The following is a 57671-nucleotide window of genomic DNA, read 5'->3' as shown; positions in this document are numbered from 1 at the left end:
GTAAAATAATTAAGCGTATTTCCCATTGTCGCAGCCATGAACAGCAAGCTGATTAGAAGCCAAGGGTCAATAAGACCCTGTGCCGCAAATGCACCACCAATAAAAAGTAAAGAATCGCCCGGCAAGAATGGTATCAGGACAAAACCTGTTTCCACAAAAACAATCATAAATAGAAATAGATATATCCAATTTCCATACTGTTCTATAAAAAAATAAAAATGTTTATCTATATGTAAAATCATTTCAAATGATTGCAGCAAAATATCCAAATTGAATCCCTTTAGAAAAAGACAGGCGCACCACTGGTACCATGATAGCAGTCTGATCACCAAGCATTTCAGTTTACTCCTCAATAACTTGTACCCATTCAAGAAATCATCACCTTATGTCATCGAAGCTAAGCATTTATAATGACCACCTTATTTACAAGTCTAATCTCTATGCCTCCGATCTTGGCGACCACTGTTCATGAGCTTGCTGATGCAGAAGACAGCACCCTCCATATCAGTCCAACCATTCGTGAAATCCGTATATTGCCAGACAAACTCATCAGCCAAATTGCCGCTGGTGAGGTCGTGGAGCGGCCAGCATCCGTCCTAAAAGAGTTACTCGAAAACTCCCTAGATAGCGGTGCCAGACAGCTGGAGATCAAATTGGAAGAAGGCGGTGTGCGCAGAATCAGCATTACTGATGATGGCTCTGGCATACCCTCCGAACAGCTGCCACTCGCACTCGTACGCCACGCCACCAGTAAGATTCGTAACCTCGATGAGCTCGAATCTGTACTCACACTTGGTTTTCGCGGCGAAGCCCTCGCAGCGGTGGCCTCAGTAGCACGACTCACGTTAACGAGCCGTCATGCTGATGCTAATCACGCCACCACCATTGACAACAATACAGGTAAAATCGTCCCAGCAGCCGCTCCCGTAGGGACAACTGTTGATGTTCGCGATCTCTACTTTAATACCCCGGCACGCCGAAAATTCCTAAAGAACGAGCAAACCGAATTCGGCCATTGCATGGAAATAATTCGTCGCATTGCATTAGCACGTCCAGCCGTTACTTTCTCAATCTCGCACAATAAGGAAACTGTGGAGCAATGGAAAGGCACAACGCCTGCCGTGCGTATAGGGCGTATTCTGGGTGAAAAATTTGCAAACTCACATCTGGTTTTAAACGAAGAAGCAACAGATTTAAAACTTACGGGATTTATTGGACTCCCCGCAATCAGTCGTGGACGGGCTGACCGACAATTCTTTTTTGTCAACGGCCGCTTTGTGCGCGACAAACTGCTCACTCATGCGGTTCGAGCCGCCTACGAAGACGTCTTGCATGGGAAACGTTATCCAGCGTATGTAATCTACCTCGACTTACCTCCACAGTTAGTTGACGTCAACGTACATCCATCGAAGATCGAAGTACGTTTTCGTGATGCACGTAGCATCCATCAATTTATATTTCACTCCGTACAACGTGTCCTTGCCCATGTCGCAGCTAGTACGAGCGTTCGTCAAACAGCACATCTCACAAACGATAACCGCATTACTAACAATCTTGCGGCTCTACATTGTAATAATAACGAGAACCATAGCAGATTTACGAGAACCACCTCAGTCAGTAACTCCATCAGTAATCATGAATGGGTTTCTCAAAAAATGCAGCTAGTCGATGGAGAGTTGTACTCCAATCATGAAGTAGAAGCCAATCGTGCACCACCTATTAAACCGTTCAATACCTCCTCCACATCGGCAATCAAAAGCTCAGCTTCGAATACCATAACCTACGAACAACCGCTGGGATTCGCTATCGGACAACTACACGGAATTTACATTCTTTCGCAAAACACTTATGGGTTGGTACTCGTCGACATGCACGCAGCACATGAGCGAATCCTTTACGAAAAATTGAAGCAAGCCCTAGCGGTAAACAGTATACCGGTGCAATCATTATTAATCCCGATCACATTCTTCGCCGACCCTGTAGAAATCGGCACCGCAGAAGAACATCGCGACACGCTCACCACATTAGGCTTCGATCTAGCCAGAATCTCGCCAACAACGCTCGTAGTACGGACTATTCCCGCACTGCTTAATGGCGCTGATGTACAGGCATTAGTACGTGCCGTACTAGTTGAGCTCCATCAATATGGTGGTTCACGGGTGCTAACCGAGCGGAAGCATCAACTTCTTAGCACACTTGCCTGTCATACTGCTGTACGAGCTAATCGCCAGCTCACGCTAGTCGAAATGAATGCTTTACTCCGACAAATGGAAACTACCGAACGCGCAGATCAATGCAATCATGGACGTCCAACGTGGTATCAACTGGCACTGAGTGATCTAGATAAATTATTTATGCGTGGACGTTAGTTAATGTCGACATCTACTAGTACACCAATCGTCTGTTTATTAGGCCCAACAACCTCCGGCAAGACAGCCGCTGCTTCAGCCTTAGCACAGACTACACCCATCGAAATCATCAGTGTTGATTCGGCGTTAGTGTACCGTGAGATGGATATTGGAACAGCCAAACCAAGCAAAGAAGAACTCGCGAGCATCCCACATCATCTGATCGACATCATCGATCCTATACAGGCTTACTCTGTCGCAAAATTTCGCACTGATACCTTAAGGCTTATCGATGAGATCATCGCACGTGGTCGACGACCCTTGTTGGTTGGCGGCACTATGCTGTATCACAGAGCACTCACTCAAGGCCTATCACCACTTCCGTCTGCTGATTCAGCGGTACGTGAAAAACTCACTATTGATGCTAAAAATAAAGGCTGGCCAGAAATGCATCTTCGCCTCAAGAAGATAGATCCTATCACAGCCGGACGCCTGGCACCGAATGATGCACAACGTATTCAACGTGCCCTAGAAATTTATGAGATCTCAGGGAAACCGATGTCACAGTGGATTGCACAGATAAAACCAGTGGAGAAAAATGTAAGCTATACATTCGTGCCAGTAGCACTAGAACCTTTAGATAGAAGCATACTGCACACACGAATCGATAGGCGATTTTCAATGATGCTAAATGCTGGATTCATTGAGGAAGTGGCACGTCTGCGTAAACGAAGCGATCTGCATCTTGGTTTGCCATCGATGCGCTGCGTTGGTTATCGGCAGATATGGCAATACCTTGACAACGACATTGACTACGATACTATGCGGAACAAAGCAATCTCAGCTACACGTCAACTTTGTAAACGCCAATTGACTTGGCTACGTGCAATACCAGAACGTCGTATCGTTAATTGCGATGCACCAAATTCTCAAACGCGGGCCGTCTCCACAATAAAGTCCATTTGGAATATATAAGACATTTACTTAACAATCGTCTGGGCTTCTCCATCTGCACGAAGCCGTACCACGCCTAAGCGATAAACTGTTTCACCTGCCTGTTCGAGTTGGGTGACTGCGGTATCCACATCTGCTTTCGAAACAATTAACACCATCCCAATGCCACAGTTAAATACCCGATACATTTCACTATCATTGACATTACCATGTTCTTGAAGCCACTGGAACAATGGCGGCAAAGGCCAAGAGTTCTTCGACAGCTCAGCAACAAGGTGGCCCTGCAACGCACGCGGAATATTTTCAACAATTCCTCCACCGGTAATATGTGCCATGCCTTTAACCTGAATCGCCTGCATTAGTGAAAGTAATGGCTTGACATAGATACGTGTCGGCGCCATTAGTAAGTCTCTCAAGGGTTTACCATTCAAATGAACATTTAAATCTGGCTGAGCGACTTCGATAATCTTACGTACAAGCGAATAACCATTCGAATGCACACCCGATGACGCCAGTCCCAATAAAACGTCTCCTGGCACAGTAGAATGACCATCGATAATGTTATTTTTTTCCACCACACCAACAGCAAAACCCGCTAGATCATATTCACCATCGGGATACATGCTTGGCATTTCAGCCGTTTCACCGCCAATTAGTGCACAACCGGATAACTCACACCCCTCTGCGATACCCTTAATCACGGCAGCTGCCGTCTGCACATTTAGCTTCCCACAAGAAAAATAATCTAGAAAAAACAATGGCTCAGCACCTTGCGCCAGAATATCATTAACACTCATCGCAACCAAATCTTGGCCTACGGTGTCATGCTTGTTCAATTTAAAAGCCAATTTGAGCTTTGTGCCGACACCATCGGTGCCTGATACCAGTACTGGCTCTTTATAACGCTTTGGTACTTCGAACAATGCGCCAAAACCACCAATCCCACCTAGCACGCCATCGCGCATGCTTTTTTTGGCAAATGGTTTAATCATCTCTACAAGCGCATCGCCGGCATCAATATCAACACCGGCGTCGCGATAGGAAAGGCCTGTGCTTTTTTTAAGGTGTGGCATATTGGCAATACATGAAAGTTTCGGAATAAATGCTATTTTACCTGATACCAGCCTTTGAATGATGCATGAATAGGATTTTCATCAGTATGAATGGCTTCCTATTAACTCATGACCAACGCCAGTCTATGTTTTGATTAAAAGTTATCTTAACGTTAAGGACATTCTTTTATTATCTTCCTTATTCTCAGATCCTTTTTTCTTAACGCTACCGTGTACCTCCTTATATCCTTAGGCAATTAGCCATTACAATCCCCCCACGCGGTTTAGCGATTCTAACACTCTCCTCCTGAACGTGATCATACCAGTCCTCATGGTGCGAATGATAATCCAGAAAAAATCTAACAAATACATCATCAGTAAATGCCACCCTGTATATTCAAAAGCTGTAGAATCTCTCATCTCAATGCATTGGAAACAAGTTAAGCTCATAGTGGATTTCCACACAAGTGCTTGCCTAGCTCAAAAAGCAGTCGGAATTTTATTATGTTGGTACTGGTATCGTTATACCTTCTGTATTATCTACAGAAATCTCTACTTACTTTATTTATTTATTGTAACGGTATTGCATCGCGAATACCTTACCCGTGCCGAAGCAAATCAATGGTTTCCTTGCACACCATTTTCTTCAAGTGTTGGTAATAAACGTGCTGACAGTTTATCATTCTAGTGCGTTTTCGATTACTCACTTCAACGCATCGTGTCCGTGAGTATTTTAGGTCAGCTAGCATTTGGGGATTGTTTTGGATTGAATAATTCTTGATTGTACGTGCCAGCACCATACTTATGATAGCCACCCGCCAGGTACGTCTAAATTATTTAGATAGCACTTTTTACAAAAAACCATCCGTTTTTGCTTCTTTCTTTCGTGACTCAACAACTGCTCTTGAACCTCGGTATGCCTCTCCCCGCAACATTCGATAATTTCATTGTCGGCGGTAACCACGAAGTCAAAGCACTGCTAGCCAGTTTGCCGGTCGAACTCGTATCTGGCACAGCGTGTGATCGTAGCATTTACCTATGGGGTGAAGTCGGTTCTGGCCGAACCCATTTGATGGAGGCCTTGTGCCACACGACACATACCGCACGCTATCTACTGCCACACAGTCCACTCGACAGCTTCGTCTTCGAAGAATCGACTTCCATCTATTGTGTGGACGAATGCGATGATCTCTCACCGAACAAACAAATCGCAGCCTTCAATTTATTCAACGAATGTCGTTCTCGGTCACATTGCGCTTTCATCGCTGCTGGTTCTCAGCCACCAATTAATATGAATTTGCGCGAAGACTTACGTACGCGCCTAGGTTGGGGTGTGGTCTTTCATCTTACAGGACTCGATGACGAAGGCAAAAAGCAAGCACTACAAATGGCAGCTCGAGCGCGAGGATTAGAACTGGCAATCGACGTCTCTGCTTATCTACTGACTCATTTCCAGAGGGACATGTCAAGTTTAATGGCGCTTCTCAACCGCCTTGATCGCTTCTCTATGGAAAAAAAAAGAGCCATCACACTACCTCTGCTTCGTCAAATGCTTTGCCAGACAGGTACGTCTTCAAGAGAGGTTAACTCATAAGCCCATCATTCAGTTAGAATTATCCATATGACCAATCTTGCACTCTTCGATCTCGACCATACGCTTCTGCCCATAGACAGTGACAAGGAATGGGGGCGCTTCCTAGTACGCATCGGCGCTGTTGATGGCCCAGCCTATACTAAAGCTAACGAAGCGTTCTATCAAGATTATAGCACTGGCAACCTTGACATGCCTGCGTATCTACGTTTCTGCTTAGCACCACTGGCTCAGTACACACGCGATCAACTCGATACATGGCATGCTCAGTATATGAAAGCTATTATCGAGCCAGCCATTCGCGCAGAAGCCATTGCTTTACTTAATAAGCATCGTATAGCTGGTGATCTATGCTGCATCGTATCCGCAACGAACACCTTCGTCACAACTCCAATTGCTCATGCCCTTGGTATTAAACATTTGATCGGTACACGTCCAGCCACTATGGGAGATTATCCAAATGCACGCTATACCGGTAACTATATCGGCACGCCCAGCTTTCGTGAGGGTAAAATTTCTTGTACTGAAACCTGGCTAAAGACGCTTGGCAAAACTTGGGGCGACTTTGAACACTCGTTCTTTTACAGCGATTCAGCGAACGATGTGCCCTTGATGGAAAAAGTCACTCACCCGGTAGCAACCAATCCAGATGAACCACTTCGCGCTATCGCGCTTGCACGCCGATGGCCAATTCTCGAATTGTTCACGTGATCCGAAAATTTATAAAAAAACTACTGAGTAAAAGGGATAATGCCCCAAACAGCATCATGCCCGAAAATGCTCCTATTATCATTAAAAAAATAGTACACAATATCAATCCAACCTTACTTTCTAAAAATGCCATACAGGTCATCGATACCCTCCAGCAAGCTGGTTATAAAGCATTCGTTGTCGGCGGTGCCGTGCGTGATCTATTGCTTGGAATCCAACCGAAAGACTTCGACGTTGCCACAAATGCCCATCCCGAACAGGTGAAGCGACTCTTTCGTCGAGCCCACATCATTGGTCGTCGTTTCCAGATCGTTCACGTACGATTCGGCTCCGAAATCATTGAAACTTCGACATTCCGCGCGATGATAAACATCGAAAACAGCAAGCAAATTGGCACATGTCGTTCTAAGCGAAGCGAACTAGACCGCAAAACGCACGTAACTGACGAATCTGGCCGTGTGCTTCGAGACAACGTTTGGGGACGGCAAGATGAGGATGCTGCACGGCGCGACTTCACTGTCAACGCAATGTACTACGATCCATCAACACAAACGGTGCACGATTACCATGGCGGTTGGCAAGACATACAATCACGCGTGATGCGCATAATCGGCGATCCAGCAACCCGCTTTCGCGAAGATCCAGTTCGCATGCTTCGCATTGTGCGTTTTGCCGCAAAATTAAACTTCTCAATTGATGAGACAACACAAGCACCGATAAGACAACTGGCACCTTTGATAGACAATGTCCCTGGGGCTCGTTTGTTTGATGAAATTCTCAAGCTGCTTTTCAGTGGTCATGCTTTGAATTGCGTTCAAAAATTGCGTCAACAAGGCCTGCACCATACCATTCTACCCCTACTTGACGTCGTATTCGAACAACCATTAGGCGAAAAATTTGTAATGCTCTCATTGGCGAATACTGACCAAAGAATCAGAGAAGGTAAATCAGTGTCACCAAGTTTCTTGTTTGCGGCCTTGCTATGGCATCTGGTACTAGAAAAGTGGAAAATCTATCAAAGGACAGGGCAATATCCAATACCTACGCTATACCTGGCGATGAATGACGTACTCAACTCCCAAACCAGCCAACTAGCTATTCAGCGACGTTTCATATCAGACATGAAAGAAATTTGGGGTCTGCAAGCGCGGCTTGATAAACGTGTGGGTCGTCGCACACCACTGCGTCTACTGAAACACCCACGTTTTCGTGCTGGCTACGATTTTCTACTGCTGCGTTGCGAATCAGGTGAAATCCCGGCGGATGAAGGGCAATGGTGGACCGATTTTATTAACGGAGATCCTAGTACACGAGAAAAATTACTTTCACAACGCAAGGTACCCACAGCAAACAAACGTCGCCGGCATAGCTCTCGAAAATCCAACGGTAGATCCAACGAAACCGTTACCAGCGAAAATAGTGGTAACCGTGTACTATAAAGAAAAATTTGGAAGATAATTCATGACGACGGTTGCCTATCTCGGGCTCGGCGCCAATCTTGGCGATACCCACCAATCATTGAAAGATGCTATTGTCTCCTTAGCACAGAATGCTGGCATCAAGATTACAGGGCGCTCCGAAATCTATCGAAGCGCCCCCGTCGACGCAACCGGTGATGATTACTTGAACTGTGCTATCAGATTAGAAACTACGTTATCTGCACGTCAACTACTCACATTATGTTTATCCATCGAGAAAAATTTCGGGCGTGAGCGTTCTTTTAGAAATGCTCCACGAACATTAGATCTCGATCTACTCCTATATGGTGACAAACACATAAATGAACCAGATCTACTCGTTCCACATCCTTGCATTGCTGGGCGAGCATTCGTACTGCTTCCGCTACGCGATTTAGACTTCGATCTTGAGATTCCCGGTATTGGCCGTGTAACTGACCTATTACCCCATGTAGCTAAACAACGGATCGAGCTACTCACATCATCCTGTTGTCCCAACCGCCGTACGAGCATGGTATGAACTAATATCCCATCTATCGGGAGCTTGTTACTATCGAATTTTTTATTGAACACAAGGAAGAAGGTGAACTATCTTAAAACATCGAATCGCTGTGCTATTACCGTACCAGGTCTGGCTGACATGCGCTCTCGTGGTGAAAAAATCGCCATGCTAACGTGTTATGACGCCAGCTTTGCCACATTATGCGATCAAAATGGTGTTGATACACTGTTAATTGGCGACTCCCTTGGTAACGTGCTGCAAGGTCATCGAACAACACTATCGGTAACACTCCGCGATATCGCATACCATACAGAATCCGTTGCAAAAAAAACGCAAATTGCACTGATTATTTCCGACCTGCCGTTTGGAACCTATGGTACGCCACAACAAGCGTACCATAGTGCGGTTGAATTGATGCGGGCAGGTGCACAAATGGTAAAGCTAGAAGGCGGCGCCTGGCTGGCTGAAACCGTTCGTTTCCTATTTGAACGTGGCATTCCTGTCTGCACGCATCTAGGCCTCACTCCACAATCTATACATGCTTTTGGTGGTTTCAAGGTCCAGGGACGTGACAAAGAAGCAGGAAAACAGCTTTTGGAAGACGCGCACCAACTGGAAAATGCGGGCGCACAGTTAATGGTGCTCGAAGCAATTCCCGCAACGCTCGCTGAACAGGTTACACTCGCGCTTTCCATTCCAACTATCGGCATAGGCGCTGGACCAAATTGTTCAGGCCAAGTGCTGGTGCTGCACGATTTACTTGGTGTCTATACCGAAAAACGTCCTCGATTTGTGAAGAACTTCATCGAAGGCCAACCAAGCATTGCGGCAGCAGTCCAAGCCTACGTCAGTGCCGTCAAAGAAGCTAGATTTCCAGCACCTGAGCATTGCTTCTAAAGCATTACTATTTTTCGCCAGCATAGGCAAGCACTTATTCGTGTAATAACACAATTTCTAAAAAAACATACATCGACTATTTTCCCGCTGTTATAAAATCTAGCAGTTTCAAGTAACGCTTTAGGAAAAACGGAAACGATACAATCAACCATCACTTCACAGTTGAAACTCGATTTCTATACTTTATAGAAATACAATTACATTAGACATCAAATACTAAATCCAAAAAATATTTTCATAATGTTATATCTATGTACTTCTCTTAAAATAAGTCAATAGGGCATCTGTTAATATCACATTTAGAGATGCCCTAATCTTGGTTGTGATAAATAAAAATGCAGAGAAATGAAAATCCTTCAATCACCAAAACCTCGCCGCTTCACTCGACAAAAAATATTAATATAAAAAGAGAAATTTGTTTAACCACTTATTAAACGAACTGGCAAAACTCCTCTAAGCGCATTACAAACAATGATATGTTCAGCTAAAATTACATCATTACGCATCAGTGGCACTTCTTTTGCACCAAAAGTGGTATCACTCAAAAGTACTGCACGCATAACGCCTGGTAATACGCCTGACGACAATGGTGGCGTAAACCAGCAACCATCGCGTTTGAGAAAAACATTACTACGTGCCCCTTCAGTCAATTCACCACGTTCATTGAAGAATAAGACATCAAATGCTCCTTTCGCTTCAGCCAATTGCAATGCAGCATCATAAACTCTCCGTACCGTTGTCTTATGACGCAAAAACAAATCCGAGGCACTTGTAGTAACTTGTTCTACATTGTTTAGAAGTACTGTCGCATCCACTACTGGAGATAAAACTCTATGCGACAAGGATAACGAACCATCATGCGACAAAATGAGTCTAACACGGTACGGCCCATCATCAAGTTGTTTACACAGCTGATCCAATTTATTTTCAATAGTCGCCAAACAACATTTAAAACCAAAATATTCAGCAGAATTAGCCAATCGTTTTAAATGCAGAGGCAAATGACGGATGCCTTGCTGACGTGTAACAGCCATCGTTTCTATCAACTGGAAACCAGGATCTATCGACGTCAAGAAACGTGTCTTCCATTGGCATTCTTCCCACTCTTCTTCAGAACGACTGTCATGCACAATACCAGCGCCCACACCTAAACAACCATCACGCATACCGTCTTCACGGGACGAATCCAATATGATGGTTCGAATAGCCACTGATAAACAAAAATCACCTAACATTCGCCCGTTGTCTCGTGGCTTATCCAACCAACCAATAGCTCCTGTGTAAAGACCTCGGGGCTCAGTTTCCAGCTCCCCAATGAGCTTCATGGTACAACGTTTCGGTGCCCCGGTAATTGATCCACAAGGAAATAATGCATAAAAAATATCGGCAAGCCCAACGTCAGAGGATAAGACTGCCGTCACTGTCGATGTCATCTGTAACACACTAGCAAAACGCGTCACCTCAAACAGCCTCGATACACCTACTGAGCCAATAACAGCCAACTGCGCGAGATCATTACGCAGCAGATCTACTATCATTAAGTTCTCTGCACGATTCTTCTCGTCACCAGACAGCAAACAACTCGCCTCCGCATCAACAATTTCATTACCTGAAGCAGGTGCAGTGCCCTTCATTGGTTTAGCGAAACATTTGCCTTCCTGATGACGTATGAATAGTTCTGGCGATAACGACAAGACGGCGCGCCCTGGTTTTCCCTCTTTATCAGGCCAAACAATCAATGCACCAAAAGGTACCGGCTGTTTTTCACGCAGGCGCCGATAAAGAGTAACAGGTGAACCAAAGACATCGAAATACAAACGATATGTGTAATTAATCTGATAACATTCTCCCCTTGTCAATAAATCATGAATGCGCGAAATTACCTCGGAAAAATGATCTTGCGTGATACTCGCCCGTAATCCGGCGATGCCGGCAATGCCTCGCATCGCTTCATCATGTTGAGTTGCCAATAATGATGAATTTCGAGAAAACATCGAGCAGGATGCAACATTGGATATGCTCGAAGCCGTATAGATATCTACACCCATGTCCTGCATTGTCAGCCATTCCTGTACAGCAGAGCCATCAAGTTTTTCCATATGGGCAAACAATAACCCACGAAACGCTCCTGTTGGAGCTTCAATCTCAATATCACTCAATCGCACGCCAAACTCGTAGTCAACCAATAGGACAGCGTACAATCCTTCCCGCACTGCCATTTCGATTTCGTTTAATGTTGACTCAAAAGAAACAGAATCATCACAAATCACCTCGCGTACAAGTCCAGTATAAAGGCGAGCACCGCCGGCCGATTCAGCATTGTCATCCAACAGAGCAAATCCAGTCATTCGCACTTCTTGCATCATGAGATCACTCAAAAAACTGTTTTACTCTCTCGAACCAACCTTTACTTTGTGGACTGTGGCGTGCGCCACCTTCCTTCAGTGCCGTATCGAAACTGCGCAAAATTTCCTTCTGAGCATCATCTAACTTAACCGGTATCTCTACTTGCATATGCACATACAAATCACCTGGATAAGCTGCATGTACACCCTTGATCCCCTTACCGCGCAATCGAAAAGTTTTTCCTGTCTGTGTCCCTTCTGGCACAGTGAAGGTTGCTTTACCATGTAGCGTTGGCACATCAATACCACCACCTAATGCTGCAGTAGCAAATGAAATTGGCATTTGGCAATGAAGATCATTACCGTCACGCTCGAATACATTATGCGTCTTGATATGAATCTCAACATACAGGTCGCCAGAAGGACCGTCATTTACGCCCGGCTCGCCGTTACCTGTTGAACGAATACGCATACCATCTTCAATCCCTGCTGGAATTTTAACTTCCAATGTCTTTGTCTTTTTGACCTTACCCGTGCCATGACAATGAGTGCAAGGTTCAGGAATATAGCTACCTGTACCATTACATTTCGGGCATGTCTGCTGAATGTTAAAAAATCCCTGAGCCATCGGTACAGAACCGTTCCCATTACAAGTCCCACAGATTTCAATTTTTGTACCACGTTTTGCACCATCACCATTGCAAAAATCACAAGCTTGCCAGCTTGGCACACGAATCTGAGTGTCAAAACCATTTGCCGCTTGCTCAAGCGTTACTTCCATGTTGTAACGCAGATCAGAACCGCGATAGGCCTTTGGTCCACTACGGCCACCTCGTTGACCTCCAGCGCTCCCTGCACCAAAAATATCCCCAAAGATGTCACCGAAAGCGTCAGTAAAACCACCACTGAACCCCTGCGCTCCACCACTAAAGCCACCCATATTCGGATCCACACCAGCATGGCCGTAGCGATCGTATGCAGCACGCTTTTGGGCATCGCTGAGCATCTCATAAGCCTCTTTTACCTCTTTGAACTTCTCTTCAGCAATCTCACTACTCTCGGTGTTCCGGTCCGGATGATACTTCATAGCCAGCTTACGATAAGCCTTCTTCAGCTCTACATCACTAACATTTTTACTAACCCCGAGGATCTCATAATAATCACGTTTAGCCATAACTCTTTTCACATGGGTGTAATACTCACCATTAGGCAAAAAGCCGGGTCGAGATCTAGCTGACGGCTGATCTCGACCCGGCCCGCACACGCGCAGCGCATATATCTACACTACGCACGATACAACACTTACTTCTTATCGTTGACGTCCTTGAAGTCTGCATCAACAACATTTTCGTCGTTCTTCTCCTCACTCACTTCAGCCTCTGCAGCACCTGCTTTTGCCTGTATATCAGCGTACATATGCTCACCAAGCTTGTGACTAGCTGTACCTAAGGCTTCTACTTTAGCATCGATACTTGTCTTATCTGAACCACGTAAGGCATCTTCCAAAGCTGCAATCGCAGACTCGATAGCTTCCTTCTCTGTCACCTCGATCTTATCTCCGTATTCCGTCAATGCCTTCTTCGTACTATGAATCAACGCATCACCTTGATTACGGGCATCAGCCAGCTCACGTGCTTTTTTATCTTCCTCAGAGTTGAGTTCAGCATCTTTAACCATCTGTTGAATTTCAGTATCTGTCAAACCTGAGTTCGCCTTAATGGTGACCTTATTTTCTTTTCCAGTAGCTTTGTCTTTGGCAGCAACATGGAGAATTCCATTCGCATCAATATCGAAAGTTACTTCAATTTGCGGTGTCCCACGTGCAGCTGGTGGGATACCTTCGAGATTAAATTCACCTAGTAACTTGTTGCCCGAAGCCATCTCACGCTCACCTTGGAAAACCTTGATGGTAACTGCGGGCTGGTTATCGTCAGCCGTCGAAAAAGTTTGAGAGTGCTTCGTTGGAATCGTAGTGTTCTTCTGAATCATCTTGGTCATGACACCACCCAACGTCTCTATACCGAGAGATAACGGAGTTACATCAAGTAACAACACATCCTTACGGTCCCCAGACAACACAGAACCTTGGATAGCCGCGCCTGCAGCAACGGCTTCATCTGGATTCACATCCTTACGAGGATCTTGCAAGAAGAATTCTTTGACCTTCTCCTGCACCTTTGGCATACGCGTCATACCCCCAACCAAGATCACATCGTCGATATCGCTCACATTCACACCTGCATCCTTAATTGCCAGGCGGCAAGGTGTAATCGTACGGGCAATTAACTCTTCGACCAGGGATTCAAGCTTCGCACGCGTAATTTTTAAGTTCAGATGCTTTGGGCCAGAAGAGTTCGCTGTAATGTATGGAAGGTTAATTTCTGTCTGCTGACTCGACGATAACTCAATCTTTGCTTTTTCTGCCGCTTCCTTCAAACGTTGCAGAGCCAAGACATCCTTTGACAAATCAACGCCTTGTTCTTTCTTAAACTCACCAATAATATAATCAATAATGCGCTGATCGAAGTCTTCACCACCCAAAAACGTGTCGCCGTTAGTAGACAGCACTTCAAATTGATGCTCACCACTAACATCTGCAATTTCGATGATCGAGATATCAAACGTACCACCACCAAGGTCATACACAGCAATCTTACGGTCACCACCTTCTTTTTTATCGAGACCGAAGGCCAATGCAGCAGCTGTCGGTTCATTAATAATGCGCTTAACATCCAGTCCAGCAATACGTCCCGCATCCTTTGTCGCTTGGCGCTGGCTATCATTGAAGTATGCTGGCACCGTAATCACAGCTTCCGTCACTGGTTCACCGAGGTAGTCCTCAGCAGTTTTCTTCATTTTACGAAGAACTTCCGCGGAAATCTGTGGTGCAGCAAGTTTATTGCTATGCACTTCCACCCAAGCATCTCCATTATCAGCCTTCACAATCTTGTAAGGCATCAAGCTAATATCCTTTTGCACCTCCTTCTCTTCGAAACGCCGACCGATTAGTCGCTTTGCTGCATAGATCGTGTTACTTGGGTTGGTCACCGCTTGACGTTTCGCTGGCGCACCAACAAGTATCTCACCATCTTCCATGTAAGCAACGACCGACGGCGTAGTGCGTGCTCCTTCTGCATTTTCGATAATCTTGACCTGATTACCTTCCATCACAGCTAAACAAGAGTTTGTGGTGCCCAGGTCAATACCAATGATTCTTCCCATTTCAATTTCTCCTATCGTCCGACAAAAAAGGAAGGGTTCCCAAGATGCGGACTACATTCAATTTCAATCTTTACGAAAGATGGACACAATCAAAAACATTTCAAGAGCTTTTTTGAGGAAAAAATTTTATCTTTTACTTCTCGCCATACGCTCAAAAATAAGTATCCACCAATAGAAGTCTCCCAATGGGAGACAAAAAACTATCATTTCGCCGCAGAAACCGTCACAAGTGCTGGACGCAATACGCGATCGGCAATCAAATATCCTTTTTGCAGCACAGTCACCACAGTATTAGGCTCTTGTTCTGCAGGAACCACAGAGATCGCTTGATGTTGATGCGGATCAAACTTCTGACCTGTCGGATTAATGGCTGTGATTTTTCCCTTCTCAAAGGCAGAAATCAGTTGACGTAGCGTCAATTCTACGCCCTCATGTATCTTGGCTATATCACCAGATGTATCCGTCAGAGCCGCCTCAAGACTATCGATCACCGGCAACAAGTACTCGGCGAAGTTCTCAACAGCGAATTTATGGGCACGAATAAGGTCATCCTCAGCTCGGCGACGAATATTCTCGCTTTCAGCTTTAGCACGGAGCAATTGATCATAATAGTCACGTGCTTCAGCCTGTGCCAGGCGTAGCTCATCATCCTCAACTTGAGGACTTTGCAGTGTTACATCTTGCTCCGGAATTGGCTGTTCGGAAATGTTTTGCTGATCAGTCATGTCTATGCCATCTTTAAAAATCACGCACGCACCAAAAACGATGCATGAAAACTCTCAATGCCTTAAAGAAAATGAGGATGTTCTACATGGATTTCAAGAGCATCTGAATATCTACCTTCATCTAGCATAAGCAAAAATATCCAGAAACGAATGGCGAGTATCTGTAGATACAGATACTCTTTTTACAAGTTCATTATTAGAACTCGTACACCTCTCACACAACCATATAGGGATTGCCGAGTAAAAAATTTGGTTAATCAACAGAAATTCCATGCTCGAAACCACTTCCATCTACTCAGATAAGTAGTCGCAATGATTATGGATAGACATCCACAATGTTTTGCTTTTCAACTGCCATTACGAAAAAATTGTTGCGTAATAGCATGACTACATTATTGACGCTCGTTCGATGTTAGTCCAATTTAGAAAGAACTGGCCAACCCTGTAGATGGCACGCTACAATTTCTCCCAAGGCAGTGATCCAAGCAGAAGAAACATTCAAAGAAGGAATGAAATGGAAGACTGTGCCTCCTGCGGCGGTAAATACTTGCCGGCCTCTTTGACAAATTTCTTCAAGAGTTTCCAAGCAATCAGACGTAAAACCGGGACAAAAAACATCAACCCGATGAGTTCCAAGGTGTCCTAGCTTCTGAAGCATCGGTTCGGTATATGGCTGCAACCATTTTGCAGGACCAAAACGAGACTGAAAAGTAAGAAAACATTCCATTTCTGACAAATGTAGGGCTGCGACGAGCAACTTTACGGTCTTGACGCATTGATCATGGTAGGGATCACCAAGATCAAATGTTCGACGAGGCATCCCATGAAAACTTAGCAAAAGCCGATCACCATTGTCAAAATCGGGACGACCATGCTGCTCCCAATAGGATTCGATCTGCTGACGCAATGCATCAATGTATGAAGGATGATCATAATAATGACCTACTGTACGAATGTCAGGTTGATTACGTAGATGACAAAGTACACGAAATACCTCATCCATTGCAGTGGCTGTGGTACTGCTCGAATACTGCGGGTAAAGAGGCAACACAAGAATACGTTCAGCCCCAGCCTGCCTCAATTCTCTAATTTTTTCACGAATAGGTGGATTACCATATCGCATACCATACTCCACTAGCACATCATAATCGGCAAGATGTAATAACTTACGGAGTGCAGTGGTTTGACGCTCCGTATAGAGCCTCAAAGGCGATCCTCCAGGAGTCCAAATCGTGGCGTATTTCTTGGCCGACTGACGGCTTCGCAAGGGCAAGATAACGAAACGCAACAAAGGTCTCCAAATCACCGCAGGAATTTCTACAACACGTGGATCTGATAGAAATTCTCGCAGATAACGGCGAACAGAAGCTGGTCGAAACTCGTCTGGCGTGCCAAGGTTAATAAGAAGCACTGCTGTCTTTCCCGGCCGCCCATGAAGCATGTGAGATTCTTTGTCAAAGCGCATGAGGGTCTACTTTATCGGATCATTTACCCTTCTCACATGATGATGAGAATACGGGAGAGGAAAAGGTTCAGAAATGTCCAATCACAGTTGTATTTGACACTTTGACCAAAAAACACAGGAACGGTCCTAATCTTGACAGCTATCTGCTAATAATTCTAGAAAAATAGGATGTATCTAACAAAAATTACACAACTATTCCCGAAAAAGGAGGAATATCAATATATTGTTTGAAAATAAGCATCTTAAGTTCTCATGGTAACTACGTGACCATGAGAACTTAAGAGAAAATCAAGCGACCAGTAGTCATCTAGAAATATGAATCTGAAATAAAAATCTAGAAAATACTAATCTCTTAACTCAAAATGGAAGATCATGTGTTTATCTATTGTATTCGGGACGACAGAGAATATTTTTGAAGTGATTATGTCTCGTCGAGCGTGGTTTTCTATCCCCTAAATTCACTAAAAACATAAATTGTAACAATAGCAATGGTGAGTACCATAGACTTATGGTGTAATGCTAAGATGGAAACTGGAAATCCTTTTAAAATTGTTGCTCTCTTTGGTAAGTACAATGCCCAAGGCATTGCCGATCCGCTGTTATCCTTGGCAAATAATATCTCGCAACGTGGTCATCATGTCGTTTTCGAACACGATACAGCTCATAACATCGGTGCTGCCGCAGCCAATTATACTGCACTTGACACCCAAGAAATTGGCTCGCAAGCGGATGTTGCCATCGTCATAGGTGGCGATGGCACAATGCTAGGCGTGGGTCGCCAATTGACGGCGACCCACGTCCCTTTGATAGGTGTAAATCACGGGCGTGTTGGCTTTATCACAGATATCCCACTACATCAAATGCATCATGTTATACCATCGATGTTAGAGGGACAGTTTGAAGCTGAACAGCGAACTCTGTTGGCCGCACGAGTAAAACGTGATGGCAATGTGCTATATGAAACGCTTGCATTTAACGATGTTGTAGTCAACCGTAACGGACTCTCTGGAATGATCGAGCTTCGTGTCGATGTTGATGGACGTTTCATGTACAAGCAACGTTCCGATGGACTCATCGTAGCGACGCCAACCGGCTCCACAGCATATGCGCTATCCGCTTCAGGCCCGATTTTACATCCTATGCTAGGTGGTGTCGTACTCGTGCCAATTGCACCATACGCACTATCGAACCGACCGATTGTATTGCCAGACACTACAGAGATCGTCATCACTATCGAGGCAGCCCCAGAAGTCGGGGTAAATTTCGACATGCAATCATTCAGCGAATTGCTTTTGGGAGATCAAATAATTATTAATCGTTCTGAGCACAATGTAACCTTTTTACATCCAGTTGGATATAACTATTACGCCACCTTGCGACGCAAACTCCATTGGAACCAACATATTTCCAAGGAAGATGATCTGTCTTGAAATGCTTACGTGTGGTGATAAGACATCAAACGTTTTCTGAATAAACCATGCTACGCAACCTCTCAATTCGAGATTTCGTAATTGTCGATCGACTTGACCTAGAATTTTCGGACGGGTTTACGGTCTTTTCAGGCGAAACTGGCGCAGGTAAATCGATTTTAATCGATGCCATATCAATCGCACTTGGTGAACGTTGTGATGCTAGAATGATTCGTAGAGGCCAAACTGGCGCCAGCATAACGGCTGAATTTACAGGTGATACCTTAGCACGTCCAGATCTCCAAGCATGGCTGCAAGCACAATCACTTCCGCTCAAAAAACATGGTTGTATGGTACTTCGACGTGTTTTTGACAGCCATGGACGTTCACGCGCTTTTATCAACAACACCCCGACGACACTCTCTCAACTGCGAGAGCTAGGGTGTATGCTAGTCGCTATTCACGGACAACATACACAACAACAACTGCTTCACACAGACGTGCAACGCAAGATACTCGACGGTTATGGCAGCTTAGATAAAGTCGCGGCTAAAACTGAGGAAGCCTATCGTAAATGGCAGTCGTTTATAAAAAAGTACGAAGAAGCAAAAAGATGTAACAAGGATTTAAAAATAGAGCGTGAACGGCTCGAATGGGAAGTCTCTGAACTAAATAGACTAAATCCGCAAGCGGGAGAGTGGGACAACATCAATTGTGAACATCGACGCCTATCTCAAGCCGCCAGTCTCATCATTGGCTCACAAGAAGCACTTGCGACCCTCGCCGAAGCAGATCAATCAATCGTTCAAATGCTACATAACACAGTGCATCGTATGCGTGAACTAAAAGAAATTGATGCTGCACTGAGTGAAACACTTGCCGCACTCGAACCAGCTGAAATCTATTTACACGAAGCTGTACATTCACTGACGCAATACGTACAGACAATCAACCTCGATCCTGAGCGCCTCGAAATTGTCGAAACCAGACTCGCCTCATTACATTCCGCTGCCCGAAAATTTCGCGTGTCTCCCGAAGAATTATCCCAAGAGCTCCAAACACGGCGAGCTCAACTCGACAAACTGAGTGTCTCTGAAGACATCACCGATCTGCAATCAGCTTTACAAATAGCCTACGATCAATATCTATCTCTGGCACAAATTTTATCAAAAGAACGCAAAAAAGCCGCAGCCTCACTATCACAACAAGTAACTGGTGCGATGCAAGATCTCTGCATGCCTGGCAGCCGGTTTGAAGTCACACTCACTCCTACGGCTCAGGCCCAATCATTTGGATTGGAAACTCCAGAATTTCTCGTTGCAAGCCACCATGCTATACCAACACGACCTTTAATCAAGGTAGCATCGGGGGGAGAGTTGGCTCGCATAAACTTAGCATTACGAGTCATAGTCAGCAGTACCGATCTAAATACGACCTTGATTTTCGATGAAGTTGACTCTGGCATCGGTGGTGCCATTGCTGAAGTTGTTGGTCGACTTCTGAGAAAATTAGGACAAAAGCGGCAGATCCTATGCGTTACCCATCTCCCGCAAGTTGCAGCACTAGGTCATCAACACATGCGTGTTAAGAAGTGTAACAAAGGTAATTCAATAACCACTGAAATCGTGTCACTCATACACAACGAACGTGTTGAAGAGATCGCCCGCATGCTTGGCGGCGTCGAAATTACCAGCACAACACGCAAACATGCACAAGAAATGCTCGAACTGTAGCCTTGCTTGCCCACCGTCAAACCGAATGCTCAAAGCTTTGACTGTCTTCTTTATTTCAATGAGAACTAAACACCGATACCCATAATGCAGCAACAGCTATACGTTCTTGCTCAACCTCAGTGCTAATAACACGTACTTCCTCTATGCCGTCATAGCCTAAACTTTATGAATCGACACATAAGATATATTAGGGCTCACTGGCTCAGCAAGGGTGGAGTCAATTAAAACTGGCATCGCTGTCTCACGCGACAGCGTGGTATTGGCTTAAATCATTGCGCTGCAATGATGGTTCTTTCCCAGCATATAACAGAACCCAATACTGCATTGGGTTCTGTTATTGAGCTATACCTCCCACAATCATACTTTAGGTAAAAAACAGCGTGAGATTCGGATGTTCTTATGATGCATCGTAATCATCTCTTCTGCTAACAGAAAAGCTTCTCACTATGCCATCAACACTTGCTTGCATATGTCCTCAAAAGAAGTACCAATCTCTTGATCGTCTGCGAAGTATCTTGCACGTGTGAAGGCGTGATGCTCCCAAACCAATGCCGTATTGGCTCTACCTTCATAAAACTGGTACTGACAAAGACCTCTAAAGTTGTGACTAACAATCATGATAAACTATTCGACCTCAATCGCAGATCCACGTCGAATAACAGCCCCTAAGTATGCGCAGTTAAAAAATTAACGAATCATTAAGCTACCCCAGTATAAGCTTCCCAGGCACGCTCGTCTTCATCATCCATCCTAAAAGAAAATCAAATTTAATATAAATAAGCATGCCTTCCAAGTCACGCTGCATCAACATAGTACAGAGCACTTCAACACGCAGAAGGCGCAATATCCTTCCAAGCGTGACTCATACACCTTCATCGATATAGGCATGCCACCGACTAGAACCTCGAAGCTCTGCATTAGCTATTTCTGACTGACAGGATGAGCAGCATGCTTACCACGCACGTTAAGCATTGATCGTAGAGAAAACTACTTGCAGCACGGATATGAATCGATTTTAACTTTAAAAGCATGAGTTGACTGACTTTAAAAATACATCTCGCTGCCATCAACATCTCAATTAAACTGATAAATACAGCACCGTCCTTACTATTCGACAGTATAGGAAAAAATACAATCGAAAACGAATAGAAAGAAAAGATCCATGATCTTACTTTGCGTAAGGAGAATCGAGCTCCGCTAGAAATTTTAAAGTGATTTTTCTACCAAATATTAATACTGGTTTCGCTTCACTCGTTTACGCATTTATGAAACCTATGTTCGATATCAGCTCTTTCCTCAATTAATTTTGAGCCAATAACTCTCTAAAATCTTCTAACAAGAATACCTCGTGAACAGTTCGTGGAATAATTTTGGAATCAAGCGAAGCAGATTCAATAAAAGCGAAAGTGGCAAACCATTTCCCATTACTGTCCACTTCACTTTAGGATCCTGAGTAATATCAAACATCTCAACCATCACAGAAATGATGATGACACCTAAACTCTCAATCAGATCGAGATCAACCCATGCCTTCGCTCCAACCGAAATAGGCGCAGTGCAAATGGTGAGCACACCAGATGTCGAACGTAATCTAACGGAATCGAAGCATCTCATCGCTATGGCCGTAGAGGCCGGTGCAAAACTAATCTTACTCCCAGAATACTTTTGTTCTATGAGCCATCAAGATAGCGAAAAGCTTCCAATAGCTGAAAAATTCGGTGATGGGCCAATTCAAAATTTTTTGGCCAAAATTAGCCAGCACTATGGTATTTGGCTGATCTCTGGTACTATCCCGCTCATATCGGTAAAACCTAATCGGATTTTAAACACCACTATCGTTTTTAAACCTGACGGTAGTATTGCAGCTCGTTACAACAAAATTCATCTCTTCGAATTTCTCACAGGAGAAGAATCCTACGACGAAGCACTCACCATTCATCCAGGCGATAAGTTGTGTACCTTTGAGTCTCCGTTCGGACGGGTCGGCTTGTCTATCTGCTACGATTTACGTTTCCCCGAATTGTATCGAGCCATGAGTGACTGTTCCCTCATGGCACTTCCAGCTGCCTTCACTTATACGACTGGTCGTGCCCATTGGGAAATTCTGCTACGGGCACGGGCAATTGAAAACCAATGTTACGTCTTAGCTGCCGCCCAAGGTGGGCATCATGAAAATGGAAGACATACGTGGGGTCACTCGATGTTAATCGACCCATGGGGGGATATCTTAGCCATCAAAGAAGGGGAAGGCCCAGGTATCATCACGGGGAAAATCGAAAGCGAACGACTAACATCGGTTAGAGAAAGCCTGCCAGCACTACGCCATCGAGTGTTTAGTATTTAACTTTTCTCAAACTTCTTCTTTATTCCTTATCGACATCTTCTTAGCACGATACATCGCATGAAAATCATCGACATCGGTATTCAGAATTTAGCCACTGCTCGTGGATTATTGCTGACACCTCATAATCTTGACGAAAAAGATTTACAGCGTGCGATCGGCGACATCTTCACTCATCGCATCGATTACGCTGATCTCTATTTCCAATATACTCGCCGTGAAGCTTGGTTCCTAGAAGAAGGGACCGTTAAATCGGGTTCTTTCTCAATTGATCAAGGCGTTGGAGTTCGTGCCATTGTGGGAGACCGAACCGCTTTTGCGTACTCTAATTCTATTTCTAATACCGCCCTAAAAGAAGCCACTGCAGCTACTCGTAGCATTGCTGCAGCTGGTTGTAATCAAACCAGAATCGGGGGAAATTTTAAAAGTCCCAAAAGCTCTGCATGCTACCTACCGTGTGATCCACTGAACTCACTTGATGCAAACAAAAAAGTAGGAGTGCTTGAACGAATTGAGACACTAGCTCGCTCACGTGATACACGCATTACCCAAGTCATGGCAAGTTTGACAGGTGAATATGATGTTATCTTGGTGACCCGTAGTGATGGTATGATGGCAGCCGATGTACGCCCGCTGGTGCGCTTATCAATTACCGTAATCGTCGAATCGAACGGAAAACGTGAAATAGGCAATAGCGGCGGTGGCGCTCGACTAGACTATGATTACTTTACCGACAAGCTATTAGAGCGTTATGCATACGAAGCAGTGGACAGTGCCGTCGTCAAACTCGACGCGCGCCCAGCACCAGCAGGGACTATGACTGTTGTCCTCGGTCCAGGCTGGCCAGGTATACTTTTACACGAAGCAATAGGTCACGGTTTGGAGGGAGACTTTAACCGTAAAGGATCATCTGCCTTCTCAGGACGATTAGGTGAACGCGTTGCTGCGAAAGGTATTACCGTAGTGGACAACGGTACGCTACCGAATCGACGAGGCTCATTAAACATCGACGATGAGGGGAACACCCCCCAATGCACTACGCTAATCGAAGATGGCATATTGAAGGCCTATATGCAAGATAGTCTCAATGCAAGACTCATGAAAATGCCACTCACTGGAAATGGTCGACGGGAATCTTATGCTACTTTACCCATGCCACGCATGAGCAACACTTACATGTTAGCAGGTGATAAAGACCCCAATGAAATCATCTCATCAGTAAAACATGGGCTATACGCCGTCAACTTCGGAGGCGGTCAAGTGGACATTACCAGCGGTAAATTTGTTTTTTCCACGTCGGAGGCTTACATGATTGAGAACGGTAAAGTAACCTACCCGGTTAAAGAAGCAACATTAATCGGCAATGGCCCAGAATCCCTTAAAGAAGTTACTATGATCGGCAAGGATATGGCTCTAGACTCCGGCGTTGGTGTCTGTGGTAAAGAGGGTCAAAGTGTGCCGGTCGGCGTAGGCCAACCGACGTTGCGGATGGAAAAAATGACTGTGGGTGGTACTGCTTAAAAGAGTAATATTTTTAAATTCACCATGAATATACTATTACTACACAACAAGAATTTTCGACAGAATCACAGTATTCTACAAAATTTGCACCATGATGCGCTTGCGAGCAACCTCGAAGCAGTATAAAGTCGACACTCAATTCCAAGTGAAATCATAGGGGATAATAATCTATCCCTATCAAAGATAGTAAAAGTCTCACTTGTGTTCACTAAACTTGTACAACACTCCAACGTCATGGCCGCAAAACTTTACTTTTATTTTTTTGCAAATCTCAAACTGGCGGAAGGAGATGGGTGCTAATACACCAAAAAGATCCCCAAAAACCGCCAGTTCATCTGGCGGTTTTTGGTTTTTTTACCGACACCAAAACTGAGTTGACGCATTGCATTTTAGGAGAAGTTTCATGCCACCGTATAACACCGACGATGTTGGTATCCGAGAACTCAAAGAGCTAACACCACCTGCACATTTGATCCGTGAATATGCTTGTTCAGAAAAAAGCGCACACCTCATCTATCATACGCGCAATGCAATTCACCGAGTGCTACACGGTATGGAAGACCGTCTTCTGGTGATTATAGGCCCGTGTTCAATCCACGACACCAAAGCTGCAGTAGAGTATGCAAGAAATCTAACGAGCCAACGCGAACGCTTCAAAGCAGATCTAGAGATCATCATGCGTGTCTACTTCGAAAAACCACGTACCACGGTGGGTTGGAAAGGACTAATCAACGATCCTTACATGGACAACAGTTTCAGGATTAATGACGGTTTGCGTATGGCCCGTGAGCTCTTGGTAAATATCAACGAAATGGGATTGCCAGCAGGCACGGAATACCTTGATATGATCAGCCCCCAATACATCGCTGATTTGGTATCTTGGGGGGCAATCGGCGCACGAACCACAGAATCTCAAGTCCACCGCGAGCTCGCATCTGGGTTATCATGCCCAGTGGGATTCAAAAATGGTACTGACGGCAATGTTAAAATCGCCGTCGACGCCATTAAAGCAGCCTCTCAACCACACCATTTTCTATCCGTCACGAAAGGAGGCCATTCTGCCATTGTATCGACTGCAGGCAATGAAGATTGCCACCTGATTTTGCGGGGTGGAAAAACACCAAATTACGATTCAGCTAGTATACAAACTGCCTGTGAAGATATCTCGAAAGCGGGATTAGCACAACGTGTAATGGTCGATGCCTCTCATGCTAATAGCCAAAAAAATCACGAGAATCAAATCAAAGTTTGTGCAAACATTGCCCAACAAATTGCGCAGGGTGAAGAGCGCATAATTGGTGTGATGGTGGAATCGCATCTTACCGCCGGACGGCAAGATCTCGTCCTAGATAAGCCACTGACCTATGGTCAAAGTATTACCGACGCATGCATCGACTGGGAAAGCAGTGTCTCGTTACTAGATAATCTCGCAAAAGCGGTTCAAGCACGGCGTTTAGTAAGAGGAGCGGGAAACTAAGCGATAGATACTTTACTTCTACTAAGTAGTAAAAAACATTGGAGGCGAATTCGGAATCTTAGTTTTCGCCTCATGTATCCCTAATTAATAGGATAAAAAAATTACTATTGACAACAGGGCTCGACGTTAAAAAACTTGGCTTAATGCTTTTTCAGCTCTTATAGGAAGGAAGAAGAAAAAGTACTACGTACACTTTCCATCTAATAAGCTTGAATCTACCTTCTTCCACCATCAGCTCCTGAAAATTTCTCCATGCCACCAGTTATCGCAGAAAACCTTGACATAGTTATTTCTCGTATCCATGCAGCCGCAACTGCGGCAGGCCGTCAACCCAAGGACGTGCATTTGTTGGCTGTCTCTAAAAACTGTTCCAGTGATACCATCCGTAAAGCGGTTGTGGCTGGTCAACAGTCCTTTGGAGAGAATTACGTCAAAGAAGCACTCGAAAAAATGACTGAGCTAGCCAACACAACTTACAATGAAAACACTCAAAAACGCCTCATTTGGCATTTCATCGGACCATTACAAACTAATAAAACAAAGCTTGTGGCAACAAATTTTGACTGGGTACATTCAGTTGATCGCTTAAAAACAGCGGAACGCTTGTCATTACAACGACCAGCGTATTTACCTCCTTTACAAGTCTGTTTACAAGTCAATATTAGCGGTGAAACTAGCAAGAGTGGTACGATGCCAGAGGACGTCCAAATTTTAGCAAAAACTGTTGCCAGCTTGCCAAATATACAGCTGCGTGGCCTAATGACCATACCAAAAGCGACAACAGATCCGATCGCCCAGCGTTGTGAGTTCGCCACGCTCCGGATGCTGTATGAACGCTTAAATACTTATGGCCTTGCACTTGATACCCTCTCAATGGGTATGTCACATGACCTAGAAACAGCAATCGCTGAAGGAGCAACCATAGTACGTGTAGGGACAGCCATTTTCGGGGCACGTAATTGAATATAGTTTGTGTGGAAACTAATAAGTACGCAGTGGCTAATCATCAAAACGTGTCAATCCATCAATGTCCTGGAGTGAGTAAAAAATGAATAACAATCCCTAAAAACACAGCAGCTCCAAGCCAATTGTTATTTCGGAAAGCGCAAAGGCATAGCATACAGTCGCGGCCGCGAATTAACTGATAGTGGTAAATCGTGCAGGCAAAAGCGAACGCCATACCTACCCAGAAAGGCCATCCAAAACCTAGAAATATGCCAACTGCGGCCTGAATACCAAGCGCTGCGTAATAACACATCATAATGACAAAAACATCATAACGACCGAATGTGATAGCTGAGGTTCTGATACCAATCAGGATATCATCATCGCGATCAGCCATTGCATATTCCGTATCGTAAGCTATTGACCAGAAGACATTAGAAAGCAATAAAATCCATCCAAGCGGCGGTACTTTTCCATGAACCGCAGAAAATGCCATGAGGATGCCAAATCCAAACGACACTCCCAGATACGCTTGTGGAATCGACAAAAATCGCTTTGTATATGGATAGGTACCAGCTATAAATACTGCAATGAGCGACAACCACTTCGTGAGCACATTGAGTGACAAGATCATCGAAAAAGCGATCAGCGATAGAATAACGGCAACTACAAGTCCTGAGCATGCGGGAATTCGACCAGATGTGATAGGTCGATCTTTAGTACGTTTTACAAACTTATCGAAATCACGATCAGCATAATCGTTAATCGCACAACCAGCTGAACGCATCAAAAATGTGCCAATGGTAAAAATAAGCAATAACCCTGTACTGGGACATCCATCTGACGCAATCCATAATGCGGATAATGTTGGCCAAAGCAGCAACATCGTACCAATTGGTTTATCTAAACGAACCAGTCGAAAATATAAGGGTAAGGAATCGATAAAAAACATAAGGTGAAAAACCAAAACTAAAAGAATATAAACTTATAAAGTATTCACCATTTTATGGCACCTCGTGAACAATACCAAGGATTACCCTCACCACTATCTCTTTCACGTACCCAAGTAACTTTCACCATTAGACAACGTGTAAAAATCCATCTATTCGTCCTATACTCCCTACATTTTGGGCTCCATGTACTCGACTTCTACTACTTTACCTGATCACTTACTGATTACTCCCGATCCAGCAGATGCCCCTGACAAAGAAATTTTTCTCATCAACCTGTCTAAGGCATTAAGACGAGGCATACGTCTAGTGCAGTTACGGAGCCGTTACTTGAGTGTCATCGAATATATGACGTTTGTCGAACCCATCCTAACGTTATGCCATGCTCATAACGCACACCTCATAATCAATCCACCAGAAGATGTCGGAATCCGGATAGTATCTGATGGTATTCATCTTTCCGTACCACGCCTTTTAGCCGCAAAAAAGCGGCCAGAAGGCTATTTATTTGTGAGCGGAGCTTGCCATAATAAATTGCAACTCACTCAAGCAGAGCGGATCGGACTAGATTTCGTAACACTATCACCAGTTCTTTCAACCGCTACGCATCCCAATGCTGCTCCCATCGGATGGAAAAAATTTTCACACCTAGCAAATTCAACTAAGGTGCCGATCTTCGCCTTAGGTGGGATGACACCAAAAGAACTCGCGCGAGCCAAAGCTGCTGGGGCACATGGCATTGCCGCAATCCGTGGCCTTTGGTATTAACATGTAAAGTCTAGTAGCATACGCGTTCATCTCGGTAAGATTGGCAATTTTATATACCGTCGAAATTCGGAAATGAGTAGATAATTCACATTTCGTGATAAACACGTTATCCAAATTCAAAAATTTTATTTTTTAAATATAAAAATCACATGTATTCGCTGAATGCGAAATTCTCCTCTAGAATCGATTTTCCGTATTCTTCTAATGATAGTTTTTACAAGTGCACCAGTCCGAAAGACCAAGACCATACATAGTCTGGACGGAAGAAGAGTATATCTTTGTCTGTGTAATACTATTTCAGCCAAAGACCATTTTTTGGCATCCCAACTCGGTTCCATCTGTATCAATACATTTTTAGGGCATTACATTAAGCTATGTAGTCCTAACTCAATCGGATGGAGGTAAATATCTCAAGCCTGCAAAAACTCATCGCGCGCGCCAAGCCATCGATCAAGATGAGCTGTTACAGTATGTGGATGCTCGCGTAGTAACATCTCAGCAACAACTTGCAAACCGGGAATAAGCCAAGCATCCTCGACCAAGTCAATAAAACGCAACATGACCGCTCCAGATTGGCGCGCGCCAAGAAACTCTCCCGGTCCACGAATCTCCAGATCACGCTGTGCAATGGCGAAGCCGTCAGTAGTCTGACGCATCGTCTTCAAACGTGCCTTGGCCGTCATCGACAAAGGGCTCGAATACATAAGCAGGCAAATAGACTCTGTCGAGCCACGTCCAACTCGCCCCCGAAGCTGATGGAGCTGCGCCAAGCCGAAACGCTCTGCATGCTCAATGATCATCAATGAGGCATTCGGCACATCCATGCCAACTTCAATCACCGTGGTAGCGACCAGCAAATCCAATTCGCCACTCGCAAACGCCGCCATCACTTCGATTTTCTCAGTAGGCAATAATCGTCCGTGCATAAGGCCGACACGCAACTCTGGCAATGACGCCACTAATTGTGCATGAGTGTGAACAGCTGTCTGCAATTGTAACGATTCGCTTTCATCAACGAGTGGGCAAATCCAATAAATCTGTCGGCCAGCCAGCCCAGCCAGACGTACACGTTCCATGACTTCTTGACGGCGTGTGGTCGGCACTAGCTTCGTAACGATAGGCTTGCGACCAGGCGGTAACTCATCAATCACAGATACGTCAAGATCAGCATAATACGTCATCGCGAGTGTCCGTGGAATTGGAGTAGCACTCATCATCAACTGGTTCGGCACAGTATCACTGTTGATTGAATGGATCTTCCCACGTAAAGCAAGGCGCTGAGCAACACCAAAGCGATGTTGTTCATCAACGATTGATATACCCAAACTAAAAAATTTTACAGTATCTTGAATGATTGCGTGTGTGCCGATGATAAGCTGTGCCTCACCACTGGCTATTTTTTTCAACACCTCGCGCTTTTCTTTGGTTTTCATACTCCCCACTAGCCAAACCACCCTCACACCAAGTGGTGCAAGCCATATGAAAAACTTGCGCATATGCTGTTCTGCCAAAATTTCAGTAGGCGCCATCACAGCCGCTTGGTAGCCCGCGTCGATAGCATGCGCCGCAGCAAGTGCCGCAATGATGGTTTTACCGCTGCCAACATCACCTTGCAACAAACGTTGCATCGGATGTGGCGCTGAAAGATCAGTATAAATTTCCTTCCAAACCCTTTGCTGAGCAATAGTTAAACGAAATGGTAATCCCGCCTCGAATCGTTCGAGAATGCCACCAGGAAGAGGCATGCTAAAAACCGGAGCATTTAAGTGGTGGCGTGTGGATTGCACACATTTTAGTGAAAGCTGCTGTGCCAGTAATTCTTCGCATTTAATGCGTAACCATGCAGGATGACTGCGTTTTGACAATGTCACTACAGAAATATGCGATGGCGGTGCATGCAAAAACCGCACAGCATCAGCTAATGATGGTAAAACCATCGGAGCATCAATGGCCTCTTCAATCAAACCCGTCGGCAACAATGCCGGCAATGGTGTTCGCTCGATCGCATTCGTAATGGCGCGACGTAAATATGTTTGACTCAATCCTGCCACACTTGGATATATAGGAGTCAATGTCTCCGGTAGCATCTGCCCTTCGGAGACTACACGATAAGACGGATGTACCATCTCCAATCCTAAGAAGCCAGAACGCACTTCTCCACGTACCCGTACCCGCGTGCCAATCGATAGTTTTTTCTGCTGACTACCGTAAAAATTTAGAAACCGCAGTATTAATTCGTCACCATTATTAGCAATTTTGACTATCCATTGGCGTCGGGGAGAATAGGAAACTTCGCTCAGCATAACCGTCCCTTCGACTTGCGCCAACTCGCTCGGCAACAAATCACCAATCTTGCGTAACGTAGTTTCATCTTCGTAACGCATAGGCAAATGAAGGATTAAATCAATATCACGCTTAAGGCCCAGTTTTCTCAAACTATCTGCATTAAACCGCTTCGTGGCAGTTGGATGAGCAGATATAGTAGAAGAAATCTTGTAGCCTTTCTTTGATCTTATCTCACGAGCGTTTTTTACATTCATCCAATGATTTTTATCCGTAGCAATCCGATCGATAAGATAAGAAGTATAAGTAGATTCTGTTGACATAAACAACACCATGCAGCAAACATAAAATCCGATGGGTCAGTCACAAATAAACAATGAACAATAGGAATTAACCACTTCTAAAGATTGAAAACGTTCATCTATATCCCTTTCCACTTCGATTTTATACACTGAGTAACATTTATACCCCAAAAATTTTTGCTCTACCCAGAATAAAAGATATTTACTTTAAATCGACATGCAGTCTCTCTGGATCAATTTATCAAGTGGTAATTTTCAGAATTGTTAATCTGTGTCTTGCCTAGACTCATCAAATCAAATTTTGTACGAAGAAAAAATCAAACACACTAAATTTCAAAAATAAACTATGTCTATCTTCAGACGAATATTTTCCAACACTGAAAATTTATGCAGACAAGCTCATTGATCCAATGTTTCTGAAACTCATCACTTTTTCAGACACGGTAATGAAATGCCACGACACCCTTTCTATGTAAAACATATAATTTCATAACACCACAGGTATCTCACATGCAAAGTATCTAAACTGAATAGTAACCGCAACGCATCTACCCAATATCTATATCGTCATCGCACATAAATTTTCACAGTGTCACAGCAGGATACGCTCAGCTCATAAGCCCGTTACAATACCTATATTGGTGGCACATGGGGTGCCACCCACTAAATACTATCGCACGGGCGTTTCAGCGCCGCGTGCTACTTGGCACTCTTCCAATATGCTCAAGTTCGAACTCATCACCACTGACGGTCAAGCCCGCCGAGGTCGTATAACTCTGAATCACGGTATCGTTGAGACTCCAATTTTCATGCCAGTAGGCACTTATGGCTCAGTAAAAGCCATGTCGCCTACGGAGTTGCGAGAGAACAAAGCTCAGATTATTCTGGGTAATACATTCCACCTGTGGCTAAATCCAGGTTTAAAAACGATTGCCACCCACGGTGGTTTACACAAGTTTATAGGTTGGAATTATCCACTTCTGACTGACTCAGGGGGTTTTCAAGTCTTCAGCCTTGGAAATTTACGAAAAATCAGTGAAGAAGGCGTCAAATTCGCTTCGCCAGTAAATGGCGATAGCCTTTTCCTCTCACCCGAAATCTCAATACAAATCCAACATGTGTTGGACTCAGACATCGTTATGCAGTTCGACGAATGTACGCCTTACAAAATAGAAGGTCGTACAGCCACAGAAGACGAAGCTGAAAAATCAATGCGCATGTCTCTACGATGGGCGAAACGCTCCTTAGAAGAATTTAGTCGTCTACAAAATACGAATTCTCTTTTCGGTATTGTACAAGGTGGAATGTATGAACACCTGCGTTATGAATCTTTACAAGGTCTGACTAATCTGAATTTCGACGGGTATGCCATCGGTGGTCTTTCTGTGGGGGAACCAAAAGAAGAAATGTTACGCGTACTCAAATATATTGCTCCTTACTTACCCACCAATAAACCACACTATCTAATGGGCGTTGGCACCCCAGAAGATTTAGTCGCTGGGGTCTCAGCTTCTATCGATATGTTTGATTGCGTCATGCCTACACGCAACGCACGTAATGGTTGGTTATTCACACGTTTTGGTGATCTCAAGATCCGAAACGCGGTACATAAGAACGACACACGCCCACTGGATGAAACTTGTGACTGCTACGCATGTCTTAATTTCTCTCGCGCCTATCTACATCATTTGCAACGGGCCGGAGAAATTTTAGGGGCACGCCTCAATACAATTCACAATCTTCACTACTATCTCACACTCATGCAAGAAATTCGGACAGCAATCGAAGCTCACCAGTTCAGTTCCTTCAAAGTGAAGTTCCATGCAGAACGCGCCCGCGGTGTGTAATAAATTCCGTTCTAATAAACAGACAAGAAACATAACCAGGCAGTGGTAAAATTATGTGCTTTTCACTCAAATAAGGAGAATCGATCATGTCGCTCATTTCCAATGCTTTTGCCGAAACGGCAAGCACTTCCAGTCCAATGAGTAATCTAACAAGCTTTTTGCCACTCGCACTGATGTTCGTTGTACTGTACTTTGTCATGATCCGTCCACAGATGAAGCGTCAAAAAGAGCATCGCAATATGTTAGCTGCTATCACTAAAGGTGACGAAGTCATCACATCTGGTGGGATATTAGGTCGCGTTGTGAAAGTCGGTGAAAACTTTGTCAATGTTGAAATTACTGAAAACGTTGAGATCAACGTCCAAAAGAGCGCCATCACAGCCTTGTTACCGAAAGGTACTATCAAGGCACTTTAATCTGCCGCACGGCTCTCGACAACATGGCGGCGCGGCAAGGGAATATGAAGCACGCGCCACACACGTGATCCGTCGAGGCATTTTTTGTTTGCCCGCCGCTATGAATCGCTATCCTTTCTGGAAATATATCACTATTCTGCTGGCATTAGCCATCGGTATGCTCTACACGCTACCAAACCTCTTTGGAGAAACACCAGCGGTTCAAATTTCTAGCGTTAAGTCAATCATGCAAGTTGATTCGGCTCTACTAACACACATTGAAGATACGCTAAAAACACATAACATTGCTTATCAAGGCACTATTTTCAACAGAGTTGGCAATAATTTCACTCTGCACGTACGTTTTGCAGACACTGACACGCAGTTGCATGCAAAAGACCTGCTAGAAACTACTCTCAATACTGATATTACGGAACCAAATTACATAGTTGCCCTGAACTTACTTTCCTCATCTCCAAAATGGATGACAAAAATACATGCGCTGCCAATGTATCTGGGACTAGATCTACGAGGTGGAGTACACTACTTGTTACAGGTCGATATAGATAATGCAATCAACAAGCATCTTGACACTTCGGCTAGTGATGCACGTGCTTTGCTACGAGAAAAAAATGTCAAGCATAACGGCCTAACTCGGAAAACGTCCGGCATCGAAGTAATCTTAGCATCGCAAGATGAAGCAAACAGAGCACATCGGGTACTGACCAATAATCTGTCCGATCTGCAATACACGGTATCATTAGATAAAAATGCAAAATTTAAAGTCACTGGTAAGCTCACAGAAAACATACGAAAAACCTTACAAGACACCGTTGTCAAGCAAAATATCATCACGCTGCACAATCGAGTTAATGAACTTGGCGTAGCTGAACCTCTGATACAACAGGAAGGATCAGACCGAATCGTCGTCCAACTACCTGGTATTCAAGACACAGCAAAGGCAAAAGACATTATCGGTCGCACTGCAACGCTAGAAGCTCGTCTAACGGATCTAGATGCATCAAGCTTGCTAAATCTCTCAATACCACCCCCTCCGCAATATGAGATATTTTCTCATAACAATGGTACTCCTATACTGTTAAAACGGGAGGTAATCTTTAGCGGCGAACGCATTGCCAGTGCTTCTGTCGGTTTTGACGAACATCAACAACCGTGCATCAACATCAAGCTGGATTCAGCCGGTGGTCGCGTGCTTCGCGATATTTCGCGATACAACATTGGTAAGCCAATGGCAATTGTACTTTTTGAAAAAGGTAAAGGTGAAGTGCTCACGGTCGCAAACATCCGCAGCGAACTGGGTGAAAACTTTCAAATTACTGGCATAGGCTCAGCACAAGATGCTAATGACCTGGCTCTTTTACTGCGAGCTGGCTCATTGGCAGCACCAATGGAAATTATAGAAGAACGCACCATTGGTCCAAGTCTTGGCAGTAACAATATAAAAAAAGGTTTCGATTCAGTCATGTATGGTCTAATCGCCATAAGCATCTTCATGAGCGCATACTATATGCTGTTTGGTGTCTTCTCTGTAATCGCCCTGTTATTTAATCTACTCCTATTAGTATCAGTACTATCGATGCTACAAGCCACTCTAACCTTGCCAGGAATGGCCGCTATCGCATTAACACTCGGGATGGCTATCGATGCAAACGTACTAATCAATGAACGTATCCGTGAAGAATTACGCGCCGGCGCTTCGCCACAGAAAGCAATCACGCTCGGTTTTGAACATGCTTGGTCGACCATCCTCGATTCAAACGTAACGACCCTCATCGCAGGGCTAGCTCTACTTACGTTCGGTAAAGGACCCGTACGCGCCTTTGCGGTAGTACATTGTCTAGGGATCTTAACGTCGATTTTCTCCACAGTCTTCTTCTCTAGAGGACTGGTTAACCTATGGTACGGCAGCCGTCGCAAGCTAAAAACTCTCTCTATCGGTCAAGTGTGGAAACCACAAGACATAAATGCAGCTGAGCAATAATCTACTCGCTCGAGGAAAGAAAAATGGAATTTTTCCGTATCAAAAAAGATATACCGTTTATGCGGCATGCCATTGCCTTTAACGTCATCTCTGTTATAACGTTCTTGGCCGCTGTATTTTTTCTGATCACACGCGGGTTATACCTATCTCACGAGTTCACTGGTGGTACGGTGATGGAGGTGGCTTACACAGAGACGGCTAACCTTGAGAAGATCCGTAGCATGATGAGTGAATTAGGATATCGGAATGTACAAGTGCAGAACTTCGGTACTTCGCGTAACGTAATGATACGTTTACCTATCCAAAATGATCCTATGGGTAAACCACTTTCAAGTACTCTACAAAGCGAAACTGTATTTAAATCGATCAAAAAAGACACACCCAATGCTCAGTTACAGCGTGTGGAGTTCGTTGGCCCACAAATCGGTAAAGAATTATTTACCAGTGGTTTTTTAGCGCTTCTATTCGTGGTTATTGGTATAATTTTTTATCTGTCGTTCCGCTTCGAATGGAAATTCGCATTGGCTGGCGTGATTGCAAACTTACACGACGTGGTCATCATTCTTGGCTTTTTTGCTTATTTTCAATGGGAGTTTTCCCTACCAGTACTAGCAGCCCTGCTCGCCGTTCTTGGTTATTCGGTAAATGAGTCGGTCGTAATTTTTGATCGGATCCGAGAAACCTTCCGAAAGATGAGTAAGGCCACGGTCCAAGAAGTCATCAATCACGCCATCACCACAACGATATCGCGTACCATAATTACGCATTTAAGCACGGAGATAATGGTATTATCAATGTTATTTTTCGCAGGCCAAACGCTATACTACTTTGCTTTGGCACTGACCGTTGGCATCTTATTCGGAATCTACTCCTCAGTATTCGTCGCTGCTGCTATCGCAATGTGGCTTGGTGTGAAACGCGATGATGTAATCAGATACAATAAAAAAGATAGTGGAACACTCACACGCACTGATCCAAACTACGGTGCTCGCGTTTAGGCGCATTATACGAGGGATTACACCTCTCAGTAAAAAATCTCAAAATCGAGTCTAAGCCAGTTGATGCTTAAAAACACTGTGTTCGATATCGTTTAGACCGATTTTTTATTCAGTGTTTTCTTGAAAAACACTGAATAAAAAACAAAGAATAAATAATCTTGAACAGGAAAAAACATTTCAAACTTGATATCGAACTGGTGCCCAGGGCCGGAATCGAACCGGCACGCCTCTCGGCGGGGGATTTTGAGTCCCCTGCGTCTACCAATTTCACCACCTGGGCAGCTACATGCAAATAAACTAAAAATATTCATTACATGCGTTAGATGACTCAATTATCCAGGAATAATTCTTTGTAGACAAGCATTCAAACATTTATTACCAATTTTTTCAAATGTATTCACTGGATAATGGATAAGCTGACAATATTGAAAGATAAATGCTTATAAAAACTCGTTCAGGATACACCCATGTTAATACGGCAAATATTATTAACATGGGTGAGCGTGCTATTAATCATTTCCAGCATGAGGACGACACAACTCATAAAGTAAAAAAGAATCCGATATCACCTGTAATATGTACAATATTCCAAGCACTCTAATTTGCTTTTTGAATAAAAGAAAAACTTACTGTAACGTTTCCTTAACACCTTTAGGCAACGGGAGCAACATCACATCGATACCCTCCTCCACCAATGCCAGAGTTTCCTCAAGTGCAGCATTACCACAAATATTCCGTTCAGGAGCCTCATGATAGTGAATACGGCGAGCCTCTTCAACAAAGCGATCTCCAACATCCTCTGTAGTCTCTATAACATGACGCACCGCCTTCATCCATAAATTTTGCAATTTATGGTGTATCTCTAATGAGTCAACCTTTACGCCCGACATCTTAGTCGACTGATTGTTCTCCATTATAGTAGCGCCTGAGAGATTCAAACGGGGTGCCGAGGGTAATCGTGTCACCGTAGCATCACCACAAATGGGACACACGAGAAGTCCACGCTCCTGCTGAGTGAAGAAATCAGCTTCCGAGCTGAACCAACCCTCAAATATATGATCGTACACACAGTGCAAATCAAAAACCTTCATGATTCAGAAAATCCTTGGTTCTATCAACGCAGTGGCGAATATTCGCCATCCTGCTATATATTCTAATATTTCTCTACCGAAAATGTAGCGACCATCTTTTACGTTTGCCATACCAGCGGCTCATCTTGAACCATGACACAATTCGTTAAAAATGGCAAATTGCCCTCATGGATTAGATACGTGTCAAATAACGCAATTACACCGCTATTTGCCAATCTTCCTCAAACAACACAGTCAAATTTTTTGTTTATAGAACGGAAATCATTCACGACATACAAGTAGAGAGAGCGTATACATCGAAATATTCACGACTACAACGGCAGATCAAGAATTCCCGAACGTTGCCGATACTGTTATTTTTCAAACGAAAAATTTAGTAATTCAATCAGGAAGAATTCCTCATCAGAAAAAGCTAAACTCATGAAAAAAAATTTCAACAGCATGTTGTTCATCGCTGTAAGAAAGCTGCATCATCCCCAGATGTTTCCTCATCAATAAAACCAGAGATACAATTAAAATTATTACATAAGATGCCGGCGACAAGACAGATAACGATACGCAAAACCCGGAAAAGCAAAAACAGCGAACAAGCTTACTGTAGTAACATAAAATTCCCAGCCCTGTATAAAAACATCCCCAATGAATGACTCTACTAAAAAAGCGAGCAGACCAACTCCAAAATAAGTCGCCACCATCTCCATCAATCGCCATCTCAGCGGTTTAATCGGATGATCTATCCGAAATATAGCAAACAGCCGCTGATTCAAAAATGGTAGGTTTGCACCCAATAACGCTATTAGAATCACTAATGCACTTCCCGTAGATACACTCATGATTTGATGGCAACCCACTATCATTAGCGCTTATATAGCCAGTGTAGCTCGAATGGATTGGATACACCAATCCATTGGCATATCCGGCAATATTCCCAAATATAATAATACTAAACCATTCAGTGACAACAGCACGCGCATTGATGTACCACTTTGCAACGGTGCAACATCTTGTGGCTCATCAAAATACATTATCTTCACGATACGAAGATAATAGAATGCACCAATCAGCGAAAAAAGAACTACCACTACAGCCAACCAAGTCATGCCAGCATTGATAACAGCGTGAAGCACTCCGAGTTTCGCATAAAAACCACCAAACGGTGGAATACCAGCCAACGAAAACATCAACATCAACATGACGAAGGCAAACCATGGGCTACGTTTACTCAAACCCTTGAGGTCCACTAGCTGCTCGGCCTCGAAATCTTTCCGTGAAAGCAAAAGGATAATACCAAAGGCCCCGAGCGTCGTCAGCAAGTATACGATACTGTAGAATAAAGAAGAAGCATAAGCGCTTTCAATGCCATCAAGCTTTCCATCAACCACGCCTGAAAACATACCAAGCAGTAGAAATCCCATGTGCGAGATCGTAGAGTAAGCCAGCAAGCGCTTCGTATTTGTCTGAACGATAGCAGTAAGATTACCCACCACTAGCGATAGAACAGCCAAGATCATCAACATTTGTTGCCAATCGATAGCAAGAGGAAGCATACCTTCGACTAGTAAACGCAGAAGCAAAGCAAGCGCTCCCAATTTCGGAGCACTAGCAATCAACAAGGTAACTGGAGTAGGCGCACCTTGATAAACATCGGGAACCCACATATGAAAAGGTGCAGCGCCTAACTTAAATCCAATACCTGACACGATAAATACAGTGCCAAACACAAAGATAAGCTTATTAGGGATACCAGAAGAAATCACTTCGGATATCCTCGCCAATTCTAGTGATCCAGTCGCACCATACATGATCGACATTCCATACAACAAGAAGCCAGAAGCTAATGCACCCAAAACGTAGTACTTCATAGCCGATTCAATAGAACTTTTGGAATCGCGCCAAATCGCAGTCAGGGCATACAGCGAGAGCGACATCATTTCCAGTCCAAGGTATATCGACAGGAAATTATTGCCAGAAATCATAACTGCCAGCCCCAATAGCGAGAACAAACTTAGTACGTAAAAATCACCGCTATTCAGCCTCCGTGCTTCCAAGTAGTCACGGCTATAAATAAAGGTCACCAATACAGCTAAGCTCGAAAATGCTTTGAGTAAATTCGATATCGGATCGGCTACAAACATATTACTAAAGAAATGGTATGACTCAGAATCAGAAGCTGCGATAGCGTAATTCACCACCAAAAAAGCCGTCGTCGCCACTGATAGTGCATAATGAATTTTGCTATTCTGAACAAAAAATGCACTGCTGATCATGATCACCATGATCATGATCAGCAAAATTCCGTCCGGTAATACAGGCAATAAATTTAAGTTTTGCATTACTGTGTTTTTCCCAGATTACGGCAGTTTAGTCTGCGATACTTGGGTAAGGAAATTCACCACCGAAGAATGCATCAGATCAGTAAAAGGCTTTGGGTACATACCCATAAATAACGTCAAAGAGGCCAAGATACAAAGAATAAGCATTTCGCGTTTATTGATATCGGCCAACATCTGCACATGATCATTTACAACAGGTCCAAACATCACACGCTTGTACATCCACAGGGAATAAGCGGCACTAGTTATCAAGGAGGTCGCCGCAAGCAAACCTACCCAAAAATTAAACTTCACGGCACCAAGAATCACCAAAAACTCACCTATAAAACCTGAGGTGGCTGGCATTCCGCTGTTGGCCATCGTGAAAAGCATGAACAAGACCGCGAACTTCGGCATAGTATTTACGACCCCACCGTAATCAGTGATTTCACGCGAGTGTAGGCGATCATACAGCACTCCAATACACAGAAACATTGCGCCCGATACAAAACCATGCGAGATCATCTGTACCATCGAACCTTCTATACCAATTTCACTGAACATGAAAAGACCAAGGATGACGAAACCCATGTGAGCAATTGATGAATAGGCAACCAGCTTCTTCATATCAGTCTGTACCAAAGCAACAAAACCGATGTAGACAACAGCAGTTAGCGCCAACGCTATCATGAAGCCGGATAAATAGTGGCTAGCATCCGGCGTAATTGGCATAGAAAAACGCAGGAAACCATAAGCCCCAAGTTTGAGCATGATTGCAGCCAGCACAACAGAACCACCCGTTGGGGCTTCAACGTGAGCATCCGGCAACCATGTATGTACCGGCCACATCGGTACTTTCACAGCAAAAGCCATCAAGAACGCGATAAACAACATAATCTGTATGCCCATAGGAATCTTAATAGCATACCAATCTAACAGTGCGAATGAATTCGATATGCTATACAAATAAATGAGCGCCACCAACATCAATAACGAGCCAAGCAATGTATATAGAAAGAATTTCACCGCCGCGTAAACACGATTCTGCCCACCCCATATCCCAATAATCAAATACATCGGGATCAACGTTGCTTCAAAAAACACGTAGAACAACATACCATCCTGTGCGCTGAAGACACCAATTATGAGACCCGAAAGAATGAGGAATGCGGCCATGTACTGGGAGATATGATCAGTAATTATCTTCCAGCCACCAATCACGACGATTAACGTAATCAATGCAGTCAAAACCACGAGCCAAAGCGAAATACCGTCGATACCGAGAAAATACTGAATATTGAAACGGGAGATCCAAGACGTTCTCTCAATAAACTGCAGCACCGGTGTGTTGGCATTGAAGTTCAAGATCAACGGCAAGGTCATTAAAAAACTAACAAACGCAATAATTAGGGACAGATAACGGATCAGAGATGGATGACGGTCCGAGTCAACTGCGAGAACAACAATGCCAAACAGAATAGGGAACCAAATGCTCAGACTCAGAAGCGGTAACGATTGCATTGTAATTGAGTCCCCTTTTTATTTGCCGTTCAGTGTCAAAAACAATGTCAGAAAGCCGAGCATGCCGATAATCATAGCGAACGCATAGTGATAAATATAACCAGACTGCAGAAAACGGATAATCCTAGAAAATAAGCCTACTAGTTTTGCGCTACCATTAACGACCATACCGTCGATTAGCGTTTGATCTCCTGATTTCCATAGACGGCGTCCAAGCTGGATGGCTCCCCTTACAAAAATGATCTCGTTGATCTTATCTAGATAGTACTTATTATCGAGCCATTTATAGAGACCCCAAAATTGACGTTGCAGCGCAGCAGGAATATCCGGTCGCTTTATGTAAAAAAACCACGATAGAGCAACACCTGAAATTGATAACCATACTGGTAAAGTCATAAGCGAATGCAAAGCCATAGGAACCCAACCCTGAAATTCTTCAGCAATTTTACCCATCGCAAAATGCCTCTCGGCTATAAAGATAACTTCCTTAAAAGCCACACCGTGGCTGAAGAAATCTGAAAATAGCATTAGATCGATTGCAATTGCCCCAATAATCAGAGAGGGAATCGCCAGCAAGATCAGTGGTAACGTCACAACCCATGGCGATTCATGCGGTTTTTGTCCAGGTATTAGAACATGAGGATCAGTATTACCCTCTTCGATCTTCTGATGCTCGCGACACAGCTCATGGGATTTAGCAAAGTGCTCTTTACCATGGAATACCAAGAAATACATACGAAACGAGTAAAACGCCGTAACGAAAATCCCTGCCATCGCAGAAAAATAAGCAATACCTGCTCCCGATATTTGAGAAACTGCCAGTGCATGAATGATCGATTCTTTCGAATAAAAACCCGAGAAGAAGGGGGTACCGATTAGAGCCAACGAGCCAATCAACGATGTAATCCAGGTGATGGGCATGTATTTCCAGAGACCACCCATATTACGCATGTCCTGATCGTGATGCATGCCAATAATAATGGAGCCAGCACCCAGGAAGAGCAGTGCCTTGAAGAAGGCATGCGTCATTAAATGAAAAATCGCAACTGGATAGGCTGATACACCCAATGCAACAGTCATGTAACCAAGCTGTGACAATGTCGAATAAGCAACCACTCGTTTAATATCGTTCTGAATAATCCCAAGAAAACCCATAAACAAGGTCGTAATCGATCCGATGATAAGGATGAAAGACAACGCGGTATCTGACAGCTCAAACAACGGCGACATACGAGATACCATGAAAATACCTGCAGTCACCATCGTAGCCGCGTGAATCAATGCAGAAATCGGTGTTGGACCCTCCATCGAATCCGGCAACCAAACGTGTAACGGAAACTGCGCCGATTTTCCCATCGCACCAATAAACAAACAAATGCAAATCACAGTGATCAATCGCCAATCAGTTCTGGGGAACCCAATTGCAGCCAGATCATTTGACTTTTCGAAAATTTCAGCGTAGTTCAAAGTGCTGCTGTAAGCAAACAATAAACCGATCCCAAGTAAAAAACCAAAGTCACCGACTCGATTAACTAAAAATGCCTTCATATTCGCGTAGATCGCCGTTGGACGTATGTACCAAAAGCCAATCAACAGATATGACACAAGACCAACAGCCTCCCAGCCAAAAAAAAGTTGTAAGAAATTATTACTCATTACGAGCATCAACATTGAGAACGTAAACAACGAGATATATGAGAAGAAGCGTTGATAGCCCGGATCGTCTTTCATGTAGCCGATGGTATAAATATGTATCATCAACGATACAAATGTCACGATACACATCATCGTGACTGACAATGAATCGACAAGAAATCCAATTTCCATCTTGAGTTCACCGATACGGATCCATTCATAGATAGTGGCATTGAAGCTTGCTCCATTCAGCACCTGAAAAAATGTCACTCCCGAGAGGATAAAAGCGATCAACACACCAAGGATCGTGACCGTATGTGCACCCGCACGGCCAAATTTTTTACCAAAAAATCCTGCCAGCACCGCCCCCGCAAGGGGCGCTAGAGGGATCGTAAGCAACAGGTTAGGATTAAGTGTGGATGCCATAACAGCCTTCGCTTTATTTATTATTAACCCTTCAGGCAATCGAGATCTTCGACGTTTATTGTTTCGAGCTTGCGGAATAATGTGACCAAAATAGCCAATCCAATCGCAGATTCTGCCGCTGCCACAGTAAGAATGAAGAACACAAATACTTGACCACTGATATCCTCCAGGTAATGTGAAAATGCGACAAAGTTCAAATTGACAGCAAGCAACATTAATTCAATGGCCATCAGCAGGACGATCACATTTTTACGATTCAGAAAAATACCAATAATGCTAATGGCAAATAAAACTGCGCCCAACACCAAGTAGTGCGCCAGTGACAATGACAACATATTGCCCCTCCTTCTTTATTCCACGACTTTCACATCACTGCCAGATGTTTGCCAAGCTTTGGCAGACATGGAAACAAGATGTACACGTTCAGTTGCCTTTACACGCACCTGATTACTGGGCTCGGTCTTTTTGTGATCCTTGCGAGTGCGTATCGTCAGCGCAATTGCCGCCACGATCGCAAGTAGCAAAAGCAAACCTGCCACTTCGAAGGCGTAGATATACTCGCTGTACAATGCTATTCCAAGCACCTTGGCGTTAGAAATTTCCGTTGATGACACCACCTCGATAGATTTACGTGTCCTACCATAACCCTGCATCAAGACAAACCCTGCCTCGACAATCATAATGACGCCCAACAGGCTCCCAAGTGGTAAAAACCTACGGAAACCACTCCGAAGCTCATTCAACTTAGTGTCAATCATCATCACGACGAATAAGAACAACACCATGACGGCACCGACGTAAACCAGAACAAGCATAATCGCTAAAAATTCCGCTTGTAACAGCATCCAAATCGCCGCAGCATTGAAGAAAGCTAGCACCAAAAAGAGTGCAGACTGCACTGGATTACTCGAGGAGACAACCTTAAAAGAGGCAATCACCAAAATCAGCGCAAACACGTAGAAAAGAATTGTTGTTAATTCCATAAGATATCGATTATCTACAACTTTGTTTAACGATAAGCTGCATCAGCTGCTTTAGCTGCCGCGATATCCTTCTCATAACGATCACCGACTGCCAATAACATATCTTTTGTAAAGTACAAATCACCCGTTTTCTCCCCATGGTATTCTAGAATATGAGTCTCAACAATCGAGTCCACTGGACAACTTTCTTCGCAAAAACCACAAAAAATACATTTCGTTAAATCAATGTCGTAACGTGTCGTACGTCGAGTACCATCATCACGTATATCCGATTCGATTGTGATAGCCATTGCCGGACATACTGCTTCACAAAGCTTACATCCGATACAGCGTTCTTCACCATTCGGATAACGACGCAGAGCATGCAAACCTCGGAAACGTGGTGATAGTGGCGTCTTTTCTTCCGGAAATTGCACTGTAACCTTTCGCCTGAAGACATAGCGCCCCGTCAATGCCATACCCTTGAACAAATCCAAAAGTAAGAAATTTCGAAAAAAATCCTTGATTATCCTTACCATATGGGACTCTCCTATTTTTTCGCCCTAATACCAAATATTCCAAGGCGACTTCACCCAGCACGCTACCACTACAAACCAAAATAATGTCAACGGCAAGAATATTTGCCAACCCAAACGCATGATCTGGTCATAGCGATAACGCGGGAATGTAGCACGAATCCAAATAAACACAGACAACAACAAAAAGACTTTGAACGCCAACCAAAAAACACCCGGTAGAAATGACAAAAAACCAAATGGAGCACTCCAACCACCTAAAAATAGGACTGCTGTCAACGCTGAAATAATGATCATATTGATATACTCAGCCAAAAAGAAGAGTGCGAAACCCATGCCTGAGTATTCAATCATATGACCAGCTACAATTTCTGATTCACCTTCAACCACATCAAATGGATGACGATTAGTTTCTGCAATACCGGAAACAAAGTAAACAACAAATATTGGCAGCAACGGCAACCAGTTCCACGAAAACACATTAAACCCCATGTTTGCGAAAATCCCCTTTTCTTGCGAGCAAACTATATCCGATAGATTCAATGTTCCGGAAGTAAGTAGTACACAGGCCAAAGCAAAGCCCATGGAGATTTCATAGGAAATCATCTGTGCAGAAGCTCGCATAGCACCAAGGAAAGCATACTTCGAGTTAGATGCCCATCCTGCTAAGATGACCCCGTAAAGACCAATCGAAGAAATTGCAATTGCGTACAGCAAACCAGCATTAATATCGGCCAACACAACCCCCGGTTGAAAGGGAATTACGGCCCAAATCGCGAAAGCTGGCAATACAGCGAGCACTGGCGCAATCGCATAAATTCCTTTGCTAACCCGTGTCGGCACTATTACTTCCTTGAGTAATAGCTTCAAAACATCAGCAATCGGCTGCAGTAAACCTTGAGGCCCTACGCGGTTCGGACCAAGTCGTAAGTGCATCCAGCCAATGAGTTTACGTTCCCATAGAATGAGATAAGCCACGCAAAGCAGCAAAATCAATGAAATAGCCAAAATGCGTGCAATAATCCACACCGTTGACCAGGCGAAACCAAAACACTCAGTACCATATTGATTGATGATACCAGCCAAGTCCATTACGCTTTCTCCACCGAAATGTTACCAAACATCGAGCCAATAGCTGAAGAGACTGGCGTTGCCGACGGTATACGCACCACATTCTGAGGCAAACTTTTCGAACGAAAAGCTGGGATAGTGACACTAGCATCAGCCTGATGAATAATAATAATGTCTCCATCGACCAAACCCATGTTGTCGAACAACGTAGTTGGAAGTGTTGCACGGAGGGCAACTTTTGCATCTCTAGTCATCTGCAATGATGGAGCGCGACGAGCCAGCGGATCAGCATGATAAATAGGCACATCAGCTAATCGCTCCAATCCAAAATCATTTGCAATCTTTTGAACATCCAGAGGGGCATTTGTCCGATTATCAAGCATAGCAGACGAAAAATCACTCAACGCAGCATCACGCACTTGCTCAGGTAAGTCGTAATCAAAACCAGTGAGCTTGAGCATATTTCCCAAGACTCTCAGCACCTTCCAAGCTGGACGTGTTTCACCAAATCCACGGACAACACCGTTAAAGTGCTGCGACAAACCTTCTGCGTTAATAAAGGTCCCTGCTGTTTCGGTAAATGGTGCAATTGGTAAAAGCACATCTGCGTAATCGAGGCCCTGTCTAAAAGGTGACATCACAACCACCATCTTGGCGGCATCCAAAGCAACCCGTGCCTGTAATGGATTCGCTGCATCGAATTCTGGCTCAGCATGCAACAGCAGGTAAGCTTGACGTGATATTTCAAAAAGTGCCGCGACACCCTCAGCATTCGTCGCTTTCACCACATGACCTCCCAACGTGTTGGCACCTTCAGTGAGAAAACCCAAATTCGCCCCCGTAAGATCAGCGATGATTTGCGCCAAAGAATGCAACTGTGCAAATTTCGGATGATATACCGCTGTATTACCTAAAAAAACTGCGCTGCGATCACCATTAATCAGGGAAGCAGCGATATCCTGCGCAGTTTTCGTCGGCATGATCCCATTCAAAACAGTCGGCACAGCCACACCCTTCTGGAGCATCACAGCCACTGCGATTCCTGCCAATTCAAGTGGCCAGGCACTGGGTGCAACTATAACTTTGTTAGCAACTCGTGTGAGCAAATCTTCATCTGAAGCATGCAATACACTCAGCTGAGCACCCGCCTTTACTGCAGTACGTATACGTGTCGCGAGCAACGGATGATCTTTACGAAGGAATGAGCCAATGACAAGTACACTGTTGAGTGTACTCAACTCAACAATCGACATACCAAGCCAAGGGACTCCATTTAATGGAGCTGAAACGTCACTCTGACGAAGACGAAAATCAATATTATCGCTACCAAGTGCACGTATAATTTTTTGGAACAGAAATAATTCTTCAACGGTCGCGTGCGCAGTTGTCACCCCAGCAACTGCATCGGCCCCAAATTCACAAATAATTTCTGTCAAACCATGGACTACATACTCAAGTGCCGTCTGCCAATCAACTTCGCACCACTCACCACCTTGCTTGAGCATTGGCTTCGTGAGACGTTCCGCGCTATTCAAACCTTCATACGAAAAGCGATCCTTGTCTGAAATCCAACACTCATTGATAGCTTCATTTTCGAGCGGCACAACTCGCATCACTCGATTATTTTTAACTTGCACGATAAGATTTGCACCGACACTATCATGCGGACTTACGGACTTTCTACGTGAAAGCTCCCATGTGCGAGCACTGTAACGGAATGGTTTTGACGTCAATGCACCTACAGGACATAAATCGATCATATTACCTGAAAGTTCAGAGTCCACCGTCTTACCAACAAATGATGTGATTTCAGAACGCTCACCGCGCCACACCATCCCCAACTCCATCACACCAGCAATTTCATGTCCGAATCGTACACAACGCGTACAGTGAATACAGCGAGACATCTCTTCCATCGAGATCAAAGGACCCGCAGTCTTGTGAAACACTACTCGTTTCTCTTCCTGGTAACGCGAACTAGTTTTGCCATACCCCACTGACAAATCTTGTAGTTGACACTCACCACCCTGATCACAGATCGGGCAATCCAACGGATGATTAACGAGAAGAAACTCCATTACCGATTGCTGTGCTTTCAGTGCCTTTTCTGATCGAGTCTTTACAATCATACTCGCAGCAACTGGTGTAGCACATGCCGGCACAACCTTAGGTACATTCTCAACTTCGACTAAACACATCCGACAATTTGCCGCAATCGAGAGCTGCTTGTGATAGCAAAAGTGAGGAATATAAATTCCGTTTTTCATAGCAGCCTGGATAACCATGCTGCCTTCGGGCACCTCAACCTTCTGTCCGTCAATTTCGATTTCAACCATATCGATTCAAAGTCAAAGCATCAAAAGGGATTAGTGAGCACAAACCAAACATTGCTTGTGTTCAACATGATAAGAAAACTCCTCCCAGTAGTGTTTCAGCATACCGCGCACCGGCATAGCCGCAGCATCGCCAAGTGCACAAATAGTATGGCCCATAATGTTTTGGGCAAGAGAATTAAGCAAATCCAGATCTTCCAAACAACCTTGTCCATGCTCAATACGATTGACCACACGCCACAGCCAACCTGTACCTTCACGACAAGGTGTACATTGACCGCACGATTCTTCGAAGTAAAAATATGATAGACGCAAAAGTGAGCGCACCATACAGCGTGTTTCATTCATCACGATAACGGCTCCCGAACCAAGCATTGAGCCAACTTTAGCTAAGCTATCGTAATCCATCGTAGTTTGCATCATCAAATCACCTGGCACCACTGGCGCAGAAGATCCACCAGGGATCACCGCCTTTATCTTCTTTCCCCCACGCATGCCCCCAGCCAATTTGAGCAATTCTGAAAATGATGTTCCCAAGGGAATTTCGTAATTCCCAGGATGCTCCACATCCCCTGAAACCGAGAAAATTTTTGTGCCGCCATTATTCGGCTTACCCATTTCCAAATATTTTTTTGGACCCACAGTTAACAAAAATGGTACCGCAGCAAACGTTTCAGTGTTGTTAATCGTGGTCGGCTTGCCGTACAAACCAAAACTCGCAGGGAATGGGGGCTTGAAACGTGGCTGTCCTTTTTTTCCTTCTAATGATTCAAGCAAAGCGGTTTCTTCACCACAAATGTATGCACCGTACCCGTGGTGCGCATGCAGTTCAAAAGAAAAATTCGAACCAAGAATCTTATGCCCGAGAAACCTAGCAGCACGAGCCTGTTCCAAGGCTATTTCAAAACGCTGATATGTTTCAAAAATTTCGCCGTGGATATAGTTATAGCCAATGGTGATGCCCATCGCATATGCAGCAATAGCCATGCCCTCAATCAGCGCATGGGGGTTATAGCGCATAATATCTCGATCTTTAAATGTCCCTGGCTCTCCTTCATCAGAATTACAAACGAGATACTTTTGTCCTGGAAATTGCCGCGGCATGAAACTCCATTTCAATCCCGTCGGGAAACCTGCACCACCACGACCACGCAAACCCGATTCCTTGACATCAGCAATCACCTGCTCTGGCGCGATATTCTCTTTTAAAATACGTGCCAGCTGCTTGTAGCCCCCACGGGATACATAATCTTTCAAATGCCAGTTATCGCCATTCAGACCGGCCAAGATCAGCGGTTTAATATGACGGTCATGTAACGCAGTCATGCCTGACCTCCGTTACTATCATCCGCTTTCGTCTTCAGCATATCCAGCAACACGTCAATCTTTTCATTACTCATAAACCCACACATATGATGATTATTAACCAGCATCACTGGTGCATCACCGCACGCCCCCATACACTCACCCTCTTTGAGAGTAAAAAGCCCGTCAGCAGTTGTTTCGTTGAAGTCAATGCCTAGTTTATGTTTTAGATAAATCACTGCTTCTTGAGCACGTGTCAATTGACAAGGCAAATTAGTACATACCGTCAGCTTAAACTTACCGACAGGATGAGTGTTGTACATATTGTAGAAGGTTGCCACCTCCTGAACAGCGATCGCAGGCATCCCAAGATAGTCAGCCACAAACTGCAGAGCATCTGGAGACAACCATCCTTTTTCGAGTTGAACAATTGCAAGCGCTGCCATCACTGCGGACTGTTTTTGCTCCGCTGGATATTTGGCGACTTCACAGTCAATTTTTTTCAAAGTTTCGGGAGAAAGCATTTCCGATCCAACTTTTTTACTAAAAATGTTAGTTCCGCTGCAGCTCAACGAAGGCGAGCTAATATTTCAGAAATCTGTATCTAAGCGCAGCAACTGAAATTGTAGGTATTTTTTGTCAGGCTCTCTAACAAGTCACGCTTGCGAATTCGCCAAGAGCGCATCACGTGATCAACGATCAATCTCGCCAAAGACGATATCCTGTGTACCAATGATTGCAACTGCATCGGCAATCATATGACCTTTTGCCATCTCATTCAGCGCAGACAAATGAGCAAATCCCGGTGCACGAATCTTCAAACGATAGGGCTTATTAGCTCCATCCGACACCAGATAGATACCGAATTCCCCCTTCGGATGCTCAATAGAAACATATACCTCACCCTCCGGCACGCGAAAACCTTCTGTAAATAACTTGAAGTGGTGAATTAACGCTTCCATATTTGACTTCATCTCAACGCGCGACGGCGGTGCCACTTTCTGGTTATCTGTTATCACCGGACCACCAGGATTAGCACGCAACCAAGTCGAGCACTGCTGAATCAAGAGTACAGATTGACGCATTTCCGCCATACGCACCAAATAACGATCGTAACAATCACCTTCTTTACCAACCGGAACATCGAAATCAAGTTTGTCGTATACCTCGTATGGATGTTTTTTCCGCAAATCCCAGGCAATACCTGAACCACGCAACATTGCACCAGAAAAACCAAGCTGCATGGCACGTTCCGGCGACACCACACCTATACCAACCAGACGCTGCTTCCAAATTCGATTATCCGTCAGCAACGTCTCATACTCATCAATACATTTCGGGAAACGGCCGGTAAAATCATCGATGAAGTCAAGCAAAGAACCTTGACGTGCCCGATTCATACGTTTAGTGTCATGCTCATTATGAAACTTTGAAGCACGGTACTGTGGCATCGCATCCGGCAAATCTCGATAAACACCTCCAGGACGATAATAAGCAGCATGCATCCGAGCACCAGAAACAGCTTCGTAAACATCGAAGAGATCTTCACGTTCTCGAAAAGCATATAAAAACACAGCCATCGCGCCAACATCGAGAGCATGCGACCCAATCCACATCAAGTGATTCAAAATCCTTGTAATCTCGTCGAACATTACACGAATATATTGCGCACGAAGTGGTACTTCAACACCAATTAACTTCTCGATAGCCATCACATATGCGTGCTCGTTACACATCATTGAGACGTAATCCAGACGGTCCATATAAGGCACCGACTGCAAAAATGTTTTAGACTCAGCCAGTTTCTCTGTGGCACGATGCAACAAACCGATATGTGGGTCTGCTCGTTGAATTACTTCACCATCTAATTCAAGCACGAGCCGAAGCACACCGTGGGCTGCTGGATGCTGCGGACCGAAGTTTATCGTATAATTTTTGATTTGGGCCATATATTGCAACTCAATCTCTTTGAACAGCATAGTGCTCTTCACGGATTACGCGCGGTGTAATTTCACGTGGCTCAATCGTGACTGGCTGATAAATCACTCGTTTCTGCTCAGAATCGTAACGCATTTCAACGTAACCTGATGTCGGAAAGTCTTTACGGAAAGGATGACCGATAAAACCGTAATCCGTCAAAATCCGCCGCAAATCTGGGTGACCTTCGAAAACAATACCGAAGAGATCGAATGCTTCCCGCTCAAACCAATCAGCCGAACTCCACAAATCGATTACCGATGATACGATTGGGAAATCATCATCTGTTGCAAATACACGCACGCGTAAGCGCCAATTGTGACTTATAGAAAGCAGATGCAATACAACGGCATAACGCGAACCTACACAAGCGCAGTCACCAAATGTCAAGTAATCAATCCCAGCAACGTCCATTAATTGCTCGAATTTCAAATTAGGATGCTCACGTAATGTATGAGCAACATCATAATAGTCACTTGCCTTAACCACGAGTGTTAACTCATCAAGTGCACAAATCAGTTGATGAGCTTTTTCAGCCAACACCATCTCGAGATTTCTTTTCAGCTGTTCAAGTTTCCGCATGCAAGGTCTCTGTTATTTGCGCGCGATTGTATTGGTGCGCTTGATCTTTGACTGCAATTGCATGATCCCATAGATCAATGCTTCCGCCGTCGGTGGACAGCCTGGCACATAAACGTCAACTGGTACAATTCGATCACAGCCTCTCACGACCGAATAAGAATAATGGTAATATCCCCCACCATTAGCACACGATCCCATCGAAATAACCCAACGTGGCTCAGCCATCTGATCGTAGACCTTACGAAGCGCAGGGGCCATCTTATTACATAATGTACCGGCCACAATCATGACATCAGACTGACGTGGACTCGGACGAAAAACGACACCAAATCGGTCCAGATCATAACGTGCCGCACCAGCATGCATCATTTCGACTGCACAACACGCAAGACCAAACGTCATTGGCCACAGAGAGCCTGTGCGTGTCCAATTAATCAGATTATCCACCGTAGTAGTGACAAATCCTTCTCGCAAAACCCCTTCTACATTCATATGCTTATCCTGATTAACGATAACAATTTATTCCCAATCTAGCGCACCACGCTTCCATAGGAACACAAAGCCAATCAGCAATTCAATCAGGAAACCTATCATAGAAATGAAACCTGGCCAACCGATGTCGCGAAGGGCGACTCCCCAGGGAAACAGAAATGCCGTTTCTAAATCGAACAAGATGAAAAGAATAGCGATGAGGTAGTAACGCACATCGAACTTCATACGAGCGTCTTCAAATGCATCGAAGCCACATTCATATGGAGAGAGCTTCTCACTATCAGGATTATTCGGCCCGAGACATTTTCCGATGCCAATCAAGGTTATCCCAAGTCCACCACCCACCAGAAGAAATAATAGAACTGGATAATAGGTTCCTAGGCTCAAATCCATCCTCTTTTGGTTAGTTCATGAACCGGCCTGTTGTCGCCCACACCGGAACAGACTTCAGGAATAAAAATATATGACGACTGACTACCAATAATAAAAAAATTTAAAAGCAGAAAATAAAATGCCAGCCGACGCATTTCGCAAGGCTGACATCGTAGAACTCTGGTGCCGACGGCGAGACTCGAACTCGCACAGCTTTCGCCACTACCCCCTCAAGATAGCGTGTCTACCAATTTCACCACGTCGGCACTCATAGTCGAAAACCTTACAGTCACTTATGAATCGATTAAAGCTCACTATTATAGTGTTGCTCCAATTATTGTTCAACGAGCAATTCACATTTTATTTAAATTCATTTGTATCTCAATGAGTGATTTTTCTTTGAGAAAATATCACTTTGGGACGTCTTCTGAAAACATGCTCGATGGAACTTCAGGCAAAATATCCTCCGCCACCTCCGAAGTCATTACCTTCTTCACTTCCAGTGGAATATCACCTAGCACGCCCAGAGAAGTCTTTGAATGATACGAATTAAGAAATGTCAATGCTAACGTCACTGCAAAGAATATCGCTGCTAACATTCCCGTCATACGGGATAAAAAGCTTGCCGATCCAGATGCGCCGAAAAAACTGCCTGACGAACCGCTACCAAACGCTGCTCCCATATCAGCACCCTTACCGTGCTGCAATAGTACCAATCCAATCACACTGAATGCAGTAAACACTTGAATCACAATCAATAATATTTTCAAAAAATCCATTTCATCACCTGTATCAAAAAATTCATAGCAGGCGGAAAATGCCGCTCGTGATCAAAATAACAACCCTGCTTCACAAATCGCCAAAAAATCTTCAGATTTCAGTGCAGCGCCGCCAATCAGACCACCATCGACATCCTCCATCGCAAATAATTCAGCAGCATTATCGGATCTCATACTACCACCGTATAGGACGCGCACTTGCGCGACTGCCTCCCCCTTTGCGCGTAGCAAACCACGTAGATGCGCATGTACCTCTTGTGCTTGAGCACTAGTTGCAGCATATCCTGTACCGATTGCCCAAACAGGTTCGTAAGCCACCACAATGCGAGCGGCCTGTTCAGGAGACAGCATATCAAGCACAGCATTCAACTGACATGAAACCACAAGACCCGTGTCACCACAATCGCGCTCAGCCAATGTCTCTCCAACGCACACGATCGGCGTCATCCCAACATCAAGCACCCGTAACGTCTTAGCTAAAACCTTTGCATCGGACTCTCCATGGTACATTCGCCGCTCCGAATGACCAACAATCACATAGTGCGCACCAAACTCCGCAATCATCGATGCAGCCACCTCCCCTGTAAATGCACCGCTCTTTTCTGCCGAAACATCTTGGGCACCATAAACCAAGCGAGAGCCTTGCAGTTTTTTTTGACATTGCGCTAAAAAAGGGAATGGTACACACACTGCGGGCAACACCGCCATCCTAGTCAAAACTGGAGAACAAAGTAGCGCATCAAACAATCTCTGATTATCAATCAAACTGCCATGCAGCTTCCAATTACCAATCACGAGTTGACCAGCGGAACGGCCCAATGCCGTAGATTGCACCATCACTGCTTTAGCCATCACTCCCTCACGCCTATCATCACTATGCCTCAATAACCTTCGATTCTACGGTACCTAGACCACGCGGGTCAATTTTGAGTGCATAGGATATTTAATGTACGACAGCGAAATCAACACTGATAGGAAAATATACTTCCTATCAGGCATTTATTCCACATCATCTATGCATAGGGAAAAGTTATTTGGTAATAATATGCCAGGTGAACTTACCAAGTCATTACAAGCTTACCGATGTGAGTTCCAGACTCCATCAATTCATGAGCCCGAGCAGCCTCATAAAAACTGAATGCCTCATAAATCACCGGACGAATTTTGCCTGCAGCCAACAGTGGCCATACATATAAATATAATTTTTTCGCAATCGAAGCCTTAAATGCTACAGAACGAGCACGCAAAGTCGAAGCTGTCACAGTTAAACGGCGATGTAATAGCATCCGTATATCAAGTTCAACTTTACTACCACCAAGGAACGCAATGAGTGAGATACGTCCATCCATCGCTAGCGCTTGAATTTCACGCAGTAGATAATCCCCGCCTACCATATCCAGTATTACATCAACACCACGATCTGCCGTAAGCGCTTTAGTAACGACCACAAAATCTTCCGTTTTGTAATTGATACCGCGCTCTGCTCCAAGTTTTTCGCACGCATGTACTTTATCCATGGAACCAGCTGTAGCAAATACACTATGACCTAAGGCCACAGCGAGCTGAATAGCCATCACACCAATACCGCTAGTACCACCCTGCACCAGTAAAGTTTCTTTTTCACCGTCCTCTCTCACACCCAATCTAGCGCGATCGAATACATTGCTCCAGGTAGTAAAAAGTGCTTCCGGTAATGTGGCAGCCTCAATCTCCGAAAAGCCGGACGGGATAGGCAAACACTGTGCGAGTGGTACTGTACAGTATTCAGCATAACCACCACCTTGCAGTAACGCACACACGCGATCACCCATTTTTAAAGAGAATGGATTTGCCCCATCGAACGCGCCACTCGCACCATCAACGATCTCACCTGCCACTTCCAATCCCAGCAAATCTGAGCATCCTAGCGGTGCTGGATATAATCCTTTTCGCTGCAAGATATCGGGACGATTCACCCCAGCAGCAACAACCTTGATTAGCACCTCACCTTCATTCAATTTTGGCATATAGCGCTCAGTAAGTCTCAAAACTTCTGGCGCACCAAACTCGGTGATTTCCACAGCTTTCATGACGATGATCACATTTTAAAAATAGCACACAGATATGTGCACACATAATCGAACGCTACGGAAACAATATTACACAAACACCATTACACCCATATAAAGTTAAATAAGAATGTCAACAGTAAAAATTGTGTATTTCCCGCCTTAGCATCGATAAAAAATAGACTCACTTTATCTCAATGCGAAGTATTCCTGATGTGTTCACGAACCTTACAAGGGCATTTTCATTATGCAAAAATATCTCAATTAAACAAGATGACGCCTACTGCATATGGTCTTTCTTATATGGGAAATATCCAGCAGCACTCGTAACGGTTATCACACAAAGTGTGTCAGCTTGATTTCGCTCCGTGTGAGCCGAGCCTTACACGAAAACGATCTTCAAAAGAAGATATTTCAAATACGGAATAAAAAATTACGCATAACGCTTCATAACTCGGCGATATATCAAAAAAGCAAGCAAGTGCAGTTCCAGTAATTTTTTCAGAAAAGTGATTAACACCTTCCTGACCTCTAAACTAAAGCAAATAGTCTCAAACGATAAGTCTTAGTAACCGGCGACAATTCCCACAATACCCCCATACACCTCATGTCGAATTCAGAGTGCGGAGGTGCTAAAATTAGCGAAAATATATCTAAATCTCAAGAATTGACAAGAGACTACAATCCTAAATCGTAGAAAATCAGACAGGGCGCAAACGGAAGCACTAATCACGCACCAAAGATTGATTAATTATATATTCTAACCTAGACTGAATAAATTGGATTGAGAAAATCGGTTGAAAAAACTTTTTTCTCTTGGTGGAGATAAGCGGGATCGAACCGCTGACCTCTTGCATGCCATGCAAGCGCTCTCCCAGCTGAGCTATACCCCCACATACGCGAAGATTGTAGTAAATTTTTTATCTTCTGTGAAGTTCTTTTACAAAACATCAAAAAATATTCTGCCGACAAACAAATGGAAATAGATAAAAATGAAGACCATAGTAACGCAGAAAATCTGTACAGAGGGCACCTCAGAATCCGCCTTACAAATCTAAGGACATCTATCCACTGTAATCCAATTCAAGAAAAATAATCAAACAAATAACTAGGCCAAGCCTTTAGGCAAAGGAAATGCTATATTTTCTTCAACACCCTCGAGCACTCTGACACGTCCTTTACTAAGCTCACCCAAACGTATCAAAATCGACTGCGCTAACACTTCTGGGGCTGAAGCCCCAGCTGTCACACCGATACGACGCTTCCCAAGCAACCATGCTGATTCAATTTTTTCAGGATCATCCACCATATAGACAGGGATACCATTTTTTTGTGCAACTTCACGCAGTCGATTAGAATTAGAACTATTCCGACTACCAACAACGATTACCACATCACATTGTGGCGCCATAAATTTCACAGCGTCCTGTCGATTCTGAGTAGCGTAGCAAATATCCTGCTTTTTCGGCTCAACGATCGACGGAAAACGGGTCTTGAGTGCAGCAATAACTTGTGCGGCGTCCTCCATTGATAAGGTCGTTTGCGTCACATATCCCAACCTATCTGTCTCGGAAAAAATTAGCGCTGCGACATCTTCTTCCGTCTCGACCAAGAACATTCCAAAGTCCACCTGACCCATTGTACCCTCTACTTCAGGATGCCCTTTATGGCCAATCATTACAACCGAAAGTCCTTGTGCTCGCATCTTTGCCACTTCCATGTGCACTTTAGTCACTAGCGGACATGTGGCGTCAAAAACTCTCAAACAACGAGACTCTGCTTCTTCACGTATTGCTTTTGACACTCCGTGCGCGCTAAAAATTACTGTATTACCAGCCGGTACTTCTACTAGCTCATCAACGAAAATCGCTCCTTTTCTCCGCAAATCTGTCACCACATAGGCATTGTGAACAATCTCATGACGGACATAAATCGGTGCGCCAAACAATAATAAGGCTCGCTCAACAATCTCAATAGCACGATCAACAC

At 44.3% G+C, this 57671-nt stretch carries 48 protein-coding genes and 3 tRNA genes (2 of these 51 cut by a window edge); 18 read left to right on the top strand and 33 right to left on the bottom strand.

Features of this window, described 5'->3' with window-relative positions:
• Window positions 1–269: the 5' end (the start) of a VTT domain-containing protein gene (locus tag BZL35_RS00510; protein ID WP_106182809.1), read on the bottom strand. Its footprint begins 373 nt before the window's first position; only the first 269 of its 642 coding nucleotides appear in the window; its start codon is at window positions 267–269; the stop codon falls past the left edge of the window.
• Window positions 270–440: 171 nt separating this feature from the next.
• Here BZL35_RS00510 and mutL point away from each other — a divergent pair, with 171 nt between their 5' ends.
• Window positions 441–2369: a DNA mismatch repair endonuclease MutL gene (gene mutL, locus BZL35_RS00505; protein WP_106182808.1), complete on the top strand. Its 1929-nt coding sequence runs from the start codon at window positions 441–443 to the stop codon at window positions 2367–2369.
• 3 nt (window positions 2370–2372) lie between these two features.
• Window positions 2373–3323 (top strand): tRNA (adenosine(37)-N6)-dimethylallyltransferase MiaA, encoded by a 951-nt coding sequence (gene miaA / locus BZL35_RS00500; protein WP_106181799.1) that lies wholly within the window; start codon window positions 2373–2375, stop codon window positions 3321–3323.
• A 5-nt stretch (window positions 3324–3328) separates the two neighbouring features.
• On the opposite strand, the gene purM is transcribed toward miaA, so the two are convergent.
• Window positions 3329–4375 carry a phosphoribosylformylglycinamidine cyclo-ligase gene (purM, locus tag BZL35_RS00495; protein ID WP_106181796.1) on the bottom strand — a complete coding sequence of 349 codons (1047 nt, stop codon included), beginning with the start codon at window positions 4373–4375 and terminating at the stop codon, window positions 3329–3331.
• Between the two features lie 865 nt (window positions 4376–5240).
• Between purM and hda the strand changes: the two genes are divergently transcribed.
• From hda to panB, 5 genes are all read left to right on the top strand, one after another.
• Complete coding sequence (gene hda / locus BZL35_RS00490) at window positions 5241–5948, top strand: DnaA regulatory inactivator Hda (RefSeq protein WP_106181794.1); 708 nt, start codon at window positions 5241–5243, stop codon at window positions 5946–5948.
• 27 nt (window positions 5949–5975) lie between these two features.
• Window positions 5976–6656 (top strand): histidinol-phosphatase, encoded by a 681-nt coding sequence (locus BZL35_RS00485; RefSeq protein ID WP_106181792.1) that lies wholly within the window; start codon window positions 5976–5978, stop codon window positions 6654–6656.
• Window positions 6629–8095 carry a polynucleotide adenylyltransferase PcnB gene (gene pcnB / locus BZL35_RS00480; RefSeq protein ID WP_106181789.1) on the top strand — a complete coding sequence of 489 codons (1467 nt, stop codon included), beginning with the start codon at window positions 6629–6631 and terminating at the stop codon, window positions 8093–8095. Before BZL35_RS00485 ends, pcnB begins: the two co-directional genes overlap by 28 nt.
• A 22-nt stretch (window positions 8096–8117) precedes the next feature.
• Window positions 8118–8633 carry a 2-amino-4-hydroxy-6-hydroxymethyldihydropteridine diphosphokinase gene (gene folK, locus BZL35_RS00475; RefSeq protein ID WP_106181787.1) on the top strand — a complete coding sequence of 172 codons (516 nt, stop codon included), beginning with the start codon at window positions 8118–8120 and terminating at the stop codon, window positions 8631–8633.
• Between the two features lie 63 nt (window positions 8634–8696).
• Window positions 8697–9512: a 3-methyl-2-oxobutanoate hydroxymethyltransferase gene (gene panB / locus BZL35_RS00470; protein WP_106181785.1), complete on the top strand. Its 816-nt coding sequence runs from the start codon at window positions 8697–8699 to the stop codon at window positions 9510–9512.
• Between the two features lie 419 nt (window positions 9513–9931).
• On the opposite strand, the gene BZL35_RS00465 is transcribed toward panB, so the two are convergent.
• The 5 genes from BZL35_RS00465 to hemH form a co-directional block, all read right to left on the bottom strand.
• A complete protein-coding gene (locus BZL35_RS00465) occupies window positions 9932–11878 on the bottom strand; it encodes a chorismate-binding protein (protein ID WP_245916302.1) in 1947 nt (648 codons plus the stop codon).
• Window positions 11879–11882: 4 nt separating this feature from the next.
• A complete protein-coding gene (gene dnaJ, locus BZL35_RS00460; protein ID WP_106181783.1) occupies window positions 11883–13031 on the bottom strand; it encodes a molecular chaperone DnaJ in 1149 nt (382 codons plus the stop codon).
• A gap of 128 nt (window positions 13032–13159) precedes the next feature.
• Window positions 13160–15079: a molecular chaperone DnaK gene (dnaK, locus tag BZL35_RS00455; RefSeq protein ID WP_106181780.1), complete on the bottom strand. Its 1920-nt coding sequence runs from the start codon at window positions 15077–15079 to the stop codon at window positions 13160–13162.
• Window positions 15080–15282: 203 nt separating this feature from the next.
• Window positions 15283–15804 carry a nucleotide exchange factor GrpE gene (gene grpE, locus BZL35_RS00450; RefSeq protein ID WP_106181778.1) on the bottom strand — a complete coding sequence of 174 codons (522 nt, stop codon included), beginning with the start codon at window positions 15802–15804 and terminating at the stop codon, window positions 15283–15285.
• Between the two features lie 412 nt (window positions 15805–16216).
• Complete coding sequence (hemH, locus tag BZL35_RS00445; protein ID WP_106181775.1) at window positions 16217–17269, bottom strand: ferrochelatase; 1053 nt, start codon at window positions 17267–17269, stop codon at window positions 16217–16219.
• A gap of 488 nt (window positions 17270–17757) precedes the next feature.
• On the opposite strand from hemH, the gene BZL35_RS00440 reads away from it, so the two are divergent.
• Complete coding sequence (locus BZL35_RS00440) at window positions 17758–18699, top strand: NAD kinase (protein WP_245916301.1); 942 nt, start codon at window positions 17758–17760, stop codon at window positions 18697–18699.
• 47 nt (window positions 18700–18746) lie between these two features.
• Window positions 18747–20411, top strand: a complete 1665-nt coding sequence (recN, locus tag BZL35_RS00435; RefSeq protein WP_106181771.1) for a DNA repair protein RecN — start codon at window positions 18747–18749, stop codon at window positions 20409–20411.
• Window positions 20412–21743: 1332 nt separating this feature from the next.
• Here recN and BZL35_RS05005 read toward each other — a convergent pair.
• Complete coding sequence (locus BZL35_RS05005; RefSeq protein ID WP_181276550.1) at window positions 21744–21983, bottom strand: hypothetical protein; 240 nt, start codon at window positions 21981–21983, stop codon at window positions 21744–21746.
• Between BZL35_RS05005 and BZL35_RS00430 the strand changes: the two genes are divergently transcribed.
• The 4 genes from BZL35_RS00430 to BZL35_RS00415 all read left to right on the top strand — a co-directional run bounded on the left by BZL35_RS00430 (window position 21901) and on the right by BZL35_RS00415 (window position 26713).
• Window positions 21901–22755, top strand: coding sequence for a carbon-nitrogen hydrolase family protein (locus BZL35_RS00430; RefSeq protein ID WP_106182806.1), 855 nt, complete (start codon window positions 21901–21903; stop codon window positions 22753–22755). The two genes, BZL35_RS05005 and BZL35_RS00430, sit on opposite strands and share 83 nt — an antisense overlap.
• A gap of 57 nt (window positions 22756–22812) precedes the next feature.
• A complete protein-coding gene (gene tldD / locus BZL35_RS00425; RefSeq protein ID WP_106181769.1) occupies window positions 22813–24273 on the top strand; it encodes a metalloprotease TldD in 1461 nt (486 codons plus the stop codon).
• A 403-nt stretch (window positions 24274–24676) separates the two neighbouring features.
• Window positions 24677–25750 carry a 3-deoxy-7-phosphoheptulonate synthase AroG gene (gene aroG / locus BZL35_RS00420; protein ID WP_106181766.1) on the top strand — a complete coding sequence of 358 codons (1074 nt, stop codon included), beginning with the start codon at window positions 24677–24679 and terminating at the stop codon, window positions 25748–25750.
• 252 nt (window positions 25751–26002) lie between these two features.
• Window positions 26003–26713, top strand: coding sequence for a YggS family pyridoxal phosphate-dependent enzyme (locus BZL35_RS00415; protein WP_106181764.1), 711 nt, complete (start codon window positions 26003–26005; stop codon window positions 26711–26713).
• Between the two features lie 61 nt (window positions 26714–26774).
• Here BZL35_RS00415 and ubiA read toward each other — a convergent pair whose 3' ends face one another.
• On the bottom strand, window positions 26775–27647 hold the full coding sequence (ubiA, locus tag BZL35_RS00410; RefSeq protein ID WP_106181762.1) for a 4-hydroxybenzoate octaprenyltransferase: 873 nt from the start codon (window positions 27645–27647) through the stop codon (window positions 26775–26777).
• Window positions 27648–27831: 184 nt separating this feature from the next.
• On the opposite strand from ubiA, the gene BZL35_RS00405 reads away from it, so the two are divergent.
• Complete coding sequence (locus BZL35_RS00405; protein ID WP_106181760.1) at window positions 27832–28413, top strand: thiamine phosphate synthase; 582 nt, start codon at window positions 27832–27834, stop codon at window positions 28411–28413.
• A gap of 410 nt (window positions 28414–28823) precedes the next feature.
• Here BZL35_RS00405 and recG read toward each other — a convergent pair whose 3' ends face one another.
• The gene (gene recG / locus BZL35_RS00400) at window positions 28824–30953 is read right to left on the bottom strand and encodes an ATP-dependent DNA helicase RecG (protein ID WP_420837017.1); all 2130 of its coding nucleotides are present in this window, start codon (window positions 30951–30953) and stop codon (window positions 28824–28826) included.
• A gap of 764 nt (window positions 30954–31717) precedes the next feature.
• Here recG and tgt point away from each other — a divergent pair.
• The 4 genes from tgt (at window position 31718) to secF (ending at window position 36240) form a co-directional block, all read left to right on the top strand.
• Complete coding sequence (gene tgt, locus BZL35_RS00395; RefSeq protein WP_106181758.1) at window positions 31718–32845, top strand: tRNA guanosine(34) transglycosylase Tgt; 1128 nt, start codon at window positions 31718–31720, stop codon at window positions 32843–32845.
• Window positions 32846–32931: 86 nt separating this feature from the next.
• On the top strand, window positions 32932–33261 hold the full coding sequence (gene yajC, locus BZL35_RS00390) for a preprotein translocase subunit YajC (RefSeq protein WP_106181756.1): 330 nt from the start codon (window positions 32932–32934) through the stop codon (window positions 33259–33261).
• Between the two features lie 100 nt (window positions 33262–33361).
• The gene (secD, locus tag BZL35_RS00385) at window positions 33362–35242 is read left to right on the top strand and encodes a protein translocase subunit SecD (protein WP_106182804.1); all 1881 of its coding nucleotides are present in this window, start codon (window positions 33362–33364) and stop codon (window positions 35240–35242) included.
• Between the two features lie 23 nt (window positions 35243–35265).
• Window positions 35266–36240: a protein translocase subunit SecF gene (gene secF, locus BZL35_RS00380; RefSeq protein ID WP_106181754.1), complete on the top strand. Its 975-nt coding sequence runs from the start codon at window positions 35266–35268 to the stop codon at window positions 36238–36240.
• 195 nt (window positions 36241–36435) lie between these two features.
• Here secF and BZL35_RS00375 read toward each other — a convergent pair.
• From BZL35_RS00375 to ispH, 23 genes are all read right to left on the bottom strand, one after another.
• Window positions 36436–36520, bottom strand: a tRNA-Leu gene (locus tag BZL35_RS00375).
• A 346-nt stretch (window positions 36521–36866) separates the two neighbouring features.
• Window positions 36867–37331: a DUF1178 family protein gene (locus BZL35_RS00370; RefSeq protein WP_106181752.1), complete on the bottom strand. Its 465-nt coding sequence runs from the start codon at window positions 37329–37331 to the stop codon at window positions 36867–36869.
• A gap of 521 nt (window positions 37332–37852) precedes the next feature.
• The gene (locus BZL35_RS00365) at window positions 37853–38164 is read right to left on the bottom strand and encodes a DUF2818 family protein (RefSeq protein WP_106181750.1); all 312 of its coding nucleotides are present in this window, start codon (window positions 38162–38164) and stop codon (window positions 37853–37855) included.
• Between the two features lie 30 nt (window positions 38165–38194).
• Window positions 38195–39664, bottom strand: a complete 1470-nt coding sequence (gene nuoN, locus BZL35_RS00360; protein ID WP_106181748.1) for an NADH-quinone oxidoreductase subunit NuoN — start codon at window positions 39662–39664, stop codon at window positions 38195–38197.
• An 18-nt stretch (window positions 39665–39682) separates the two neighbouring features.
• Window positions 39683–41164 (bottom strand): NADH-quinone oxidoreductase subunit M, encoded by a 1482-nt coding sequence (locus tag BZL35_RS00355; RefSeq protein ID WP_106181746.1) that lies wholly within the window; start codon window positions 41162–41164, stop codon window positions 39683–39685.
• 18 nt (window positions 41165–41182) lie between these two features.
• The gene (gene nuoL, locus BZL35_RS00350; protein WP_106181743.1) at window positions 41183–43225 is read right to left on the bottom strand and encodes an NADH-quinone oxidoreductase subunit L; all 2043 of its coding nucleotides are present in this window, start codon (window positions 43223–43225) and stop codon (window positions 41183–41185) included.
• A 23-nt stretch (window positions 43226–43248) separates the two neighbouring features.
• Window positions 43249–43560, bottom strand: a complete 312-nt coding sequence (gene nuoK, locus BZL35_RS00345) for an NADH-quinone oxidoreductase subunit NuoK (RefSeq protein WP_181276521.1) — start codon at window positions 43558–43560, stop codon at window positions 43249–43251.
• Between the two features lie 15 nt (window positions 43561–43575).
• Window positions 43576–44208: an NADH-quinone oxidoreductase subunit J gene (locus tag BZL35_RS00340; RefSeq protein ID WP_106181740.1), complete on the bottom strand. Its 633-nt coding sequence runs from the start codon at window positions 44206–44208 to the stop codon at window positions 43576–43578.
• 26 nt (window positions 44209–44234) lie between these two features.
• Entirely contained in the window at window positions 44235–44726 is a 492-nt protein-coding gene (nuoI, locus tag BZL35_RS00335) for an NADH-quinone oxidoreductase subunit NuoI (protein WP_106181738.1), read from the bottom strand.
• 24 nt (window positions 44727–44750) lie between these two features.
• On the bottom strand, window positions 44751–45815 hold the full coding sequence (gene nuoH / locus BZL35_RS00330; protein ID WP_106181735.1) for an NADH-quinone oxidoreductase subunit NuoH: 1065 nt from the start codon (window positions 45813–45815) through the stop codon (window positions 44751–44753).
• A complete protein-coding gene (gene nuoG, locus BZL35_RS00325; RefSeq protein WP_106181733.1) occupies window positions 45815–48130 on the bottom strand; it encodes an NADH-quinone oxidoreductase subunit NuoG in 2316 nt (771 codons plus the stop codon). The genes nuoH and nuoG overlap by 1 nt, the downstream gene beginning before the upstream one ends.
• Window positions 48131–48160: 30 nt before the next feature.
• Complete coding sequence (nuoF, locus tag BZL35_RS00320; RefSeq protein ID WP_106181730.1) at window positions 48161–49453, bottom strand: NADH-quinone oxidoreductase subunit NuoF; 1293 nt, start codon at window positions 49451–49453, stop codon at window positions 48161–48163.
• Window positions 49450–49956, bottom strand: coding sequence for an NADH-quinone oxidoreductase subunit NuoE (gene nuoE, locus BZL35_RS00315; RefSeq protein ID WP_106181727.1), 507 nt, complete (start codon window positions 49954–49956; stop codon window positions 49450–49452). The genes nuoF and nuoE overlap by 4 nt, the downstream gene beginning before the upstream one ends.
• 168 nt (window positions 49957–50124) lie before the next feature.
• Window positions 50125–51381 carry an NADH-quinone oxidoreductase subunit D gene (locus tag BZL35_RS00310; protein WP_106182802.1) on the bottom strand — a complete coding sequence of 419 codons (1257 nt, stop codon included), beginning with the start codon at window positions 51379–51381 and terminating at the stop codon, window positions 50125–50127.
• 10 nt (window positions 51382–51391) lie between these two features.
• Window positions 51392–51991: an NADH-quinone oxidoreductase subunit C gene (locus BZL35_RS00305; protein ID WP_106181725.1), complete on the bottom strand. Its 600-nt coding sequence runs from the start codon at window positions 51989–51991 to the stop codon at window positions 51392–51394.
• Between the two features lie 12 nt (window positions 51992–52003).
• Entirely contained in the window at window positions 52004–52483 is a 480-nt protein-coding gene (locus BZL35_RS00300) for a NuoB/complex I 20 kDa subunit family protein (protein ID WP_106181723.1), read from the bottom strand.
• 27 nt (window positions 52484–52510) lie between these two features.
• On the bottom strand, window positions 52511–52876 hold the full coding sequence (locus tag BZL35_RS00295; RefSeq protein ID WP_420837009.1) for an NADH-quinone oxidoreductase subunit A: 366 nt from the start codon (window positions 52874–52876) through the stop codon (window positions 52511–52513).
• Between the two features lie 160 nt (window positions 52877–53036).
• A tRNA-Leu gene (locus BZL35_RS00290) sits at window positions 53037–53121 on the bottom strand.
• 144 nt (window positions 53122–53265) lie between these two features.
• A complete protein-coding gene (secG, locus tag BZL35_RS00285) occupies window positions 53266–53634 on the bottom strand; it encodes a preprotein translocase subunit SecG (RefSeq protein WP_106181721.1) in 369 nt (122 codons plus the stop codon).
• 51 nt (window positions 53635–53685) lie between these two features.
• On the bottom strand, window positions 53686–54486 hold the full coding sequence (gene tpiA, locus BZL35_RS00280) for a triose-phosphate isomerase (protein WP_245916300.1): 801 nt from the start codon (window positions 54484–54486) through the stop codon (window positions 53686–53688).
• Between the two features lie 206 nt (window positions 54487–54692).
• Window positions 54693–55703, bottom strand: a complete 1011-nt coding sequence (locus BZL35_RS00275) for an NAD(P)H-quinone oxidoreductase (protein WP_106182799.1) — start codon at window positions 55701–55703, stop codon at window positions 54693–54695.
• A gap of 796 nt (window positions 55704–56499) precedes the next feature.
• Window positions 56500–56575 (bottom strand) — tRNA-Ala (locus BZL35_RS00270).
• Between the two features lie 215 nt (window positions 56576–56790).
• On the bottom strand, window positions 56791–57671 hold the 3' portion of the coding sequence (gene ispH, locus BZL35_RS00265) for a 4-hydroxy-3-methylbut-2-enyl diphosphate reductase (protein WP_106181718.1). Its footprint extends 61 nt past the window's final position; the window shows 881 of its 942 coding nt (coding positions 62–942); its start codon lies off the right edge, out of view; the stop codon is at window positions 56791–56793.

The sequence above is a fragment of the Candidatus Pandoraea novymonadis genome (assembly GCF_003004665.1).
GTDB lineage: Bacteria > Pseudomonadota > Gammaproteobacteria > Burkholderiales > Burkholderiaceae > Pandoraea > Pandoraea novymonadis.
Note: the sequence above shows the minus strand (reverse complement) of the source record. Positions and strands in the feature narration are given on the sequence as shown.

Bases quoted from the DNA above. Each gene is read 5' to 3' on its own strand.
- BZL35_RS00440 (WP_245916301.1), top strand. From the start codon at position 17,758: ATGGTGAGTACCATAGACTTATGGTGTAATGCTAAGATGGAAACTGGA.
- secF (WP_106181754.1), top strand. From the start codon at position 35,266: ATGGAATTTTTCCGTATCAAAAAAGATATACCGTTTATGCGGCATGCC.
- nuoN (WP_106181748.1), bottom strand. From the start codon at position 39,664: ATGCAAAACTTAAATTTATTGCCTGTATTACCGGACGGAATTTTGCTG.
- dnaJ (WP_106181783.1), bottom strand. From the start codon at position 13,031: ATGGCTAAACGTGATTATTATGAGATCCTCGGGGTTAGTAAAAATGTT.
- BZL35_RS00300 (WP_106181723.1), bottom strand. From the start codon at position 52,483: ATGAATGTAGAAGGGGTTTTGCGAGAAGGATTTGTCACTACTACGGTG.
- BZL35_RS00465 (WP_245916302.1), bottom strand. From the start codon at position 11,878: ATGATGCAAGAAGTGCGAATGACTGGATTTGCTCTGTTGGATGACAAT.
- BZL35_RS00355 (WP_106181746.1), bottom strand. From the start codon at position 41,164: ATGCAATCGTTACCGCTTCTGAGTCTGAGCATTTGGTTCCCTATTCTG.
- tgt (WP_106181758.1), top strand. From the start codon at position 31,718: ATGCTCAAGTTCGAACTCATCACCACTGACGGTCAAGCCCGCCGAGGT.
- mutL (WP_106182808.1), top strand. From the start codon at position 441: ATGCCTCCGATCTTGGCGACCACTGTTCATGAGCTTGCTGATGCAGAA.
- miaA (WP_106181799.1), top strand. From the start codon at position 2,373: ATGTCGACATCTACTAGTACACCAATCGTCTGTTTATTAGGCCCAACA.
- BZL35_RS00310 (WP_106182802.1), bottom strand. From the start codon at position 51,381: ATGGCCCAAATCAAAAATTATACGATAAACTTCGGTCCGCAGCATCCA.
- BZL35_RS00305 (WP_106181725.1), bottom strand. From the start codon at position 51,991: ATGCGGAAACTTGAACAGCTGAAAAGAAATCTCGAGATGGTGTTGGCT.
- aroG (WP_106181766.1), top strand. From the start codon at position 24,677: ATGCCACCGTATAACACCGACGATGTTGGTATCCGAGAACTCAAAGAG.
- BZL35_RS00370 (WP_106181752.1), bottom strand. From the start codon at position 37,331: ATGAAGGTTTTTGATTTGCACTGTGTGTACGATCATATATTTGAGGGT.
- grpE (WP_106181778.1), bottom strand. From the start codon at position 15,804: ATGACTGATCAGCAAAACATTTCCGAACAGCCAATTCCGGAGCAAGAT.
- recG (WP_420837017.1), bottom strand. From the start codon at position 30,953: ATGAATGTAAAAAACGCTCGTGAGATAAGATCAAAGAAAGGCTACAAG.
- BZL35_RS00485 (WP_106181792.1), top strand. From the start codon at position 5,976: ATGACCAATCTTGCACTCTTCGATCTCGACCATACGCTTCTGCCCATA.
- nuoF (WP_106181730.1), bottom strand. From the start codon at position 49,453: ATGACTGCGTTACATGACCGTCATATTAAACCGCTGATCTTGGCCGGT.
- nuoK (WP_181276521.1), bottom strand. From the start codon at position 43,560: ATGTTGTCATTGTCACTGGCGCACTACTTGGTGTTGGGCGCAGTTTTA.
- hemH (WP_106181775.1), bottom strand. From the start codon at position 17,269: ATGCGCTTTGACAAAGAATCTCACATGCTTCATGGGCGGCCGGGAAAG.
- purM (WP_106181796.1), bottom strand. From the start codon at position 4,375: ATGCCACACCTTAAAAAAAGCACAGGCCTTTCCTATCGCGACGCCGGT.
- BZL35_RS00415 (WP_106181764.1), top strand. From the start codon at position 26,003: ATGCCACCAGTTATCGCAGAAAACCTTGACATAGTTATTTCTCGTATC.
- tldD (WP_106181769.1), top strand. From the start codon at position 22,813: ATGAAAATCATCGACATCGGTATTCAGAATTTAGCCACTGCTCGTGGA.
- secD (WP_106182804.1), top strand. From the start codon at position 33,362: ATGAATCGCTATCCTTTCTGGAAATATATCACTATTCTGCTGGCATTA.
- nuoH (WP_106181735.1), bottom strand. From the start codon at position 45,815: ATGGACTTGGCTGGTATCATCAATCAATATGGTACTGAGTGTTTTGGT.
- tpiA (WP_245916300.1), bottom strand. From the start codon at position 54,486: ATGGCTAAAGCAGTGATGGTGCAATCTACGGCATTGGGCCGTTCCGCT.
- nuoE (WP_106181727.1), bottom strand. From the start codon at position 49,956: ATGCTTTCTCCCGAAACTTTGAAAAAAATTGACTGTGAAGTCGCCAAA.
- BZL35_RS00295 (WP_420837009.1), bottom strand. From the start codon at position 52,876: ATGGATTTGAGCCTAGGAACCTATTATCCAGTTCTATTATTTCTTCTG.
- BZL35_RS00430 (WP_106182806.1), top strand. From the start codon at position 21,901: ATGACACCTAAACTCTCAATCAGATCGAGATCAACCCATGCCTTCGCT.
- dnaK (WP_106181780.1), bottom strand. From the start codon at position 15,079: ATGGGAAGAATCATTGGTATTGACCTGGGCACCACAAACTCTTGTTTA.
- BZL35_RS00340 (WP_106181740.1), bottom strand. From the start codon at position 44,208: ATGGAATTAACAACAATTCTTTTCTACGTGTTTGCGCTGATTTTGGTG.
- secG (WP_106181721.1), bottom strand. From the start codon at position 53,634: ATGGATTTTTTGAAAATATTATTGATTGTGATTCAAGTGTTTACTGCA.
- BZL35_RS00365 (WP_106181750.1), bottom strand. From the start codon at position 38,164: ATGAGTGTATCTACGGGAAGTGCATTAGTGATTCTAATAGCGTTATTG.
- nuoG (WP_106181733.1), bottom strand. From the start codon at position 48,130: ATGGTTGAAATCGAAATTGACGGACAGAAGGTTGAGGTGCCCGAAGGC.
- BZL35_RS00405 (WP_106181760.1), top strand. From the start codon at position 27,832: ATGTACTCGACTTCTACTACTTTACCTGATCACTTACTGATTACTCCC.
- yajC (WP_106181756.1), top strand. From the start codon at position 32,932: ATGTCGCTCATTTCCAATGCTTTTGCCGAAACGGCAAGCACTTCCAGT.
- ubiA (WP_106181762.1), bottom strand. From the start codon at position 27,647: ATGTTTTTTATCGATTCCTTACCCTTATATTTTCGACTGGTTCGTTTA.
- BZL35_RS00275 (WP_106182799.1), bottom strand. From the start codon at position 55,703: ATGAAAGCTGTGGAAATCACCGAGTTTGGTGCGCCAGAAGTTTTGAGA.
- recN (WP_106181771.1), top strand. From the start codon at position 18,747: ATGCTACGCAACCTCTCAATTCGAGATTTCGTAATTGTCGATCGACTT.
- folK (WP_106181787.1), top strand. From the start codon at position 8,118: ATGACGACGGTTGCCTATCTCGGGCTCGGCGCCAATCTTGGCGATACC.
- pcnB (WP_106181789.1), top strand. From the start codon at position 6,629: ATGGCCAATTCTCGAATTGTTCACGTGATCCGAAAATTTATAAAAAAA.
- nuoL (WP_106181743.1), bottom strand. From the start codon at position 43,225: ATGGCATCCACACTTAATCCTAACCTGTTGCTTACGATCCCTCTAGCG.
- nuoI (WP_106181738.1), bottom strand. From the start codon at position 44,726: ATGGTAAGGATAATCAAGGATTTTTTTCGAAATTTCTTACTTTTGGAT.